At 57.1% G+C, this 40,894-nt stretch carries 35 protein-coding genes, 1 tRNA gene, 2 rRNA genes and 4 pseudogenes (1 of these 42 cut by a window edge); 9 read left to right on the top strand and 33 right to left on the bottom strand.

Annotation, left to right across the window (positions count from 1 at the left end; all coding sequences use genetic code 11):
* On the bottom strand, positions 1–150 hold the 5' end (the start) of the coding sequence (locus O3W47_RS03225) for a cupin domain-containing protein (protein ID WP_269312961.1). Its footprint begins 330 nt before the window's first position; the window shows 150 of its 480 coding nt (coding positions 1–150); its start codon is at positions 148–150; the stop codon falls past the left edge of the window.
* Positions 151–259: 109 nt separating this feature from the next.
* Here O3W47_RS03225 and O3W47_RS03230 point away from each other — a divergent pair, with 109 nt between their 5' ends.
* Entirely contained in the window at positions 260–1,294 is a 1,035-nt protein-coding gene (locus tag O3W47_RS03230) for a LysR family transcriptional regulator (protein ID WP_269312962.1), read from the top strand.
* Between the two features lie 295 nt (positions 1,295–1,589).
* Here O3W47_RS03230 and O3W47_RS03235 read toward each other — a convergent pair whose 3' ends face one another.
* The 22 genes and pseudogenes from O3W47_RS03235 to O3W47_RS03345 all read right to left on the bottom strand — a co-directional run bounded on the left by O3W47_RS03235 (position 1,590) and on the right by O3W47_RS03345 (position 24,844).
* Positions 1,590–2,330 (bottom strand): L,D-transpeptidase, encoded by a 741-nt coding sequence (locus O3W47_RS03235; protein WP_269312963.1) that lies wholly within the window; start codon positions 2,328–2,330, stop codon positions 1,590–1,592.
* Between the two features lie 435 nt (positions 2,331–2,765).
* The gene (locus tag O3W47_RS03240; RefSeq protein WP_269312964.1) at positions 2,766–3,713 is read right to left on the bottom strand and encodes a VOC family protein; all 948 of its coding nucleotides are present in this window, start codon (positions 3,711–3,713) and stop codon (positions 2,766–2,768) included.
* A 50-nt stretch (positions 3,714–3,763) separates the two neighbouring features.
* Positions 3,764–4,285 (bottom strand): L,D-transpeptidase, encoded by a 522-nt coding sequence (locus O3W47_RS03245; protein ID WP_442864604.1) that lies wholly within the window; start codon positions 4,283–4,285, stop codon positions 3,764–3,766.
* 160 nt (positions 4,286–4,445) lie between these two features.
* Positions 4,446–4,901, bottom strand: a complete 456-nt coding sequence (locus O3W47_RS03250) for a MaoC family dehydratase (RefSeq protein WP_269312965.1) — start codon at positions 4,899–4,901, stop codon at positions 4,446–4,448.
* A complete protein-coding gene (locus O3W47_RS03255) occupies positions 4,898–6,055 on the bottom strand; it encodes an FAD-dependent monooxygenase (protein ID WP_269312966.1) in 1,158 nt (385 codons plus the stop codon). The genes O3W47_RS03250 and O3W47_RS03255 overlap by 4 nt, the downstream gene beginning before the upstream one ends.
* Complete coding sequence (locus O3W47_RS03260; protein ID WP_269312967.1) at positions 6,052–7,620, bottom strand: AMP-binding protein; 1,569 nt, start codon at positions 7,618–7,620, stop codon at positions 6,052–6,054. Before O3W47_RS03260 ends, O3W47_RS03255 begins: the two co-directional genes overlap by 4 nt.
* A gap of 143 nt (positions 7,621–7,763) precedes the next feature.
* Complete coding sequence (locus O3W47_RS03265; RefSeq protein ID WP_269312968.1) at positions 7,764–8,339, bottom strand: cupin domain-containing protein; 576 nt, start codon at positions 8,337–8,339, stop codon at positions 7,764–7,766.
* Between the two features lie 18 nt (positions 8,340–8,357).
* Positions 8,358–8,738: an acyl carrier protein gene (locus tag O3W47_RS25340; protein ID WP_442864613.1), complete on the bottom strand. Its 381-nt coding sequence runs from the start codon at positions 8,736–8,738 to the stop codon at positions 8,358–8,360.
* A gap of 47 nt (positions 8,739–8,785) precedes the next feature.
* Positions 8,786–13,516: pseudogene (locus O3W47_RS25345) on the bottom strand (SDR family NAD(P)-dependent oxidoreductase); the annotation flags it as partial.
* 897 nt (positions 13,517–14,413) lie between these two features.
* Positions 14,414–14,815, bottom strand: a complete 402-nt coding sequence (locus O3W47_RS03285; RefSeq protein WP_269312971.1) for a CopG family transcriptional regulator — start codon at positions 14,813–14,815, stop codon at positions 14,414–14,416.
* Between the two features lie 6 nt (positions 14,816–14,821).
* Positions 14,822–16,828 (bottom strand): annotated as a pseudogene (locus tag O3W47_RS03290) (conjugal transfer protein TraG).
* A gap of 119 nt (positions 16,829–16,947) precedes the next feature.
* Complete coding sequence (locus O3W47_RS03295; protein WP_269312972.1) at positions 16,948–17,247, bottom strand: type II toxin-antitoxin system RelE/ParE family toxin; 300 nt, start codon at positions 17,245–17,247, stop codon at positions 16,948–16,950.
* Position 17,248: 1 nt separating this feature from the next.
* Positions 17,249–17,503, bottom strand: a complete 255-nt coding sequence (locus O3W47_RS03300; protein ID WP_269312973.1) for a type II toxin-antitoxin system ParD family antitoxin — start codon at positions 17,501–17,503, stop codon at positions 17,249–17,251.
* Positions 17,504–17,579: 76 nt separating this feature from the next.
* Positions 17,580–19,328, bottom strand: coding sequence for a relaxase/mobilization nuclease domain-containing protein (locus O3W47_RS03305; RefSeq protein WP_269312974.1), 1,749 nt, complete (start codon positions 19,326–19,328; stop codon positions 17,580–17,582).
* Between the two features lie 209 nt (positions 19,329–19,537).
* Complete coding sequence (locus O3W47_RS03310; protein ID WP_269312975.1) at positions 19,538–20,173, bottom strand: lytic transglycosylase domain-containing protein; 636 nt, start codon at positions 20,171–20,173, stop codon at positions 19,538–19,540.
* Positions 20,174–20,550: 377 nt separating this feature from the next.
* The gene (locus O3W47_RS03315; RefSeq protein ID WP_269312976.1) at positions 20,551–20,877 is read right to left on the bottom strand and encodes a DUF736 domain-containing protein; all 327 of its coding nucleotides are present in this window, start codon (positions 20,875–20,877) and stop codon (positions 20,551–20,553) included.
* 35 nt (positions 20,878–20,912) lie between these two features.
* Complete coding sequence (locus O3W47_RS03320; RefSeq protein ID WP_269312977.1) at positions 20,913–21,473, bottom strand: S26 family signal peptidase; 561 nt, start codon at positions 21,471–21,473, stop codon at positions 20,913–20,915.
* The gene (locus O3W47_RS03325; protein WP_269312978.1) at positions 21,470–21,949 is read right to left on the bottom strand and encodes a DUF2840 domain-containing protein; all 480 of its coding nucleotides are present in this window, start codon (positions 21,947–21,949) and stop codon (positions 21,470–21,472) included. Before O3W47_RS03325 ends, O3W47_RS03320 begins: the two co-directional genes overlap by 4 nt.
* A gap of 412 nt (positions 21,950–22,361) precedes the next feature.
* Positions 22,362–23,243, bottom strand: a complete 882-nt coding sequence (locus O3W47_RS03330) for a replication initiator protein A (RefSeq protein WP_269312979.1) — start codon at positions 23,241–23,243, stop codon at positions 22,362–22,364.
* A 1-nt stretch (position 23,244) separates the two neighbouring features.
* On the bottom strand, positions 23,245–23,535 hold the full coding sequence (locus tag O3W47_RS03335; RefSeq protein WP_269312980.1) for a helix-turn-helix transcriptional regulator: 291 nt from the start codon (positions 23,533–23,535) through the stop codon (positions 23,245–23,247).
* 133 nt (positions 23,536–23,668) lie between these two features.
* Positions 23,669–24,439 carry a DUF2285 domain-containing protein gene (locus O3W47_RS03340; RefSeq protein WP_269312981.1) on the bottom strand — a complete coding sequence of 257 codons (771 nt, stop codon included), beginning with the start codon at positions 24,437–24,439 and terminating at the stop codon, positions 23,669–23,671.
* Between the two features lie 126 nt (positions 24,440–24,565).
* Complete coding sequence (locus O3W47_RS03345) at positions 24,566–24,844, bottom strand: DNA -binding domain-containing protein (protein WP_269312982.1); 279 nt, start codon at positions 24,842–24,844, stop codon at positions 24,566–24,568.
* A 162-nt stretch (positions 24,845–25,006) separates the two neighbouring features.
* Between O3W47_RS03345 and O3W47_RS03350 the strand changes: the two genes are divergently transcribed.
* Positions 25,007–25,210, top strand: a complete 204-nt coding sequence (locus tag O3W47_RS03350; RefSeq protein WP_269312983.1) for a helix-turn-helix domain-containing protein — start codon at positions 25,007–25,009, stop codon at positions 25,208–25,210.
* Positions 25,211–25,322: 112 nt separating this feature from the next.
* Positions 25,323–25,700: a hypothetical protein gene (locus O3W47_RS03355; RefSeq protein WP_269312984.1), complete on the top strand. Its 378-nt coding sequence runs from the start codon at positions 25,323–25,325 to the stop codon at positions 25,698–25,700.
* A gap of 274 nt (positions 25,701–25,974) precedes the next feature.
* Here the strand turns inward: O3W47_RS03355 and O3W47_RS03360 are convergent, their stop codons facing one another.
* Both O3W47_RS03360 and O3W47_RS03365 read right to left on the bottom strand, forming a co-directional pair.
* Entirely contained in the window at positions 25,975–26,817 is an 843-nt protein-coding gene (locus O3W47_RS03360; protein ID WP_269312985.1) for a DUF932 domain-containing protein, read from the bottom strand.
* A gap of 374 nt (positions 26,818–27,191) precedes the next feature.
* The gene (locus O3W47_RS03365) at positions 27,192–27,506 is read right to left on the bottom strand and encodes a DUF736 domain-containing protein (protein ID WP_269312986.1); all 315 of its coding nucleotides are present in this window, start codon (positions 27,504–27,506) and stop codon (positions 27,192–27,194) included.
* A gap of 1,251 nt (positions 27,507–28,757) precedes the next feature.
* Between O3W47_RS03365 and O3W47_RS03370 the strand changes: the two genes are divergently transcribed.
* Both O3W47_RS03370 and O3W47_RS03375 read left to right on the top strand, forming a co-directional pair.
* The gene (locus O3W47_RS03370; protein WP_269312987.1) at positions 28,758–29,576 is read left to right on the top strand and encodes an alpha/beta fold hydrolase; all 819 of its coding nucleotides are present in this window, start codon (positions 28,758–28,760) and stop codon (positions 29,574–29,576) included.
* Positions 29,577–29,646: 70 nt separating this feature from the next.
* On the top strand, positions 29,647–29,925 hold the full coding sequence (locus O3W47_RS03375) for an HU family DNA-binding protein (RefSeq protein ID WP_269312988.1): 279 nt from the start codon (positions 29,647–29,649) through the stop codon (positions 29,923–29,925).
* A gap of 110 nt (positions 29,926–30,035) precedes the next feature.
* On the opposite strand, the gene O3W47_RS03380 is transcribed toward O3W47_RS03375, so the two are convergent.
* From O3W47_RS03380 to O3W47_RS03395, 4 genes and pseudogenes are all read right to left on the bottom strand, one after another.
* A complete protein-coding gene (locus O3W47_RS03380; RefSeq protein WP_269312989.1) occupies positions 30,036–30,437 on the bottom strand; it encodes a hypothetical protein in 402 nt (133 codons plus the stop codon).
* A gap of 71 nt (positions 30,438–30,508) precedes the next feature.
* Positions 30,509–30,883: a DUF2958 domain-containing protein gene (locus O3W47_RS03385; RefSeq protein WP_269312990.1), complete on the bottom strand. Its 375-nt coding sequence runs from the start codon at positions 30,881–30,883 to the stop codon at positions 30,509–30,511.
* Complete coding sequence (locus O3W47_RS03390) at positions 30,880–31,362, bottom strand: hypothetical protein (protein ID WP_269312991.1); 483 nt, start codon at positions 31,360–31,362, stop codon at positions 30,880–30,882. Before O3W47_RS03390 ends, O3W47_RS03385 begins: the two co-directional genes overlap by 4 nt.
* Positions 31,359–33,784, bottom strand: a pseudogene (locus tag O3W47_RS03395) (chromosome partitioning protein ParB). Before O3W47_RS03395 ends, O3W47_RS03390 begins: the two are co-directional and overlap by 4 nt.
* Before the next feature lie 474 nt (positions 33,785–34,258).
* Here O3W47_RS03395 and O3W47_RS03400 point away from each other — a divergent pair.
* The 4 genes and pseudogenes from O3W47_RS03400 to O3W47_RS03415 all read left to right on the top strand — a co-directional run.
* Positions 34,259–34,468 carry a hypothetical protein gene (locus O3W47_RS03400; RefSeq protein WP_269312992.1) on the top strand — a complete coding sequence of 70 codons (210 nt, stop codon included), beginning with the start codon at positions 34,259–34,261 and terminating at the stop codon, positions 34,466–34,468.
* A gap of 95 nt (positions 34,469–34,563) precedes the next feature.
* Positions 34,564–34,887: a type II toxin-antitoxin system HigB family toxin gene (locus O3W47_RS03405; RefSeq protein ID WP_269312993.1), complete on the top strand. Its 324-nt coding sequence runs from the start codon at positions 34,564–34,566 to the stop codon at positions 34,885–34,887.
* On the top strand, positions 34,877–35,257 hold the full coding sequence (locus O3W47_RS03410; RefSeq protein WP_269312994.1) for a helix-turn-helix domain-containing protein: 381 nt from the start codon (positions 34,877–34,879) through the stop codon (positions 35,255–35,257). The genes O3W47_RS03405 and O3W47_RS03410 overlap by 11 nt, the downstream gene beginning before the upstream one ends.
* 16 nt (positions 35,258–35,273) lie before the next feature.
* Positions 35,274–36,329: pseudogene (locus tag O3W47_RS03415) on the top strand (recombinase family protein); the annotation flags it as partial.
* A 147-nt stretch (positions 36,330–36,476) separates the two neighbouring features.
* On the opposite strand, the gene O3W47_RS03420 reads toward O3W47_RS03415, so the two are convergent.
* The 4 genes from O3W47_RS03420 to O3W47_RS03435 form a co-directional block, all read right to left on the bottom strand.
* On the bottom strand, positions 36,477–36,908 hold the full coding sequence (locus O3W47_RS03420; RefSeq protein ID WP_269312995.1) for a hypothetical protein: 432 nt from the start codon (positions 36,906–36,908) through the stop codon (positions 36,477–36,479).
* A gap of 18 nt (positions 36,909–36,926) precedes the next feature.
* Positions 36,927–37,003: transfer RNA gene (locus O3W47_RS03425), tRNA-Met, on the bottom strand.
* 102 nt (positions 37,004–37,105) lie between these two features.
* Positions 37,106–37,220, bottom strand: a 5S ribosomal RNA gene (gene rrf / locus O3W47_RS03430).
* 390 nt (positions 37,221–37,610) lie between these two features.
* Positions 37,611–40,408, bottom strand: a 23S ribosomal RNA gene (locus O3W47_RS03435).
* Between the last annotated feature and the right edge of the window lie 486 nt (positions 40,409–40,894).

The raw sequence follows: 40,894 nt of genomic DNA on the forward strand, positions 1-40,894 counted from the left end.
TCCGAAATTGCTCAATCCGAACGGCTCACCTAAAGGTTTTTTCACCCGGCCCGACAGGCGGTTGCAAAACTCGCCCGGATAAGGCGGTATAGGTCTTATCGCCGCCTGTTGGGCGTCGATTGCAAGTTTTTCCGTCCGCGTGCCGATCATAGTTCACCCGCAGCTATCTGAGTCCATTGCTTCGATAGTCAGTTAGTAGGATTGCTCCTCGTCCGTCGATACATTATGATGGCATTGCTGTCATAACGGAGAGTTATGAATGGATATAAATTCAGCATTGAAAGCATTTGTCAGGACGGTGGAGCGAGGATCTATAACGGGCGCAGCACGCGACCTTGCAATTTCTCAGCCTGCCGTCACGAAACACCTCCGTAATCTTGAGCGTCACGTTAACGCCCGACTGCTCGAAAGATCCTCGAAAAATGTTCGGCCTACAGCGCAAGGCATGGCGCTTTACGAAGCCAGCCGCCACGCTCTGGCTTCGATCGATGCCGCCCTTGAAGGGGTGCGTCTCAATATGGGAGAAGTCGAAGGAACGCTCCGGATTCATGCTCCTTCGTGTCTAGGCACTCAGCATCTTCACGGAATGTTAATGGAGTTTCAGGATCAGCATCCCAATATCAGCGCCGAACTGGTTCTGGATAATAGGACTGTCGACCTGATATATGAGAACTTTGACATAGCGGTTCGTTATGGAAAAATCGACGCTCAGGACGTGATTGCGAGGCGTATCGGTTGGATTCAGAGAATCCTTGTCGCGTCGCCCGAATTTTTGAAGAAAAACGGTAGGATTACTGCGCTAAGCCAACTCGCGGAGGTCGATCTTATTACCACATCGGCCATTATTTCTCCGAGAAACATGCTTTCTCTTTCCGATGGAAGCGAACGCGGAATTGAGGTGCCGGTAAAGCCGACTTTGAAAACAAACAATGCCCATGTTTTGATCAACAGCCTCCTTTCCGGCCGCGGGATCGGTCCTGTGCAGGTCAATCTGGTGAATGAAGAACTTCGCAGCGGCCGTTTAGTGCGCGTATTGCCCAAATATGTGGTCAAACCGACAGAGGTTTCGCTCACCTATCCGTCAACCAAGTTCATGCGGCCGGTCGTTCGCGCGTTTACAGATTTCATCATACCAAAACTGCGTACAATCGATGGTATTTCAGCGGAGCCTTATCCGTTAGTCGCCACGACTGCAGCAGTGTCTCAAGGTGAAAAAGCAGAGATTCATTCACACGCGTCATTAAGGAGTGCGTCAGATTCTCACGCTTTGGATGCGGTGTCCTCCGTCAGCTAACATACGATCTCCTACTTCAAAGTAGATCAAGATTCAGGACGATCTATGCAACGCCAGCGGACGACCGAAATGCTGTTGGCAGCGCGAGTTTGATCGGGCCATTCAAGCTTATCCCGCTCCTGATCTGTTCCAGGATGATCATATCACTCCGGCTTCTACAGCTCGTTCTCTGGATGTGATGGGAATAAAATGTGCGCAACAAAGAAACCTCGATCCACATTATTGCTAATATCGGCTGGCGGCAGATCGAGGTTTACATATCCTCCTCGAAATTGGCAGCTCCTCTTCAAAATGGTTAGGCTGGCAAAGCCAGACCGCCGATCGGGGATTGATGCACCACAATTCGAGCGTGGTAAGGCACACGCTCATAGAGATCGATCACGTCCTGATTAACAAGACGGACGCAGCCGGAAGATGTCGCCTTGCCGATGGAAAACCACTCCGGTGATCCGTGGAGGCGATACAGAGTATCTTCTCCGTTCTGGAAGATATAAAGCGCGCGGGCTCCAAGCGGATTGTCAATGCCTGGATTCATTCCGCCATTTGCGACCGAATATTTTTCCAGTTCGGGCTTGCGCGCGATCATCTCACTCGGAGGTTTCCATCGTGGCCAATGTTGCCGCCAATGAATGATGCCTTCTCCTTCCCATGAGAAGCCGGTACGCCCGATACCGACCCCGTAGCGTATTGCCGTTCCGCCCGGCTCAACGAGGTAAAGAAACCGCGCTGGCGTATCGACGACAACAGTGCCTGCCGGCTCACCCGTTGGGTCGGTAACCCTCTGGCGATAATATTTGGGGTCCATTTTTTGGTAAGGCACAGCCGGAATGACGTGCCCCTCATCCACAAGCGATGCGTAGCGCCTTGCCAGTTCATCACCCTGCGGCGTTTCAACTGGCTGTTGAGACGGCACCGGAACTGGTGCCATGAAATTTTGCGCAACAGGGTCTGTGGTTGTGCATCCGGCAAGGCCAGAGGCTATGGACAGTGAACCGAAAACGAAGGTGCGCCGGGATAGGTGTATAGGTTCAGTCATGATCGGGAAGGCTCCATATTACTTGGTGAGTGGTGCGCCAATGCCCGGCACACAAAACCCGTTCAGAAAAAAGGCTTGGTTTGCCGTGCATGTCCAGATGTTATGTGGTAATATGCTGCATAACCAATAGCTATATTGGTTATGCAGTGACAGTCGCGACACCACCATTATCAACACCCTTGGCGAACGTATTTTCGATCGCACGGAACTGTTGGCGCTTCCGGGGAGCTCGTGGGCAACCATGAATTCGACGCCGCGATGGGACAGACAGAAGGCAAGATAGCGGTGGGCGACATCACGCGTTCGAAGCAGGCAATTGAGCTAGTTAATGATCTAAAAAATCTGCGCATACGATGGATAGCACCACAGGGCGAAGCAAACCTGGCTTTGGCATCGCCGGCGGATTTTGGCCGTTGGTCATATAGGCATGCGATTTCAGACAATGACAAAACGAATCCTGTTCCCCCATGGATCGTCGATTTCCCATCTCTCTGCAATTTCCCAGATCGAAACACCGGCCACGCGCAAGCGAGCTTTTCGATCTTCCGATATGGCTCGATCCGTAACCGCGATCGAAAACCATGACAGGCCAAGTTCACGTTCTCCGCGCTGTCCTGCTTCGGGAATATCCCAGATGTTCACTGCCACATGGTGATGGTATCTGCCTGATGACATGAACACGACGCCCGGCGCGCGCCGAGTCACCTCGAATCCGAGCAGGCCTGAATAGAACGCCTCCGCGATTCCCAGATCACCTACCCTTAAATGGATATGACCAATACGCATCCGCGCCGGTGCAACCGAATAGTCGTCCTTATTCCGATCAACAAGTTCCAGTATCGGTTCAAGGTCCAAATCGAATACGCCCATGGCAACCTCGCCATCGTTCCATTTCCATTGTTCTTCGGAACGGTCAGCATAAATCTCGATTCCGTTGCCTTCCGGATCGTTCAAATAGACGGATTCCGTCACCTGATGGTCGGCAAGCCCGGTCACCTGAAAATGAAATGTGGCGGCATGGACAACCCAGCGTGCCAAATCCTTGCGTGTCGGCATCTCGAAAGCAAGGTGATAAAGACCCGCCGATCCTGCCGGAGCAGGACGCGCTTCAGATTCCCGCTCCAATTCAATCAGGCTGGTTCCTCCGATTCCAAGTAGAGCTCCGTTCTCAGTCTGGCGCATGACCTCAAGGCCCACGACCTGCTGATAGAAAAGCAGCATCCCGGGGAGATTCTCAACGTGTAGTGCGGCGCATTCGATGAACATGGGACGGCGATGCGCGGGGACTGGTTGTGGTCGACCAGATTGAGCCCGAACCCCGCCACTGACACATGCGGCACCAACAAGACCTGCGAGGAAAACGCGACGGTTCTGTCTGATCATGAATCTTTATCCCCTAATTTTCGTTTCTTCGCTCATCCCTCGTTCCAGTTTTAGACAGCGGCAGTTGGGTGTGCCGGCAATACTACGACCTTCGTGCCAATCGGCACGCGCCGATAAAGGTCTATAATGTTCAGATTGAGCAATCGAATGCAGCCGGATGAAACCATAGTGCCGATGGTCCATGGCTCAACCGTGCCATGAAGGCGAAAATAAGTGTCCAGCCCATTGCGATAGAGATATAAGGCTCTGGGGGCCAAAGGATTGCCGCTTCCACCCGGAGGGCCGGTTTTCAACGGGCGGTAACGTGCCGAGTGCTTCGCCCTGGAAATTAAAGGCTTCCTGCTTGCCAACACCGACGCCATACCGCAGCGCGCGCCCGTTCTCCAGAACCAAACAGGCGTAGCCGCTGCCGGATCAACCACAACCGTTCCTGGCCGCTCGCTTGTCTGGTAGACTACTTCGCGACGTAGGAATTGCGGCTCAGTAATTGTCGGAGGTCGCTGCTCATTTGTTGCGCAACTCACAAAAATAAGCGGTGTCCCGAGAATAAAATCACGTCTATTAATGCGCATCTCTTTTCACGATCCTCGCAGGAAGCATAAACCTTCGCGAGGAAAGCAAATCGCTACATTCAGGTCTATATAGTATGAGTGATTGGAACCATAACCGTTGGATATAATGCTCCAGAATTGGTCTGTCCGTGGCAGTGGAGTCGCAAATTATCACTACAGCCTAGTCGATCACCAAGCTGACAACAGTGCCTTGGACAAGCAGGAAGTTGTGTTCATTGCGCAATTCGCAATCAATCGTAACAATGTCACCACCTAAATGGCAATTATGTTTAATTTCAGTGATTTGCCATTTGGCCTTGAGCACTTCATCAACAAGGATGGCCCTACGGAATTTGAATGACATTTCCAAGCCGAGGCTCGGTTTGAGACGGCACAAATTCCACGCAACCGCTCCCGCCAGCATCGTCGTGGTTTGCGTCCCGGCGGCGATTAACCTGCCAAAACGAGATGCCTTAGCGATTTCATCGTCGTGATGCAGTGGATTTGGATCACCGGCCATAACCGCGAATTGTTTGATACTATCGGCGCTGAAGGCGACACTGCGGCTGAAGTTTTGACCAACAGAGAGCGGCATCGTCAATTCGTTCATATTTTCGATTGGCGCGCTGAGATTCATAGTTCTCTCCGGATATCGGACGGCTCCATGCGCCCGGCCGATTCCCATGCGTCGGCGAAAGACGCATCCATCTGCCGAAGACGCTGCGAATTCACTTTTCCGGTCCGCATCATGTAATCGAAGGCAAGTTGCACCGGCGCCAAATCCAGCTTGTCTTCGACTGTTTCATACCATTCGATGCTGTGGAGCGCCGACTGTTGCAAGTCTTCTGCTCCTTCTCTGTGTTCAGCTTCGAAAAGAGCCAAGGCACCATGAGGGTCCGAGCCACGCGCTGCGCATGCTCTTGCAAGGGCGAAGGCATCCTTCATTGCAGCTCTTGTTCCTGAACCGACGCTTGGATGTAGCGTTTTCAGCGCATCGCCAATTAAGCCGATATTTTGGTGAGACCACCGCTTTGTCCGTATAAGCTTCGGCGTGAACCAGACAGACCGGTTTGCAATGAAATGTCCGCCCTTAAGGAAGTCGGTAAAGAGCGCTGAACAAAAGGCGCGACTTTGTTCCGCTGCCATTTTGTCAAGTCCAGCCTTGCGCCATGTCGACGGGCTGCACTCTATAACGAATGTGTTGCGATTGGATTGATAGCGATAGGTATGGCCTACGAAGAGTCCAAATTCAGTTTGGTGAAATAGCAACTCAATCCCATCTGTTGTGCGTTCGCACGCATACCAAATTAGAAGATTGCGGCAGGCTGTGGCCTCCGGCTCGAATGTCTCTACGAATTGCCGCCGTACCAGACTGTTGACGCCATCAGCCCCGACGACAAGATCAAAATCCTCAAGTTCGGATATGCTTCCAATGGTTAGGTTTCGGACGATCTGCACGCCAGCGGAGAGGGCTTTGTCGGCCAGAAGTTCCAGAAGCCTCAATCGCGATATTCCAAAGAACACGTTGCCCGAAACCGGAACGCGTTGTCCATGATGTACAATCGTGAGGGTATCGAGGCGTTCCGAATGCGCCAGGATTGCGCCGCATAGCTTCGGATCGGCCTTACCGATTGATTTTAGCGCTCCATCAGAAAAGGCTATCCCAAAGCCATAGGTCGAATCCCCTGGGGACTTTTCGAAAACGGTTATGTTGTGTTCAGAAGCAAGCCCCTTCAACGACGATGCAAAATAAAGTCCAGCCGGACCGCCCCCTACTACCGCGATTTTCATATGCCCTCCTGAACTTCGAGTGCTCCGGTTTCCAGTTGGATGCGACGGGCGATTTCATTACGCATTTCAGCCTTGTCCACTTTGCCGACCCGCGTAACGGGAAAGGCATCGACAATTTCGATGCGCTCTGGATGCTTGTAACGGGCAAGTCCATAATCAGTGAGGAACCGTCCCAATTCATCGACGTGAGGGCAAAGATAGCCTTTTCTGACAATAACAAAGGCACATGCTTTTTCTCCGAGAAGCCTGTCCGGCATCGCAATGACTTTTGCATCCAGAATGGACGGATGTTCGACAATCTTGCGTTCGACTTCTTCCGCTGCGAACTTTTCGCCTCCTCTGGAAATGTTATCCTTCAGGCGGCCAAGGAAGGTATATGAGACTTTGCCATCGATGTGATTCCAGCGCACCAGATCGCCAGTTCTAAAAAATCCCCCTTTGGTGAAAGTGCCAGCGTTCAGTTTGGGCGCGTCGAAATATCCGCGGATCATATGCGGCCCACGGAAACACAGCTCTCCTTCCATGCCCTCGCTAACGGCTTTCTCGCCATCGAGGTGGAGAACCTGTACTTCGTCGTTCGGACCCGTTGGGTATCCGCTGGAATGCAACCGGAGCTTTTCCGTATCCTCTGGAGCACCGGTCATCAGCAATCCTTCGGTGATCCCGTATAGATTGGTGGTGGGGACCGCGAGATGGCGTTCTATCGCGTCGGCGCGATCCAACACAAAAAACATGCGCATTGAAGCCAGATCGCGTTTCGATGAATGTGGAACATCCAAAAGGCTTTGCGCGATCGGACCGATGCTGCCGGCATATGTGATTTTGTGGGCCTCGATCGCATCTAGGAAGGTGTCCCGATCGAACTTGCGCTGCAAAACCAGAGTTCCGCCGGCAAGGAGGATCGGAAACACCATTAACACCATGGCAGCGTTGTGTATGAGAGGAAGCGGCCAAAGGGCAGTTTCGGACAGGGACAGACGATGACGGCGCACCATGCTGCTCGCCTGTCCGAGGTATTCGCCGTGAAATCTCGGGATGATCTTCGGTACGCCGGTCGAGCCGCCTGAAAGCTGGAATGTCAGCACGTCGCATGGACTGACTTTGATGTTTTCGACGATTGATTTTGCGGTCGGGTAATCAATCCAACCTGAAAGATCGGATATAGATCCGTTGACATTCCCGGTCGGGATCACGGACTCGATATTCCCGTATTTCTTTGTCATCTGCGTCGCGAACGCCGACAAGTTGAAGGAGGGGGAGAAGTCGCTTTGAACAAAATAGGCACGGGGCTTTGTCAGTGCGATCATCGTTGATATTTCATGCTCGCGATGCTGGGGCAAAGTGCACACGGGAATGATGCCGGCTTTGTAGCACCCAAAGAGGGCACTGAGTGTCTCCTCGATCGTTCCCATCTGGAAGATGGCCCGGTCGCCGGGCTGCAAGCCCTTGCGAAGCAAGGCGGCCGCGATAATTTCGGTATTGGCATCGAATTCAGCGTAACGGAGCACCCCATTGTCGGATACAAGAAAAGGCTTGTCAGCGAGGGAAACCGCGCGTCGCCTCAACAGGCCCCCGCAGTTTCGGCAAGCGCCGAGCCATTGTTAAACGCGGCGATTGTTTCGCTTTCAGATGGGTAGACCACTCCCTTTATCGGAAAATGCGCATGCATTGAAAGTCCTCCAGCAAAACAATTCTGGATTGTACCAACTTAGTCGGATGCAGATGACGCTGTATAGTCTTTGAGATCTTCGTCCCTGTAGGTGACAAACTCGCTATGAAGAGCGCGGATTCGATCTAGTTCTTCATCACTCAGCACCTTCGGCTCCTGCCCGTCCGGTACAGAAGTGTCGCGGAAATATTTCTCGATGCCAGGTTTGGGGAACAGCCAGAGGAAATCGATATTTTCAGTGCCCGTATTGTCCAAGCCAGCCCATGAATATTGCGGTATGAAGACAATATCGCCGGGTCCGACGGGTTCCTTTCGGTCGCCGAGAATGGCGGTTCCGCGTCCGGAATTGATGATAAGGAGTTCCTCAGCATAATCATGTTTATGCACATGGACGGACTTGCCCGGTGGCAGGATTTCGGAACCAACGACAAACTGTTTTGCGCCGCCGTTCTTTTCATCAAGCTTCATGAGGAACGAATAGCCCCATCGCCGCACAAGGCGTTCTCCTTCATCGGGCGAAATCACAGTGCCCTTCGGGTCGTGCGCCGTAGCCGGTGAGAGCAAGGCGAGCATGAAACATGCAGACAGGCTTATCCTCTTGACGATTTCCATCATTTCCCGGTCTCCTCTTTGTCACGCATCCGCGTGTTCGGGCTGACTTTGCAGGTTCTTGTCGACAAATTGCGCGATCGCATGGACCGACGGGCTGTTCCAAAGCAGTGTCGGTGGAAACTCGAATCCGTATCGTTTGCGAAGCTTCACGCGCAGCGAAACCGTCATCAAGGAATCGACACCCATATCGATCAGTGGCCGTTTCACCTCCAGATCGGCTTCGTCTGCCTTCAGTTCGGTCGATACAAGGCGCCGAATATCCCCGACCAGCCAGTCGAAACGGTTCTCTGAGGGAATCTCGGACGCATCGTTTTCACCGGAAGCTTCGTTATCGTCCGTTGGAAGAAGCTCGCTGAACAGAGGCAGAGGTGAGAGGCCGCTTTCGATTGCTGGAGTAAAGATCGCTGCGTAGACCGCGTCGGAATCTTCGCAATAGCGCCAAGCTTTCAAGGCATTGGCTGGATCGATAGCATCCATGCCCCGGCCTCTGGCTTCGACCATCGTTGCGTCGATGGATTTTGACATCCCAATGCCGCGCCAGGCCATCCAACCCAGACTGATGGAGTCCGATGTGCCGGAGGCATTCCGATGTCTGGCTAAGCCGTCGAGGAAAGAATTTGCGGCGGCATAGCATGATTGTCCGGTCAGCCGGCCGAGTTGACCGGAGGATGAAAACTGCACGAAAAAGTCGAGCGAACCAGCGGGAAAGAGGCGATGCAGATTTGCGGCGCCGTGAACTTTTGCCGCGAAACTTCTGGTAACGGATGATGGTTCGATTTGCCCGATCATGCCTCCTTCAAAGATGCCCGCAGCATGTACAATTCCCTTAATGGAAGGAAGCGAGACGGAAAGTGTTTCGATTGCCGTCTGCAAGGCATCGAGATCGGAAACGTCTACACTCACAGTCGTAATAGTGGCGCCACTGTCCTCGATCTCCATGATTGTGTCGATGATTGAACGATGTATCGGATCGTCAGTTTTCGGCCATGCCGATCTTGGCGGCAGGCTGCTTCGTCCGGCAAGCACGATGCGACGGGCTCCTCGGCTTGTGAGATAACGTGCTGCCTCAAGTCCCAAGGCGCCGAGACCACCTGTAATCAGATAGGTTGCATTGTTGCGGCAGCCATCTTGCCGGGTCTCTGCCTTATGAGGATTTTGTGCCATTTCAGACGATGCAGCAACCAATCGTAGGGACCAGAATTGCCCATCTTCGAAATTGATGACGTCTTCGTCTATGCTTGAGGCTGCTCGTTTTAAGAGAGCGGTAGCGGCAGCCTGATCGAGCTGATCGGGCTGAAGGTCATACAGGCCAGCCCAAAGGTCGGATCGCTCGCCGGCGATAATTCTCGCGCTACCCCACATAGTCGTTTGGGCAAGCGCGTTTTCTGTTATTGCGGAGCGTACTCCTTGGGTGATACAAAGCAGCCGCATTCGGACGCTGTGAAACTCATTTGATGTCAGTTTTTGGGCGGCGTCGATCAACGTCCAGGCGTTTCGCTCCGCTGCTTGCTCGACAGTTTCGTCATTACGCAACCCGGTTCCGAGCACGACGACGGATGCCCCCTCCACAGGCACGAGGTTCGAGGAGGTATTCACGAAACCGAAGGGGATTTTCTGAGCCTTCAGGGCTTCGATAATAGCTGTGGGGCAGTCATCGCTGGTTCCCACGAAAATAACAGTGCCAAGAACGGCGCCATCAGCATTGCTGTCCAGAGCAGGTCTCCATATCTCGCGGAAAACAATATCCTGTGCGCGACTGTTCAAGCTGCGGGCGCCGTCGAGAACACCGAATAACACTCCGTCCATAACCCCGATCTGTTGACCATCTTCATTGACAATCTGGACGGTGAGCAGGCAATCGTCGCTGTTGGGGCTGCTATTCTCGTGGCGTGCGACATGCACGAAATAGCGCTCAGGAAGCGGGCCAGACGCCGTGACATGCCCAATTCTCGATGGCATACGCAGCAATTCGTCGTCGGGAAGAAGAAGAGGGCATATCGTGAGCGCGGCATCGAGCACTTCCGCCCAGCTACGCTGCTGCCCGGCATCGGCTTCGCCGCAAGTGAAGGTCGCCCAGATCTCCCCATTGCCTCGATGCAGTTCGAGCATGTGCCATGGAAAGCCATATCCACCGATACCGCGTTTTTTGTACAGATCTTCGACCTTATCCCAGGTCCAAAGTTCGTCGCACCGCTGCCTGAGCCGGTCGATATCGTATGTAGCCGGTTCGGACGCAGGAGCTTCTTCAACACGGGCAACGGTATGTGTGGTCCACGACCATGAATTGTCCGTGTCTACATCCTCGCGGCGTGTAGAAATGCTGATAGCATCACCTTGCCGAACAATTTGCAGTTCAAGCGGATTATCAACGGGCACTGGGGTATGCAGACCGATATCGGCCAGCGCTGCAAGACGCCCATTTTTCTTTCCCGCCGACATCAACGAATACAGGAGCGCCGCTGCCGGGACGATTTCGACTCCGAAGAGGGGATGCGAACCGGGATAAGGTCTGGTCGAAAAGTCAAGTTGTGTGCGCCATACGGTTAGAGGCGGGGAGCTACGGACATATTCGGCCTGTCCGAGCAATGTATGCGTGGCGGGGGAGTGTCCAAATCCTCGACTATTGCCGTTTATGGCTGTCGTTGGCCAGAAAGTCCGATGCTGCCATGCCTGTGTGGGTAGGGCTGCGAGGTCCTCATTGCCATAGAGTTTGCTCCAATCGATTGGGCATCCGAAGACAAACAGCTTGCCCAACGAGTTCAGGATGGTCGCAATTTCCGGCTTGTTGGGTGCCAAACTGGCAACCACCGTGATCTCGTCACGCCCAGATGCGTCGAGTGTTTCACGAATGGAAGGAGCAACAATGGGGGCCGTCGACACCTCAAGAAAAGCGCTAAAGCCGTCTTCAACGGCAGCTTCGACCGCTCCGACGAGCAATACAGCGCCGCGAGAGTTGGTCGCCCAGAAGTCCGCCCCTCGATCGTCGGATGCGCGAGGATCATCCAGAGTGGTCGTGTAAAGCGGCACCTGTGATTCGTGAGTAACCAAATGCCGGGCCGCATCGCGAATATCGTCGACCAGAGGATCGATCTGCGGACTATGAAATGCCGCGTCGATCGTGGGAACCTTGCGGACCACGATATGATCTTTTTCCAAGCGGCAATGATCTGGTTCAAAACGTCTGTGTCGCCGGAAATCACCGTGGCGTTTGTGCTTGCAGCAATAGCCGCCACAACCCGATCATTGCCGGCGAGTTTGCGATCTGTCTCATCGAATGAGAGGCGTACCATGGCCATTGCGCCATTTCCCGCCAGACGTTGATAGATCGCGGCGCGGCGGCAGGCGAAAATCGCCGCGTCTTCAATGTCCAGGGTGCCAGCCACCACGGCTGCCGCAACCTCGCCGACAGAATGACCGATGACTGCGCCGGGTTGCAAGCCGATACTCTTCCAGACCTGTGAAAGCGCGATCTGTATTGCGAAAGTCAAAGCCTGAATGCGTTCGACGGTGCTCCAGTCGCTCTCTTCTATTGCCTGACGCGCGGTGTAGCCCAGTTCGCGCTGGAAAATCGGCCCAAGCTGGTCGATGCTGTTGGCAAAAATGCTATTGGTCGACAAAAGCTCTTTAGCCATTCCCTCCCACTGGGCTCCATGCCCGGAAAATACCCAGACAGCACCTTTCTCCGAGCCCGCCGTGCTTTCGCCAAGGATAAGGCCATCGCTGTCTCTTTCCACTGATAGCAGATTCAGTTTTTCGTGGAATTCATCACGAGAGGATGCGACGATCGCTGCGCGCTTCGGCAAATGATCTCTACGCAGGCTTAGCGTATAGCCGATCGACGACAAGCTGGCCGAAGGGTTCTCGGCTGCCCATCCGCCGAGCCTGGCGGCGTTATTTCTCAATGCTGCCTGAGATCTCGCAGAAATTGGAAATACCTGCATCGGGTATTCATACCCAGGCGCGGATGCTTTAGGTGCCCTTTCTTCTTCAGGATCGGCGGGAGCTTCCTCTATGATCGTGTGCGAAATAACTCCGCCGACACCGAAGCACGAGATGCCAGCGCGGCGCGGATCATCACCTTTAGGCCAAGGCGTTGGTTCGGAAACAACCTTCAGCCCGGATCTGGCCCAATCAACCTGATCGTTCAGGTCGCTATGAACGCTCGGCGGAATGGTTCCGTTTTCCAAAGCCAGAACGGTTTTGATCAGACCAGCTATGCCGGCACCCGCTTCGAGGTGGCCAATATTGGGTTTCGCGGAACCGATCAGGCACGGTTCGCTCCGATCAGGACCGAACACTTTGGAAAGCGATCCGATTTCTGCTTTGTCACCGGCTTGTGTCCCAGTGCCATGCGCTTCGACATAGGCTATCGATGAGGGAGCGATTCCGAAGCGTTCATAAGTCTTGTGAAGCATCATTTCCTGTGCTTCGGGATTCGGTGCCATCATTCCGGCAGTACGGCCATCCTGGAAAACGCTGCCACCGCGCACAAGGGCAAGAATCCGGTCGTTGGCTTTCCTGGCTTCTGACACTTTCTTGAGCACGATGAGTCCGGCACCTTCGCCGCGGCCATATCCGTTGGCTCCACGGTCGAATGCCTTGCTCCTCCCATCTTTTGCCGTTGCCCCTGCTGCATCGAGAGCGAGCATCATACCGGGATTGGACATGATGTTGACGCCTCCGACGATCGCGAGAGGAATCTCGTTGCTCCAAAGTGCCTGACATGCCAGATGCAATGCCGTCAGGGAGCCCGCGCAGGCCGTGTCAACGACCATGCTCGGTCCGCGAAGATCAAGAGCATAAGACACCCTGTTGGCAATCGCGAAAAGCATCGATCCGTTCATGGTCCATGGCTGTATTTCTGCCAGATTGGACATGAGCCGGTGGCCGAAATCGAAGGAGTTGGCTGCGACATAAACACCGACATCCTTGCCTTTCAGCGATGACGGAGGAATTCCGGCATTTTCCAAAGCCTCCCAACTCAGTTCGAGGATAACTCTTTGCTGAGGATCGACATATTCTGCTTCGCGGGCTGAAATGCCAAAGAAGTCGGCATCGAAGCCTTCGATGTCAGAAAGGAAGGAGCCGTGTCGCGTCGCAGAGGACAGAGCTGCAATCACTTTCGGCGATGAGGAGGCATAAGCTTCCCATCGGCTTTGCGGTATTTCTCCTGCCGTGATCCGGCCGTTGACCAGAAGCTGCCAGAATTTTTTCCAGTGTATCCGCGTCTGTCGGAAACCGGCAGCTCATACCGACAATTGCAAGAGGCTCGGCCTTGCGGCTGATGGATGCGTCGAGAACTTCATCCAGGCTTTCATCACGGACAAGAACGTTCATTGAATTTCCCAATAGTTGCAGGGCCCTAAGGAGCGCACGGATGCGCGCCCATAAAGGGATGTTGTTGCGTTTAGAATTCAAAGATTCGGCAGAAAAGAACTGCCCTTTCATGCACTTACGCAAGCGCCGATTTGGCGAATTATGTGCTCGGGTTGCGAGAGAAGTTGCAACCAACTCAATTAGAGCGCGCTGTTAAGAAATCATACCGTGTGTAAGGCCGTCAATGGCTCTGGTGGCATACGCTGCATAACTTTTAGTAATTTTGGGTGTGGTTATTGTGGTACGACGCAGTTTATCCTGTGATCTTCAGTTATTTATAAGTGTCTAAATTATTTTAGAAAAAAGCTGAATAACGAATAATTTAAACGACGTTAAATCGTTTTAACACCGTATTATGAGGAAGTTCGCCGCGGCTGACCGCACCTTCAAGGATGCACGGGAGCTGGTATTCCATACTCATCCCACCTATCCGAAAGTCCGGGGCTCTCGGGGGCCATTTCACATCGTTTCCGTTGCTGTCCTCATGGCATCATCGAAGTTGTCAACGCGATTGCTGCCGATGACCTGGCGCACTGCTGAGTGCTAGGCGGATGCATTTGTTGCTGCTATAAGAGACCTTATACGGGGCGCATTTCCACCGATGGATAGCACCACGCTAAGCCCCTATCAAAAATTCGTCCAGCCCTAAGTTACGGAATTTCAATGTGCTCGTCACCGATCAGAGAATGCTTTTGGTGAGATCACTCCACATCCTCCGGTAATTCTTGCCGTAACCTTGGTCCTTTTGCGAGTCGTCGACCGAGCGCCTCGACAAAGCCCTCGTAACGCTCCAGCCCCTTGGCTCGAGCGGCGGCCTGTGAGGCTTCGGAAAGCGATGGCGTGGAGATCAGCCAGAAGCGGACGAACAGTGCCATCGTCTCGACCGAAATTCCAATGTCACGCTCGCAACGCTGAAGCTGACGGGTCAGCCGATCCAGCCGGCGAGTAACCGCCGCCTCCTGCCGTTCCGCCGTATCCGGCGACAGGAAAGATGCGATAGCCGCTTCCGCAACGACGGATTTCGAGACCTTGTGCCGATCGGCATAGGCAATCACGGCGCGGAGGAGATCGGGTTCCAGGTATATGGAAAGCTGTTCTTTCATGGCGTTTTACAGCTCCAGCCCATCGTTCGGATCGAGCGAAACCTGACGTGCCACGCCGAGCATCTGACGACGTAAGGCGCGGGACCGTATCCCCTCGTCGTCGGGACCGTCCTCCGGTAGTTCAAATTCATTGACCGGCTCTTGGGGCGGAGCGGTGTCGACATCCTCGTGCTCGGGCAATTCCGGCTCCCTGCGAGGGCCGGAATTGGCTGTCTCGCTCTCGTCCAGCGATGCCAGCAGCATCGTGCCCAAGGACGATGCAGACGATTCAGGCGGAGGAGCGACGACACGGCCGGCCCAATCGCCCGAACCGGCATTGCCGAGAGCACCCGGTGAAACCGTAGGCGGCGGAAGCACACGTTCGACCAAGCGTCCGTCCTCGAAAAACCGCGCTTTCTTCGCCCTAATCGGAAACAGGCCGGACACGAGCACGATTTCGTCGGTCGGCGGAAGCTGCATGACTTCTCCCGGTGTGAGCAGCGCTCGGGCGGTCTCCTGCCGCGAGACCATGAGATGCCCCAGCCAGGGCGAAAGCCGGTGGCCGGCATAATTCTTCATAGCCCGCATTTCGGTGGCGGTGCCGAGCGCATCGCTGAGCCTTTTGCTGTTCGCTCGTCGTTCGTGGAGAAGGCGACGCGTATATGACAATTGTCGAGTATGCTGTTGTTCGCCCCATAGGCTTTCTCGATCTGGTTGAGGCTCTGGGTAATGAGGAATGCACGGATTCCATATCCCGCCATGAAGGCGAGAGCAGATTCGAAGAAGTCCAGCCGGCCCAAGGCGGGAAACTCGTCGAGCATCATCAGCATGCGATGGTGGCGATCCTTCGCGTGCAGGTCTTCCGTCAATCTGCGCCCGATCTGGTTCAGCACCAGTCGGATGAGCGGCTTGGTACGGCTGATATCCGATGGCGGCACGACGAGATAGAGCGAGACCGGTTTGTCGGACGATACGAGATCGGCAATGCGCCAGTCGCAGCGGGACGTGACCTTCGCCGCGACAGGATCGCGGTAAAGTCCGAGAAACGACATGGCCGTGCTCAAAACACCTGACCGTTCGTTCTCGCTTTTGTTCAGCAGTTCGCGGGCAGTGGAAGCGACGACGGGATGCGGACCGGCCTCGCCAAGATGGTTGGTCAGCATCATGGCGCGCAAGGTGGATTCTGATCGGTCGCTTCGGATCGGACAGGAAGGAAGCGACGCCGGCCAGGGTCTTGTCCTGTTCCGCATAGAGAACATGCAAGATCGCGCCAACCAACAGCGAATGAGAGGTCTTCTCCCAATGAGAGCGGCGCTCCAGCATGCCTTCGGGATCAACAAGAATATCGGCGATGTTCTGCACATCACGAACCTCCGCATCTCCCCGGCGCACTTCCAGCAGGGGATTGTAGGCTGCGGATGCCGGATTGGTGGGATCGAACAGCAGGACACGACCGAAGCGGGAACGCCAGCCAGCCGTCAGTTCCCAATTCTCTCCCTTGATGTCGTGGACGATGCAGCTTCCCGGCCATGCCAGCAGCGTCGGCACGACCAAGCCGACCCCTTTGCCGGAGCGCGTCGGGGCAAAACAAAGTATGTGCTCGACACCGCTATGGCGGAGATATTCGCCGCTATAGCGGCCAAGCACCACGCCATCCGGACCGAGCAAGCCGGCGTCGCGGATTTCCTGTTCGGTCGCCCATCTGGCCGAACCGTAGGTGGCGAGATCCTTGGCCTCCCGCGCCCGCCATACGGACATGCCGATGGCAACGACAATGGCGATGAAACCGCCAGACGCCGCGATGGTCCCGCCCGTCATGAAGACGTCCGGCGCATAGGCGTCGTAGAAGAACCACCACCAGATAATCGCCGGTGGTGGATAGACCGGCATACCGCTGATCTCGAACCAAGGCTCACCCAGTTGGGGTTGAAAGCCAAGTTGCCACGCGGTCCATTGCGTCGCGCTCCAGATGGAGGCGAACACAATGAACACGACGGTCAGTATCGGACCCCAAAGGATCTTGGTAGCAGACAAGGCTTCTCCCGCAAAAAATGACGGGAGAAATAAAGGATGCCTGACGGACGCGCTTTCAAGGAGCTTTTATCGCGCTTCGCGCTCCGACCTACAAAGACAGGCGATTTTCGCTGTCGGCCTTACAGGTCGAGCCAGTCCAGATTACGGGCGCCGTGCAGGATTTGCTCGATCACCACGACGCCTGTTTCGCGCTCGGCGTAGAAAATCAGGTAGCGTCCATGAACGGCGACACGCACGCCTTGTCCATATTCCTCGCGTAAGCGATAGATTTCCGGATTGTCGGCAATCGTCTTGCAATGAGCGCGCAACTCGGCCGTAAATGACAATGCACGCGCCGGATTGTTGGCGGCGATGTTGAGAGCGATTTCGGTCAGATCCTGCTCGGCGAGGGTTGCAAAATGGAGGGAACGAGATACCACGTCAGCCGGCCATACCCTTTATACGGGCCTCCAGCGCATCGAATACCTTGTCCGCTGGAACGGTCTTGCCGCCGGCGCGGCTTTCCTCGATGGAGCGGCGAATTTCCTCGACACGCAATTGCCGTTCTTCCGCCTGTTCCTCCAACAGTCGCAACCCGGCGCGGATAACCTCGCTGGCGTTATTGAAACGCCCGGTCTGGAGCTGCGCATCCACGAATTTGTCGAAGTGATCTCCGAGAGTGAAACTACGAGCCATAAAGCCCTCCTGTATGATCTGATCATACATAATCATATCACGTTTCCATTGCCATCCGCGAGTCCGCATCACCAATCTAAAGGCCGATTCCTCTTTTGCGCCCGAACGACCAATCGACACCGCTGCCGTTTTGGGCAATGCCGCTGACCTGACGCCCCAGATACGGTTCGACCGACGGCGTCCACGGTACGAGTTGAAAACCCAGACCATCATCGATCATCGCGTACCGGCCGGAGGCCAGCGTCACGCGTTGCCGATAGATACCCGAAACATGCTCGCCGGCTTCTGCCTGTTTCCACGGGAGGCCGGTATCTGCGGATAGGTTTCCGGCGACACGCTCAAGCTCTTTCCGGCGCAGGGTGGTCAGAAGATTGCGCCTGAAGGTGACGCCTTCATCGTCATGGCTCGCCAGCCCTTCTTCCACGAGACGTTCGGTGCGGACTTCCATGGCTGCTTTCACCTCGCCGCCGAAGCCGCCATCGGCAAGTTCGGCGGAAGCATTGCCGACAAGCTGGCGATCGAGCCATGTGGCGCCATCGGCATGTATCTGGCTTTCTATCGACAGGTCGGAGCGAACGGCCAGCGTCACCCGACGACGGCCGTTGCGGTCTTCATAGGAACGCAGTTCGACAATCGAGCCGGGAGCGCTATCACCGGCCGCGTCGAGATCGGGCAGGCGCACATGATGGGTGCGGCCGTCAACGCCGTCGATCACGGCATAGGCGGAACCGGAAAGCTCATCGTCCAGCCCGCGCGCAACCAGCCGGCCGACAATCTTTTCGGTCCCCTCCCCGGCCAAAACATAATCCGAGGCGGCGCGGTCGATCCCGCCTTCGGTCAGTCCGCGGTGGATACGCTTAATGATGTCGCCACGCTCGCCCAGCTCACGCAAGGTAGCTTCCGCCTTGTCATCGATGATCCATTGGCCCTCACCGGCCGGATGGGCAAGGCCGAGCTTCTCCAGCTTGCGGAGACGGCCAACCTTCAGCGTATGATACTCGTCCGGCCGGTGGTCGGGATCGGGTCGCAAATCTATGACACCGTTCTCCAGAGCCCCCTGCCGGACAAGCGCCCGGTCGAGCTGCGTCCAGCGTTCGGTGTCGATCTGCCGTTCCATGGTGCGGCGAATGTCGAGATCGGTGCGCGGGCCAAGCTCCTGGGTGAGAATATCCCGCGCGCGGCTGCGCATGCCCTCACGAATATAGTCGCGGTCGATGACCAGATTTTCTCCATCGTCGGCAACGCCGCGCAAGAGGATATGCAGGTGGGGATGCTCGGTGTTCCAATGATCGACGCCGACCCAATCGAGCCTGGTCCCAAGATCGCTCTCCATGTCCGTCATTAGATCGCGGGCAAAGGTCTTGAGGTCTCCCAGCTCTATCGCATCATCGGGAGAGACGATGAACCGGAAATGATGCCGGTCGTCTCCGCATCGCTCCGCGAAGTCGCGGCCATTCGCGTCGTCGTGATCGGCATCGAACAGCCGGCCGGCCTCACCGTCCTTGCTGACACCCTCGCGCCGAAGATAGGCGACATGACCGGCGAGCGAACGGACGCCTTTCGTGTTGCGTACGACGCGCGCCTTGATGACGACGCCACGCGCGCGGTTGTTGAGAAAGCGATTGGCGGCAAGCGTTGCGGCTTTGCCCCGGCCTACACTTCGGCGCGGACCCCTGGAAGTGGATGCAGTGGCCGAGCGACGTGGTGACGGTCCTCCGGCGCGATGGGACGCCGCGAGCACTTGCGCGATAAAGGGCTTGGCCCGCTGGCTGCTGCGGGAGCGGATGCGCCCCGGACGGACCCGAAAATCATCATCCTTGGCCATTTACATCCTCAAACCTTGCAAGAATGGAGCAAAAACAGATAGTTGCGGGATGCAGAAGGGTGTCAAACAGGCGACACCCTGTGGAATGAAAAATAGGCCCTTGAAATCACGATGAAATCCGCCAACCGACCGCCCGCACCCTGCCGCCTTTATCCTGCCTTCCCTTTCCCGCTGGCCTATCTGCCCCCTCACGCCTTGAATGGTGAAAATCACGGTCGTGCCTCCTGCTGCTCGGATCGGCGCACGAACAGACCATCGGACAGCGGCGCAAGCGCCGAAAGATCGATGATCGTGTTGCCATAGGACGATCGGATGGAAGGCAGATCGTCCGCCGTCCGATCTTCGCTGGCGGGGACCATCAAACGCGCGACAAAGAGCGGCGCGACGGACCATTCGGAGCGCGCTGGACGATCCGCCGTGCGAAACGCAACGGCGGCGTCCGCGTCGATCTGCGGGACGATCTTCGCTATGTAGGCGACCGTCTCGGCGGGCAATGGATCGCCGGTGACAAGATGCTTTTCGTAGCGGCCGGGACCGGCATTGTAGGCGGCGAGGAAACCGGGAGAACCGTAGAGATCGTGCAGTTCCGCGAGATAGGCGCTGCCCGCCAGAATGTTGTCGCGGGGATCATAGGGATCGTCGCCAAGTCCATGCCGAGTGCGCAATTCCGCCCATGTGGCGGGCATGATCTGCATCAGGCCCATCGCACCCTTTGGCGAAATGGCGCGCGGATCATGATCGCTCTCGGCCTGCATGACGGCACGTATCCAGCGCTCCGGAATGGCGAAACGCTTCGCCGCTTCCGTGATATGATTGGCCCACGGATCGTACGATGCAGGGACCACGACAGAACGCGCGACCGGTCGATCGTTCGTCAGAGGATCGGCCATTGCCACGCATGGCAGCGTGACAATCATGGTGCCTGCGACCAACAACACCATGATCGCAGGAATGGCGGCGCATGGTCCGCCGTCCCGATTGCCCATCAGTCTGCCATCGTGCTCGCTTTGGCCAAGGGCAAGGCTTCGCCGCCGGCCAACATTTTCCGGACGGGCATCGTCGCAAGACGTGTCCGTTCTCCGGAAAACAGGCCGTCGCCCTTGACCGCCGCTGCGCGCGACGGCCGCCCGATAGGCGATCGGATCGAGGGGAGTGATCGGCGTTCGATCGATCAAGGGGAGTGAGCCTGAAGATTCGCGAGGAGGATGGCAGCGCATGAGGGTCACGCCTGTTCGTCGCGCCGCGTCTTGCGCGTCCAGTGAAGATTCCAGACATCCTTTTTGGTGTCGGACTCGAACATGCGGGCACGGATCGGTTCAACAAAGGAAGGATCGTCGATAGTGACGGAGAGATAGGCACCGGCGCGCTCGCCGGTTCGGTCCCATGCCGCACCGACTTCGAGGCCATCGGCGAAAATTCGATGGTTCGGAGCATTCTCGGCGTCCGTCTCATCGATGGGAAGGATGGTCACTTCGGCGTCGAGGGTAAGCGTGCGGATGCGACCGAAAAAGCCGTCGGCCTTGTGGGTGAAGGTTCCAATCTGAACCAATGTCTGTTCCTTTCACGGTTGGAGAAACGAGCCGTTCACGGCTCGTCGGAAACCGGCTCGCGGAAGCTGCCCGCGGCCGGATCGGGATCGTCGGTGGTCCAGAGCGGGATTGCCCGACCGACGACGGTTGAGAGCGGAAGCGGCCCGAAATAGCGGCTGTCGAAACTGTCGGGATTGTCCCAGTTCATGAAGAAGGCTTCGCCGGCGCGAAGCGTCCGGCAGCCCTGCCAAACAGGCAGCGAACGGCCTTGGCCGTCGCGCTCGCGAGCCTGCCCGTAGGTCATGCCGTAGGCGGCGATCTCCGCGCCGTTGCGGCAGACGGTCGTTCCGGAAAGGGCCAGCACGCGCTTGAGGAGCGGCAGGCCCTTTGGCAGATAGCGGCGTTCGTCGAGGAAGCCGGCCAGATCGTCGGGCGGCATGACAACGGCAAGATCGGTGACGTCGAGCTGGCCGGCGGGGACGATCCGGTAGAGGCCGACCGGCACGCTGGCCGATGCGTTCCAAATCACACGAATGGCAGGCCGGTTCCAGGTCGGCAGCGCGATCAGAACGGTTCCCACCAGCATTGCCAGGAGCGTCATACGGCGGCCGGTCATGACTGAAACTCCCGGCGCATCAGCCAGGCACGATGCTGCTGGCGGCTATACGCGCTGAACGCCTCGTTGACGGTGAGACGGTTATGGATGTGCCGCCAGTGATCCGGCGCGACATCGGCCGGATCAATGCCGAGCCGCTCGATCGCGTCTATGGCGTCGAGCACCTTCTGAACTTTCGGCCAGCCATGGACGCGCAGCAGGATTTCGCCGCCCGGATTGACCAGCGGTACGGTCTGATAACTTTCGCCGGGCACGACGGCGCGAAGAATGTCGATACGGGAAACGACGGTGCCGTAATCATTCGCGGCCCATCTGACGAAGGCGAAGATGGTGCCGGGATCGAAACTGACGACGCGGTGATGACGGTCGATGCGCTGCTCTTCAGCGATCCGCCCGAAATGGATGCGCTGTTCGATGCGGTTCTCCCGCCATGTCAGATTGACCAGCGTGCAATGAGAGGAAGGACGTGCCTTCATCGGTCAACCCTCCCGAGGAAGGGCGTTGCAAGTGCTGCTCTCGTTTCTCCTTGAATCCGAAACTGAGCAACAAGCCAGTCCACAATTAAAGGAACACGAGGCCACGAATTAAAGAACCATTCAGTCCTTGACCGGCTCCAGCCGCGTCTTTGAGGGCCGAAGACAGGCGCGAATGGCCCTCCACAGCTTCGATGTTCAGGCGGGTATGTTAGGAAGAATCCGAAGGATTCTATGTTAGTAATGTTAGAAGGGGTCGGATTCCGCCTTTGGAATCCGATAGTTACGAGAGGGCATCGTTCCGGATAGGACGGGAATCGCGTTCCGGATGGTACGGGTTTGGGCGTTCCCGATAGATCGGCTCCATCCACAGCTTGTCCACCGGACAGCGGCGATAGGGCGCGTGCAATGAGATTCATCGCCCACCTCCTGCCCACTTGCGCGGGGTGACGATCCGCTTCGACGGTTCGGGGCGGAAGGTGAGCCGTTGCCGCCCGTCCGGATCGTCGGCCAGTGCAAGGCGGTATCCCGGCAAGGGCTGGCGCTCGACGATCGCGCGAAGCTCGAAACGGAAGCGGCGAAAGGGGGACAGACTGCCGGATTTAAGGTGCAGGTGTTCGAGATCGAAGCTCCATCCCCATGTCTGGCGACCGCCGTGCTTGCGCACGAGACGATAAAGCCAGCGTTCGAGACCACCCGTGAGATCGAAATAGGCATGGTCGATGGTGAGAACCAGGGCGTCGTCGATGACGCCGGCATAGAACCAGTCCGCTAGGATGAGTTCGATGCCGAGCGACCGGCCGGCCCTGTCCAGCCGCTCCTTCCATTCGGCGATCCAAGAGAAACGATGCCGCCTGCGCTCGTCCGGTTGTCGGATCGACGTGACGACCGTCGTGGACTGCAGCCGGTCGAGCGCCGCTTTCAGCCTGCCGTAGTTCGGTCCGGAATCCGTGCGCCCAATAAAAGATAGAATCTCGTAAGGCGTGGCCGACATGAAGCGCGACGTGCGCAAGCCCTTGTCGCGGGCGTCGATGATCTGCGAGGCCGCCCATATCAGGATATCGGCATCCCATATCGTCGCCATACCATGTTCGGCGGTGGCCTCGACGCAGATCGACACATCGCCCATGCGAAAGTCGATCGGTGTCACGCGGCGGGATTTGGCCAGTGAGAAGAACGGCCATGCCATGAGATCCTGCGCGTCACGGGTCGCTATGTCGCCGCCGCATGGTCGAAACAGTTCGAGTTGCTGCGAACTGGCCGGGGAGTTGCGCATCGTCGCCGCTGCTCCGGCCATGTCAGTTCTTGCCCGCATAGCGCGGTGCAAGTGCTGCATGCCGTTTTGCAGGCCGAATGAAGTTGTCGATGGGATCGGTTGTAGATACTCTCGCGCCGATCTCCGTCCATGCGCGCAGATCGTCTATATCGTAAAGAATGCGGCCCCCGACCTTGCGGTACTTGGGGCCGGTGCCGTAGGTGCGGTGCTTTTCCAGCGTCCGCTTGCAGATGCCCACGATAAAGGCAGCTTCCTTGGTGGAGAGGAAACGCTGGGGTGGATTTTTCGGATCGATGATTTTCTTGTCGGTCATGCTTCGGCTCCGTCTTGTTCCGGTGCGGTCCCGACCTACTGGGACCTACAAAACGGACGGTGCCGGAATTACCGACGCCGAAGGGATGTCAAAAAACAGGGGGTAGTGTTTTCCTACCCCTGACCGTCCTTCTTTACCGGCGTTTCCCTCGCCGGTGCGGATAGAACAGGAGATCGTGATAGCCTCCGTGATAGATCATGCGGTCGGCTTTGCGCAGTAATTCGCGAATGCGATGTTTCAGGGGGTGATCGCGCCAGTCACGCGGTGCAATCGGTGTGCTCGACAGCAAGGCGTTGGCGATTTCACGGTAGGATGCGCCTGCCTTGCGGGCATCGAATATCCGCAGGGTAAGAATGGCAAGCTGCCGGCTTCGCGGCGGGAAAGCGCCGTAGTCGGGACCGGGTGGACGTCCGCTCATCTGTCGCCAGAAACGCCCCGCCGCATGAAGCCGGGTCTCGAAAGACTCGTCCAATGGCAGGAGAACCGCATTGAAATATCCATCCCGGCGACCATCGGCAACGATCAGCCGGTGTGGATGCTTGTCCGGTTTCCACAGAACATAGAGGTCATCGCCGGTGGCGCGGCAATCGGCCCCTGACAAGCGTGAAAGTGGTATAGCCTCGCTCGACCGGCGCGGGTTCCTCGTCGTCAGAACCAGCTGAAGCACGCGGGGAAAGGCGGCGGGGGTCCACAGCGCCGGTTCCATGCGAAGGTCGTTTTGGGGAGCGAAATCGAATCCCCACTTAGAAGCAACAGCGTCGTTCACTTCGCCGTCTTCGGAAGCTGTCATGTATTCCTTGTAGAAATATTCATTCCGGCGCAGATATTCGCAGCCAAATCCTTCAGCGTCGTAATCGTTCATGTAGGCATAGGCAGCGGGATTTCTCCAGTCGTATTCGGACATTCCGGACTCCTTACAACCATGGAACAGTGAAGAAGGTCGGAAGTATCGAAACGAAGTTTGCCTCGCGCCAGACACCGATAACGCAAACCGGTAACATCGGATTGGCAAAACCGTCAGTTGATTGATCTAGTTCGGTGCGCCGCCACGTAGCAGATGCCGGTAACCATTGGAAACCATCCATCTCGCCCGCGTCATGTGGCTTTCCCATGCGCGCTGCGCCCGTTCAGGCTCGGTTTCGGGGTCGATGTGCAGCACAATGCGGGCCACCTCCCGCCAATCCGCATCCTCTTCCGCCGCGTCGAGCAGGCGCAGATAGGTGACGAGGTGGGCCTCGTCGTAACCGGTGAGAATATGCGAATCGGGCGCGATATCCGCTACATCTGGATCAAGTTCCGGCTTTTGCATCCTTGTTCCCCTGAATAACCGGCAGGAAATACCATAGAAACGTAACGTTGCATCGATTGCGAGGATTAGAGCACGTCTTTGCATGCATATTATAACGCATCGGGCGATGAATAGGAACGATCGTTCCTAGAATGATAGTTTCCGCTCTGCTTCCCATCAGGTATGGATTTGAAAGAGGCTATGGCGGTCAATCTGCGTCGCATTCGCCATGAGAAGAACCTGACGCAAGAGCAACTGGCGGAGCGCACCAACTTGAGTATGCGCTATGTCGGCTCGATCGAGCGTGGAAAGGTTTCTGCAAGTGTCACCGTGCTCGGACAGATTGCCGATGCCCTTGGTGTCGATCCGAGCGAATTGTTGCGGTAGAGTTCCCCTAAACCCCGACGAAGAAGTCGTCAGAGCAATCTCCGACTGGCCTGCCGCTTTAGGCTTCGCCGTGAATACTTACGTCGCGGGAGTTCGTATGGTACAAGAGGGCATGAAAATCGCATCCGCCAGCATTTCGATTTACGAGAGAGGCACGGACCAGGCGTACGGCGTAAAGGTTTTGATGGAAGCCTTGCAGGATTTCGCAAAGTCCCGCGCGACACGTAAGCTGTATCGCTTCCGGGAAGAGAGCAAGGTCGGTTGTGTCCTGCGTGTGCCGCTGATCAAGGAGGAATGCCCGGTCGAAGCCGGGGCGCTCGGGCGCGCCTTACGGAAAGTCGCGCGCGACGCGATCGCGAAGGCCGCCGCCGGCGACCAACTCGTCATCGATTTTCGGATCGGTCCCGGCTCCCTGCTGCATATCGAGGCCCGGTCGGCCGAAAAGGCCGGACTGGTTTCTTCCATGTTCAAGCACTTTCACCAAGCCTGACGGTTCATCTCAATATCGCGTGGGCTTTCGCAATCTCGGCCCTGTCGAACAGTGTCGCTTGTCGATCCACGATTTCATCGGTGAGATGAGTTTGGAAGGAGGCCCGGTAGGCGCAGTGATCTTGCGAGCCGGGCTCCGCCCGGCGAGCGGCGGTCATGTTTCAGGCATGGCCGCGCCGCCGATCCGAGGTCACGGATCGGCGGCGATTTCCGGCCGTGCATGCCTTCGTAAGCAAGACATGGAGCCGGATTTACTGGCTCCATGTCCCTCGCAATCAACGAGTCTTGAGGCGCTGCATGCCTTCGGCCAGCGTCCAGAGCGCGCGGTTGAGGGTGACGTTCTGGTCGATCCCGTTGATGGCGCGGGTCTGGCTGCGCCGGATGCGGCCTTCGGAATTCCGCCGCTGCCCATGTAGCCCGCCTTTCGTCAAGTGCTCTTGAATTTGATTGAAGGACGTCCAGAGGCTGTTACCGGCATCCTCGCGGCGGCGCGGCTGGATGATCTGGTCCGGGCGGATCGGGCTTTCTTCCTCGCCATAGCGCGCAACAAGGCTCGCCTCCGCCAGCACATGGCGTTCATCCGCTGAAAGCGTGATTTCCTTCATCGTCTCGCTGGCATCGATGAGGCGCGGAAAATCCTCCGCGACGGTATAGACGCCTTCGATGATATCATGCTGGATATTGCCCTTGTGGGGGACGCGAACCTCTTCGAAGCGCTCTCCAGCGACAAGGCTGTTGGTGCAGACGAAACGCAGCATTCCCGCAAACATTTGATAGCTCGAGGTACCGTCATGCGAATTGACGATGATGACTTCCGCCGCCTCCGGCTTGCCGATACCGTCATCGCGGCGCAGGCGCAGCATGTGCTTCGCATGTCCCATGCGGTTACCGTCGCGGGGAACGGCCTGTACGGCGAAGAACGGAAACCATCCTTCTCGGCGCAGCCCCTCCACGATGTCGATGGTAGGAACGTAAACATAGCGCTCCGAACGGCTGTCATGCGCTTCGCGGGCGAATATTGACGGAACGTGCCGATGTAGCGCCTCATTGTCGAGGGCTTCGCGTCCGCTGATCTGGTGGCTGTTGCGGCCGAACCGTGTAGCGAGGTGATAATTCATGGTCCTTGCTCCTCATTTTTCCGTAATTGCCGAAGGCATGTCCCTCGACATGCCTTCCGGGGCGCGTGAGCGCGCGGGGATGGGAGGGGGCAAGTGCCGGCGAGCATGGCCGGGTTGCGCGGCGAGCGGGACGGACCGGAATATAATGGCGGTCGAAGAAATGGATCGTCCTGACGGGCGGGCGACCCTGACATGCGCAGGCGGAACTTGAGGGGAGAAAGGGGTTAAGACCCCTTGGTTTCCCCTCATGGTCGGCAAGGCTTCAGCCGCAGACGATCGGACAAAGCGCGCGAAGCGCTCCGTATGGTTTGATGGCGGTGGCGGGAATGAGCATGGCGAAGCCCCGCTTTCGCGGGGCCGGGCCGATGGCCTGTTCAGTTCATGGTGCGGCGGCGCGACCAAATCAGGGCCAGTTCCTCGGTCTCCGTCTCGACCAGGCTCGCATAGATCGGAGCGGGGAACGAGGGATCGTCCAGCTTCACCGAGAGGTAGGGGTTGCCCGCCGTGGACTGCTTCTTCCATGCCGCTCCGAACTCGATAGCACCTGCGAACACGCGAAAGTCCGGCCCGTTTTCGTTTTCGCCTTCGACGGGCAAGAACTTCACCGACTTGACGTTGAGGCTGAGGGTCTTGACCGAGCCAGCGAACGAGCCGTTGTCGGTGCGGGAGAAAGTGCCGATAGTAGCCATGCCATGTTTTCCTTCTGTTGATTGGGCCGCGCCCATCGCGATCCCGATGATGGTCGATGGACCGGGGACGATCGGCCTGCACCCCTCGGGGCCGGAACGAAGTGGAGGGCGGCCGGCGGCAGCTTTTTTGATTGGCGATGCAAAGCCGAAGGCGGCGGAAAAAAGCTGATGCCGGACGTTGCGGGATTGAGATCGAGGCGGCGCTTGCGTCGCCGGTCTTCGGTCAGACCAGATCAATTGGGTTCGCGATGGGGGTGGTCTGCTCGGCGGAATGAGGAAAACATGGCATGGCTACTATCGGTCAACACGTGCTCCTGCGCCGGCGACGGCTCGTTCGCTGGCTTCCCAACGAGCAAGCCCATCAGCCTCAACGTCAAGTCGGTGAAGTTCCTTCACACCGTGATGAGGCGAAAAAGAAAACGGGCCGGACTTTCGCCACGCTGTTTGCCGGAACCTGCGGGTTTGGAGCGGCATGGAAAGAGCCTGCCTGTCCGGCGCGGGCAATCCCTGCCTCTCGGTGAAGCTGGATGATCCCCTGTTCTGCTCTCCGGTCGGCTCAATGCGGGCATGGCCGGGGCGGACAACGAGGAACTGGCCCTGATCTGGTTGTGTTGCTGTGCCATCGACTGAACAGACCACCGCCCCGGCCCTGCGAAAGCGGGGCTTCTCCGGGCGAATGTCCGCCGCCGCCATCCCTTGCGTTAGGGATGAAAGCCCGGAGGGTGAAGACCGCTTTAGCGGGCTTCAGCGAAGCCGACAGCCCGGCCCTCAGGGCAACGCCCATATCTGTCTTATGGGAAGACGCCGGCCCTAGTCGATGGTTTCGATAATCTCATCCTTCCTGGTGATTGCGCTCACCCGTCATTGAGCAAAGCAAGCATTGTCTTTCCCGAAACGAGGAGTTTCAATCTTCTCGATCCGAATTGGTCTCCACACGCTGGAAAAGCTTACTTTGGCCGGTGCAACGGCGAACGACTGACGCGGCCATTTCTCACGCTCGCAAAAGCAGCCTGAATGGGTAATACATCTATGCGAAGGGCAGCGCTTACACCGCCCTTTTCTTTTGCGCTTCCGTCCAGACTGGCTATTGTCCCATGCCATTGAGACGCGACCTCATGGCAAGCCCGCTTCACTCTCGCCAATTCCATGGCGGCGTTTCATCAAGAGTTCGGTAGCAGCGGGTCTTGCCAAAAGTCCTGAAATGATGGTGTCGCCAAGGCGATTTAAACAGACCGAGCCTGGAATGAAGACATGAGCGAACAGACATTTATTGAAACATCGCATGGACGTATCGCGGTCAGCGACGTCAACGGGAGCAAAACTCCCCTTTTGATGCTGCACTGCAATTCCGGCTGCAAGGAGATGTTCCTGTTTCAGACACAGGCACTGACCGGAACAAGGCGGCTGGTGTCGCTGGACCTACCAGGCCATGGTGCATCGTCCGATGCAATCGATCCCCGGCGCACTTATTGCTTTGGCGGTTATGCCGAAGCAATCGCCGAAGTGCTCACAGAGCTTGGCATCGATAAGGTCGCTATTCTCGGGCATTCGCTCGGCGGGCATATTGCACTGGATCTGACTGCGAGACTAAGCAACGTTGCCGGCTTGATGATCTTCGGAACGCCCCCCATCCCACCGGGACCTGAAGGCGCACAACTTGGCTTCCTTCCCAATCCGGAGATGGCGTATACGGGCAACCCTACACTTACGGACGAACAGATCGAAGGCGTGGTAACCATGGCACTTGGACCGGGGGCCGAGCGCGATTTGTTTTACACGTCAGCCGTTCGCCGAACTGATGGCCGCGCCCGGCAGTTCATGGTCGAGGCAGCCCTTGCGGGAACGCAGCTCGATCAGCGGGAACTGGTCGCGACCTCTGGGGTCCCGCTGGCGATTGTCAATGGCGCGGACGATCCGGTTATTGATCTCGACTATATCGACTCGCTCAAGTATCGCGATCTTTGGACGGAGCGCCCGTTGCGTCTCGCCGATGCCGGGCACGGTCCTCACTGGCAGCGGCACCATATTTTCAACGAAATGCTGCAAAACTTCCTCAATTCGCTCGATTGACCAATCGATGACGACGACAATAGCCGCATGCGCTAACATGATGCCTCGAATCAACGAGGGAAGATAATTCATGGCTGTTAGTACGAATGATCTGGCAGATAGCCTTGCTGAAGCACATAAGCTGACCAAGACCCAGGCCAAGGTCATTGTCGAAGATGTCCTGAAGGGCATTTCCCAAGCTGCGGCCAAAGGGGAAGAAGTGTCGCTGAACGGTTTCGACTTCAAGGTGCAGGACAAGCCCGCGCGCGAAGGCCGCAATCCTTCGACCGGCGAGACGATCAAGATCGCGGCGTCCAAGAAGCTTGTCTTTCAGCCCGCCAAGGCGCTGAAAGAAGCAGTCAACGGCTGACGCTCAGGATTACTGAGCGAGGTGCCGCGTCAATGGCGCGGCACTTGCAATGCCAAGATTGCTGATGTAGCGAGCTTCCTTGCCAGGATTCCCGAAAATCAATCCAGTCTTTACGGTCCTTCACGCAAACGCGCCAGCGCCGACAGGCCGACGAATGCGCCACCAATGAGGGAAAAGATTTTCCGCCAGACTTCGGACGGCACGGCTTCGCGGGCGACGCCATGCACCAGGGCGAAACCTGCAATAGCGGCGGGAACCGCGAATATCAGGGCAATGGCGAGGCGCAATCCCGGTGAGCGCAGCGTGGCATAGAGATAGGCCAGAAAGCCGTAAGCACCCACACCCGCGAACAGGCCGACGATGCCAGCGCCGATATAACCGGCTCCGGTCGCAAAGGCGAAGCGCGTTACCATGACGGCGAACAAGAACGGCACGGCATAGGTCACCAGTATAAGGCTAAGCGAACACATGGCGATGACCATCACGACGGACAACGTAAGAAGCGCAATCATTCCCGGTCTCCATTCCGCTTCTTGAGGGTAGTCGCTTCGGCGCATCGGGGTCCGACACGCCGGAGCACGTTTCAGGTGACTATCCTTCCGGCATGACGAGCCATTCTGGTATAGTGGCTGAGTCGGTATTGGGACATGAAATAACAGTCACGTTCGACCGGCAGGCCAAGCCCGCCGCGCACTTCCTCGATCTCGGACAGCATGGCGTAGCCAAGTTCCGGACTGCCAAGCCCAAGATCGCAGAGGCCGAACATGCGCAATTGTCCATCCGGTTCCTCGTATGCTTCGGTTATCAGCCATGTGGCAGAACCGTCCGGCGTGAACAGCTTCACGACAGGGCGCGGGTCGAAATCCTCCTGTTCCTCGCTGGCACGGCCATTGGCGATCAGCGCGGCGCGAAGATCGTCGGGGATGAGGGTTTCGGTGCGGGGAAATCGTCGCGTCATGACGCCATTTCCTCCGGTTCGGGCCAAAGCTCGGCATCCCCGTTGATCCGCAAGCGGGCGCGGAAGGCGGCGATAGCCGCATCCTGCCGTTCCAGCTTGCGGGTGAGCGCGTCGATTTCGCCGCGCCGCTGGAAACGGAGTTGCGTGGCGTTTTCCTGATAATCGCGTTCGTCGGCGCGGGTCCATGCGGACTTCATGCGGCCATACTGGCGGGTCTTGACGCGGGCTGTGATCGTCATGCGCTCGGCGCGCTTTTCGATCTGCCGCCTGATGATTTTTATATGGCGGCGGGTTTCGTTCCGCGTTCTGACCATGCGGGCCAGCATTGCCCGCTGCTCGGCATAGGTGTTCATTGTCGTGGTTCCTGTGATCTGGTCGAGGTTCCCGGCCGCGCCGAAATCGGCGCGGCCGGAACTGTCCTCGGTGCGATGGGGAAAGAGGCCGGAACCGCGCGGGCGGCTCCGGCCATGGCCGTTCACTCGGCGGCTTCGTGGAAGACCGCGCCATCTTCGGCGTCTGCTGCATCCGGGGCGGTTGCCTCCCCTTCTGGTTCAGCCGGTCCCTCTGCTGCGGGTGCACCGGGGTCCGTCACCTGATCCTCGGCAGATATGGCTTCCGGCTTGGCAAACTCTGCCGCTTCGGTCGCGGTGAGTTCCGGTGCGTCCGGTTCCGACGTGGCCGGTTCTGCTGCATCCGCTGCAACACCTTCCGGCTCTGCGGTTTCTGACGCGTCCGCAACGGTTTCGGCTTCCGCCTCTACCTGCTGCGGGGCGTCCAGCCATGCGGGCCGTTCGGTGCGCAGCAGCGGCGGAAGCCATCCGCTTCCGGCAAGCTGCTTCTCGGCGTCTTTCGCCATTTCCTGCTTCTTCTTGCCCGAAAGCCGTTCCGCCGCCTCGTCGCCAAGAGCATCGCCTACGGCGGCAAGAATGTGCGCCTTGGTCACGCGACCAAGATAGGTGCTGACGGTCGGCGTCCAATACTGGCTCATGTCCAGCGCAAGCGCGGTCGACAGCTTGTCAGCGGTCGCATGGGCGCGGCGCTTGTTCTGCTCCCAAGGCAGTTTCAGGGCATTGACGGTGAGCGATGCGCAATGGGCGAACAGCGCCATGACGCTTACGGGGTCCAGACCGGCAATGAAGCCCCAAAGATCCGCCACGTTCTGCGGCATGTCGGAAGCCCATGCGGCGTGACGATCCGCCAGCATCTTCGCCGCCGCCGTATCCTCGATGCCGTCAGCGTGTCCGCCAAGCTGAACGCTGACGGGGCGGATTTCGAGGGCATGAGCACTGACGTCACGATAGAAGGTCTGCGCGGCGAGCGCATGAGTGACGGCGATCAGGGCTTTTTCCGGCTGCTCGCCAAGCGCAAGGCGAAGGCCAAGCGTCCGGTGGGCGGTCAGGTCGCGGGTGAGAGTGTCGGAAATCGGCTGGCCCGCATCGCCTTCCGGTTCTTCCTCGCCGCCGCCGCTATCAGGGTCCGGATTGATACCGTCTTCGATGATCTCGCCGTCTGCATTGACGCGAACGCCGTCAATGATGGTTTCGCTACCCGCGCTCTCGTCTTCTTCCGGTTCCGGCTCCGGTGCCTCGTCTTCGGGCCGAATGAAACCACGTTCGATGCGGGCGGTTCCGTCATGGTTCAACGTGACGAACACGCCGCCTCGCGCAATCTTGTCCGGCTCATATCCTTCACGCTTCGCGTCGATGCACTCCATTTCCGCTTCAAGTTCTGCAAAACGCTGATCCACATCGGCGGGCAAGTCTTCTTCTGTATTCTCCCATTCTGCCGTCAGGCGATCAAATTCGTCCTGCGCTGCGGCATAGGCGGCCTCATCTTCTTCCGACAATTCGACCGCATGCGGATAGAAACGGCTCATGCCGTGGGCATGGGGAAGTCGATAGAGGCTTCCACCCACTTCCAGCCTTCCGCCTGAATGTCGGCGGTGATACCCTCCAGCTTTTCGAGAACAAGGCGGTCAAGCAATGCCGGATCGTCGTAATAGCCGCCGCGATCTTCGGTAAACAGGTCACGGATGATCGTGCCGCCCGCCTCCGTGTAGGCTTCCGCGCCGACGAAGATAGCGCGCCGCTCCGTGGCCGGAACGTTGCTTGCGGTCAGATCGCGGCGGATGATCCGTGCTTCCCTGTTATAGTGCAGGTTCTCGAAAACCTCTTCCTGCCGTGCGTGGTCGTCGGTAATGGCGAAAGCCTGCAACTGCTCAAGGTTCAAGCCGCCTTCGCGGTAAACCTGCATCAGCTTCGGGCTGACGGCGCCGAGCTTGAGGCGCTGCCTCACCACATGCTCACTCACGCCGAAGCGGACGGCGATATCCGCCGCACTCCATCCGCGATCCTGCGAAAGTTGTAGGAAAGCTTCGACCATATCGGCATTCGAGAGATCCGAACGCGTCACGTTCTCGTCAAGGCTGATCTCGAAAGGGTCGTTCACCGTATCTATGACGCAACGGATCGGCTCGGTCTTCCTGATTTCCTTGCGCTTCACCCGCAACATCTGCGCCAGCCTGCGGCCTTCGCCGATGGTGACGAAATAGAAACCGGTCTCCTTACCGTAGACGTCAAGTTCCGGCTCTACCACGAGGTTTTGCAGGATGCCCTTGGCGGCGATGCTTGCCGCATAGGTCTCCACTGTTTCCTCACTATGAGGGGTTTTCCTCGCGTTTCGGGGCGACCGCTTGAGCTTGTTGAGAGGAATGAAGATTTCCGTGCCGGTCGTGGTTTCCGCTGCGGGTTCCGCCGTCATAACGGTTTCCGGTTCCTGTGCGGGCAATGCCGTCATTACCTCCGCCGCGACTTCCCCGACGCTGAGGATTTCCACATCCACCGCCGCATTCTCGACCGTCTCGACAGTGACGGCCTTCGTCTTCTTCGCTGTCCTTGCCATTGTTCCAATCCTTTTCTCCGTTAATGCCGGAGGCATGTCCCCGACATGCCTCCCGGGGCGCGAGCCCGCGGGGATGGGAGGGGGCAAGTGCCGGCGAGCATGGCCGGGCTGCGCGGCGAGCGGGACGGATCGGAAGAAATGAAGCTGGTGGTGATTGTGCGCCGTCCTGAGAAGCGGGCGGCCCTGCCATGCACAGGCGGAGCTTGAGGGGAGAAAGGGGTTAAGACCCCTTGGCTTCCCCTCACGATCGGCAAGGCTTCAGCCGCAGCCGATCAGGACAAAGCGCGCGAAGCGCTCCTTACTCTATCGAGACAGGCGAAACCGCCGGACTTCCGCCTTCGGGCGCTGTTGAGACCGTCCCTTTTGTAGGTCGGAGTATCCTCTTCGCCGCACGGCACGGCCCGCCCTGTTTTCTTTCCAGCCTGATCGAGTCTCGATGGTCTCGCCAACATTCCGATACGAGCCAGGGACGCCATGAAACCACAGCGCGAAAGGATCAGGATCGACGTTCTTCCTCCATCCGACACGTCGGAAGAGGAAGCGGTTCGGATGCGGATAGCCGATGAGGCGGTCATGGCCCTCGCCCGCCTGATCGGCCGGCAGATGGCACGCGAGCAGTTTCAAAAGAAAATGGCGTTGGAGCGTCGCTCGAATAATGCCAGAAAGCGGACAATGGAGTCGTGAGCGATTGCTTATCCTAATCCCGGTACAGGTATAGCTTGCCGGGATATTTTTACATCACCATTGATCCCCTAATGGGATCATGATAGGATTACTTCATGAGGATCATTGCCCGTCGAACCTTACGGGAATTTGTCGAAAGCCTCGCAGGGCAGAAAGATCAGCCGGCTGTAAAGGCAGCGCTTGATGCCTGGTTTGATGAAGTCAGCAAGGCGGAATGGGCAGGTTCCGCCGATGTGAAGCGACTTTACGCCACGGCGAGCATTGTCAGCGCCGAGCGGATCGTCTTCAACATCAAGGGCAATGATTATCGCCTCGTGGTATCGACCGATTTTGAGAAAGGCATCGTCTGGATCAAATGGATCGGCTCGCACAAGGCATATGACAGGATCGATGTAACAGAGGTGAAGCATGGCGACTGATCTGAAGCCCATTCGCACCGAGGCGGATTATGACGCGGCACTTGCCGAAGTCGAACGCTTATGGGGTGCCAAAAGCGGCACACCGGACGGTGATCGTCTCGACGTGCTGGCAACACTGATCGAGGTTTATGAAGCGAAGCACTATCCCATGGACCCGCCGGACCCGATCGAGGCAATCAAGTTCCGGATGGAGCAGCAGGGATTGAGCCGCAAGGATCTCGAACCGATCTTCGGAACCCGTAATCGCACATCGGAAATTCTCAATCGCAGGCGTGGCCTTTCCATCGAGATGATCCGCCAGTTACATGATCGCCTTGGAATATCGGCCGATGTGCTGATCCGGCCAAGCCGTCTCGAAAAGGCAGCCTGACGCGAAAGGACAGCGAATGACCCGCGTTGCGATCTACGCCCGCTATTCCTCAGACAATCAGAATGAAGCCTCGATCGAGGATCAATTCCGTATTTGCCGTGATCAGGCGAAACGAGAGGGCTGGAAGGTCGTCGGCTGCTATAAGGATGCGGCGATTTCCGGTTCCTCCGTGATCCTGCGGCCGGGTATCCAGATGCTCTTGCAGGATGCGCAGGGCGGGCAGTTCGACATCGTGCTGGCCGAGGCGCTCGATCGCATCAGCCGCGACCAGGCCGATACCGCCAACCTGTTCAAGCATCTCAAATTTGCCGGCGTGCCGATCGTCACGCTGGCGGAAGGCGAGATTTCCGAACTGCATGTCGGCCTCAAGGGGACGATGAACGCCCTCTTCCTCAAGGACCTGGCCGACAAAACGCGGCGCGGCCTGCGCGGCCGCGTCGAGGATGGCAAATCAGGTGGCGGCCTGTGCTACGGGTATCGTGTTATCAGGAAACTGGACGCACGCGGCGAAGCGATCCGCGGCGACCGGGAGATCGATGAACAGCAGGCTCAAGTGGTTCGGCGCATCCTCCGCGACTTTGCCGCTGGTATCGGCCCGCGCGCCATTGCCAGGATGCTGAATGAGGAAGGTATTCCCGGTCCCGAAGGCAAGCTCTGGAACGACACGACGATCCGGGGCCACGCCAGCCGGGGAACAGGCATCCTCAATAACGAGCTTTATATCGGCAAGCTGGTTTGGAACCGGCTCCGTTACGTCAAGAACCCGTCGACGGGCAAGCGCGTGTCGCGCCAGAACCCGGAAAGCGAATGGATCGTCACCGAGGTTCCGCACCTGCGCATTGTCGATGACGAACTCTGGGAGGCTGTTCGCGCAAGACAGGGCGAGATTGCGGAGAAATACGTCAATGTGACAGAGGCGGTGCGCGCGCATCACAAGAAGAACCGACTGAACGGAACACGCCGGCCAAAGTCCCTGCTCTCCGGCCTGATCTTCTGCGGCGGCTGCGGCGGTCCCTACTCGCTGCGCGGCGCTGACCGTTTCGCCTGCTCGAACCATATCAGCAACGGCTCCTGCAATAACAGCCGAACGATCCCGCGCGAGGAGATGGAGCAACGGGTGTTGGCCGGTCTGAAGGATCGGATGATGGCCCCCGAAACCGCCTCCGAAGCGATGCGGGCCTATGCGGAAGAGATGAACCGGCTGAACCGGGAACGACGCTCAAGCGCCGACACATGGAAGGCGGAACTCGCCAAGGTCGAGAAGGATATTCGCGGCATTATCGAAGCCATCAAGGCCGGCATGTTCCATGAGAGCATGAAGGGCGAGATGACCGCGCTTGAGAACCGCAAGAAGGAACTGGCGGCGCTGCTGGCCGATGTCCGCGAGGACAAGCCCGATCTGCTGCCGAGCGCTGCGGGCATCTATGCAAAGAAGGTCGCCAGGCTGACGGAAGCGCTGAACGAGCCGGAAGAACGGACGCAGGCGGCCGAGGCTTTGCGGATGCTGATCGCGAAGATCGTTCTGACGCCGGGACCGAACCGGGGCGAGATCGATGCGACGCTGCACGGAGAATTGGGCGCGATCCTGAACTGGGTCGAGCGTCAAGCCGTTGGGAATGCTACAAAAACAAAACTCCCGGCGCTTTCGCATCGGGAGTGTCGGTATCAGTGGTTGCGGGGGCAGGATTTGAACCTGCGGCCTTCAGGTTATGAGCCTGACGAGCTACCGGGCTGCTCCACCCCGCGTTGACTGGTTTTATTATAGCATAAAGGCCGCTTGATGCGGCCTTTTGATTTGGGCTTTGTGCCGGTTTTTGTGAATGAGAAGATTTGTGTTGCGTTTTGCAGACCTGGCAGCGACCTACTCTCCCGCGTCTTGAGACGAAGTACCATTGGCGCTGGGGCGTTTCACGGCCGTGTTCGGAATGGGAACGGGTGCAGCCGCCCCGCGATAACCACCAGGTCGGCAAAACGCAACATATGTTCATGCGGAACGCATGAACATATGTTGCTCTTTTTTGGATTGGCATGCCTTATCCCGTTCGCTTGTCGCTCACGGGGGACGCCAATCGGCCATACGGTCACCTCTGATATGAGGGACCAGGTGGCCAAAGCAACCTAGTTCATGTTTTCACATGGAAACTGTTGTTTCGAGAAGCTGGAGAGCCAAGGCTCTATTTAATTTACACGTCTTTCTGTGACCGGTCCGTATTCAGCCTTTGCTCAACAGTGAGCATGGCAGCCATACAGGACGCTAGTCCGTCGCGCCTTATGGCGCGGCCCGTCCGGAGCCCTTCGGGCGTCAGGACAAAACAGATCATCAAGCTTGGCTTGATGAACATATTCAATGGGAACGAAGAAGTCGATCGAGCTATTAGTAACGGTAAGCTTCACACATTGCTGTGCTTCCACACCCGTCCTATCGACGTGGTCGTCTTCCACGGCTCTGATAGGGAACACTCGTTTTCAGGTTGGTTTCCCGCTTAGATGCCTTCAGCGGTTATCCATTCCGTATATAGCTACTCTGCTATGCCCTTGGCAGGACAACAGATCCACCAGAGATACGTCCATCCCGGTCCTCTCGTACTAGGGACAGATCCTGTCAATATTCCTACACCCACGGCAGATAGGGACCGAACTGTCTCACGACGTTCTGAACCCAACTCACGTACCGCTTTAAATGGCGAACAGCCATACCCTTGGGACCTGCTCCAGCCCCAGGATGCGATGAGTCGACATCGAGGTGCCAAACAACCCCGTCGATATGGACTCTTGGGGGTCATCAGCCTGTTATCCCCGGCGTACCTTTTATCCGTTGAGCGATGGCCCTTCCACACGGGACCACCGGATCACTATGACCGACTTTCGTCTCTGCTCGACTTGTCAGTCTCGCAGTCAGGCTAGCTTATGCCATTGCACTCGACGACCGATTTCCGACCGGTCTGAGCTAACCATCGCGCGCCTCCGTTACTCTTTCGGAGGCGACCGCCCCAGTCAAACTACCCACCATACACTGTCCCGGATCCGGATAACGGACCGCGGTTAGACATCCACGAAGATAAGGGTGGTATTTCAAGGATGGCTCCACAGAAACTGGCGTCCCTGCTTCAAAGCCTACCACCTATCCTACACATGCCTTGGCGAATGCCAGTGTAAAGCTATAGTAAAGGTGCACGGGGTCTTTCCGTCTGACCGCAGGAACCCCGCATCTTCACGGGGAATTCAATTTCACTGAGTCTATGTTGGAGACAGCGGGGAAGTCGTTACGCCATTCGTGCAGGTCGGAACTTACCCGACAAGGAATTTCGCTACCTTAGGACCGTTATAGTTACGGCCGCCGTTTACTGGGGCTTCAGTTCAGAGCTTGCACCCCTCCCTTTAACCTTCCAGCACCGGGCAGGCGTCAGACCCTATACGTCGTATTGCTACTTCGCAGAGCCCTGTGTTTTTGATAAACAGTCGCTACCCCCTGGTCTGTGCCACCCCATCATACTTGCGTACAAAAGGGTCACGCTTCTTCCGAAGTTACGCGTGCAATTTGCCGAGTTCCTTCAACATAGTTCTCTCAAGCGCCTTGGTATACTCTACCTGACCACCTGTGTCGGTTTCGGGTACGGTCTATACGGTGGAGCTATTTCCTGGAACCTCTTCGCCGCCCAACCAATCCAATAAGGTTGAACAACACACGAGATCCGTCACTACCACCAGGCCCACGAATATTAACGTGGTTCCCATCGACTACGCGTGTCCGCCTCGTCTTAGGGGCCGGCTAACCCTGCTCAGATTAACTTTAAGCAGGAACCCTTGGTCTTTCGGCGAGGGAGTTCTCACTCCCTTTATCGTTACTCATGTCAACATTCGCACTTCCGATATCTCCAGCAGCCCTCACGGGTCCGCCTTCACAGACTTACGGAACGCTCCGCTACCACATGCCTTACGGCATATCCTCAGCTTCGGTGCATGGCTTTAGCCCCGTTACATTTTCGGCGCAAAGACCCTTATTTAGACCAGTGAGCTGTTACGCTTTCTTTAAATGATGGCTGCTTCTAAGCCAACATCCTGGTTGTTTTGGGATCCTCACATCCTTTCCCACTTAGCCATGACTTGGGGACCTTAGCTGGAGGTCAGGGTTGTTGCCCTTTTCACGACGGACGTTAGCACCCGCCGTGTGTCTGCCGACTAGTACTCCTCGGTATTCGGAGTTTGGTTAGGATCAGTAAGACGGTGAGTCCCCATAGCCCATCCAGTGCTCTACCCCCGAGGGTATTCGGTCGACGCTCTACCTAAATAGATTTCGCGGAGAACCAGCTATTTCCGAGTTTGATTGGCCTTTCACCCCTAGCCACAAGTCATCCCGAACTATTGCAACAGTTATGGGTTCGGCCCTCCAGTTGGTGTTACCCAACCTTCAGCCTGCTCATGGCTAGATCACTCGGTTTCGGGTCTAATGCAACTAACTAAAATCGCCCTATTCAGACTCGCTTTCGCTGCGCCTACACCTACCGGCTTAAGCTTGCTAGTTACACTAAGTCGTTGACCCATTATACAAAGGTACGCCGTCACCCTTGCGGGCTCCGACTGTTTGTAGGCATCCGGTTTCAGGTTCTATTTCACTCCCCTCGTCGGGGTGCTTTTCACCTTTCCCTCACGGTACTTGTTCGCTATCGGTCATGCACGAGTACTTAGGCTTGGAGAGTGGTCTCCCCATGTTCAGACAGGATTTCACGTGTCCCGCCCTACTCAAGGACAATGACTGTTCTACGCGTAAGGGGCTATCACCCTCTATGGCCGCCCTTTCCAGAGCGTTCCGCTTTATTCATCATTGCCACTGGCCTGGTCCGCGTTCGCTCGCCACTACTTGCGGAGTCTCGGTTGATGTCCTTTCCTGCAGGTACTTAGATGTTTCAGTTCCCTGCGTTCGCTTCTTACCCCTATGTATTCGAAAGTAAGATACCTTATAACAATGCTTGGAAACCCAGGCCGTTCGTTAAAACAGACTGGATTTTCCAAGCATTTAAGGTGGGTTGCCCCATTCGGAGATCCATGGATCAAAGCTTATTCGCAGCTCCCCACGGCTTTTCGCAGCGTATCACGTCCTTCTTCGCCTGTGCATGCCAAGGCATCCACCAAATGCCCTTAATTCACTTCTTCGTTCTCATTGTCTATGCTCATCCATAGCCGTTCCAAAGGAACGGCAACCTGATTACCTTTTACAATCAAGTCATTTCTTGATGACATCGACGTGTCGGTACGGTCTTCTTTGAGGGCACGCCGGTGCACCTCGAAGCCATACCATTAAGACCAGCTTCTCGAGATATCATCCGGTGATGCGCGGTCAGGCAACATCAATCCAGCATCTTCATCAGAGGAACCAAGGTTCCAACAACAAAAATGCCTAGGACAAGCGATCCTTCCTACCTCCAATCCCTCTACCAATTCCGGCCGACTAAGCCATCACAAGGTTTCTCTGGGACTGGGCTCGGACGTTTCAAACCACAAGGGCCCAAAACACCTGGAAGCTTCCAGACATATCTTCTCTTCACAATGTATTCAGAACAGGCATCAGTCCTTGCGGACGATGCAAACTTTTATTTCCTCAAAGAAGACAATTCGCAGCCGTCAGATCAATTCGCCCAT

Origin of the sequence: Agrobacterium sp. LMR679, from assembly GCF_027157905.1 — a bacterium.
GTDB lineage: Bacteria > Pseudomonadota > Alphaproteobacteria > Rhizobiales > Rhizobiaceae > Agrobacterium > Agrobacterium leguminum.

Bases quoted from the DNA above. Each gene is read 5' to 3' on its own strand.
- O3W47_RS03370 (WP_269312987.1), top strand. From the start codon at position 28,758: ATGAGCGAACAGACATTTATTGAAACATCGCATGGACGTATCGCGGTC.
- O3W47_RS03250 (WP_269312965.1), bottom strand. From the start codon at position 4,901: ATGAATCTCAGCGCGCCAATCGAAAATATGAACGAATTGACGATGCCG.
- O3W47_RS03285 (WP_269312971.1), bottom strand. From the start codon at position 14,815: ATGAAAGAACAGCTTTCCATATACCTGGAACCCGATCTCCTCCGCGCC.
- O3W47_RS03300 (WP_269312973.1), bottom strand. From the start codon at position 17,503: ATGGCTCGTAGTTTCACTCTCGGAGATCACTTCGACAAATTCGTGGAT.
- O3W47_RS03230 (WP_269312962.1), top strand. From the start codon at position 260: ATGGATATAAATTCAGCATTGAAAGCATTTGTCAGGACGGTGGAGCGA.
- O3W47_RS03265 (WP_269312968.1), bottom strand. From the start codon at position 8,339: ATGATGGAAATCGTCAAGAGGATAAGCCTGTCTGCATGTTTCATGCTC.
- O3W47_RS03365 (WP_269312986.1), bottom strand. From the start codon at position 27,506: ATGGCTACTATCGGCACTTTCTCCCGCACCGACAACGGCTCGTTCGCT.
- O3W47_RS03420 (WP_269312995.1), bottom strand. From the start codon at position 36,908: ATGCGAAAGCGCCGGGAGTTTTGTTTTTGTAGCATTCCCAACGGCTTG.
- O3W47_RS03305 (WP_269312974.1), bottom strand. From the start codon at position 19,328: ATGGCCAAGGATGATGATTTTCGGGTCCGTCCGGGGCGCATCCGCTCC.
- O3W47_RS03240 (WP_269312964.1), bottom strand. From the start codon at position 3,713: ATGATCAGACAGAACCGTCGCGTTTTCCTCGCAGGTCTTGTTGGTGCC.
- O3W47_RS03255 (WP_269312966.1), bottom strand. From the start codon at position 6,055: ATGAAAATCGCGGTAGTAGGGGGCGGTCCGGCTGGACTTTATTTTGCA.
- O3W47_RS03350 (WP_269312983.1), top strand. From the start codon at position 25,007: ATGGATTTGAAAGAGGCTATGGCGGTCAATCTGCGTCGCATTCGCCAT.
- O3W47_RS03345 (WP_269312982.1), bottom strand. From the start codon at position 24,844: ATGCAAAAGCCGGAACTTGATCCAGATGTAGCGGATATCGCGCCCGAT.
- O3W47_RS03340 (WP_269312981.1), bottom strand. From the start codon at position 24,439: ATGTCCGAATACGACTGGAGAAATCCCGCTGCCTATGCCTACATGAAC.
- O3W47_RS03380 (WP_269312989.1), bottom strand. From the start codon at position 30,437: ATGATTGCGCTTCTTACGTTGTCCGTCGTGATGGTCATCGCCATGTGT.
- O3W47_RS03245 (WP_442864604.1), bottom strand. From the start codon at position 4,285: ATGCGCATTAATAGACGTGATTTTATTCTCGGGACACCGCTTATTTTT.
- O3W47_RS03325 (WP_269312978.1), bottom strand. From the start codon at position 21,949: ATGAAGGCACGTCCTTCCTCTCATTGCACGCTGGTCAATCTGACATGG.
- O3W47_RS03410 (WP_269312994.1), top strand. From the start codon at position 34,877: ATGGCGACTGATCTGAAGCCCATTCGCACCGAGGCGGATTATGACGCG.
- O3W47_RS03400 (WP_269312992.1), top strand. From the start codon at position 34,259: ATGAAACCACAGCGCGAAAGGATCAGGATCGACGTTCTTCCTCCATCC.
- O3W47_RS03335 (WP_269312980.1), bottom strand. From the start codon at position 23,535: ATGACCGACAAGAAAATCATCGATCCGAAAAATCCACCCCAGCGTTTC.
- O3W47_RS03375 (WP_269312988.1), top strand. From the start codon at position 29,647: ATGGCTGTTAGTACGAATGATCTGGCAGATAGCCTTGCTGAAGCACAT.
- O3W47_RS03385 (WP_269312990.1), bottom strand. From the start codon at position 30,883: ATGACGCGACGATTTCCCCGCACCGAAACCCTCATCCCCGACGATCTT.
- O3W47_RS03360 (WP_269312985.1), bottom strand. From the start codon at position 26,817: ATGAATTATCACCTCGCTACACGGTTCGGCCGCAACAGCCACCAGATC.
- O3W47_RS03320 (WP_269312977.1), bottom strand. From the start codon at position 21,473: ATGACCGGCCGCCGTATGACGCTCCTGGCAATGCTGGTGGGAACCGTT.
- O3W47_RS03330 (WP_269312979.1), bottom strand. From the start codon at position 23,243: ATGGCCGGAGCAGCGGCGACGATGCGCAACTCCCCGGCCAGTTCGCAG.
- O3W47_RS03355 (WP_269312984.1), top strand. From the start codon at position 25,323: ATGAAAATCGCATCCGCCAGCATTTCGATTTACGAGAGAGGCACGGAC.
- O3W47_RS03235 (WP_269312963.1), bottom strand. From the start codon at position 2,330: ATGACTGAACCTATACACCTATCCCGGCGCACCTTCGTTTTCGGTTCA.
- O3W47_RS03405 (WP_269312993.1), top strand. From the start codon at position 34,564: ATGAGGATCATTGCCCGTCGAACCTTACGGGAATTTGTCGAAAGCCTC.